37 protein-coding genes, 1 rRNA gene and 2 pseudogenes (1 of these 40 running past the window's edge) are annotated in these 57,671 nt (G+C 60.3%); 30 read left to right on the forward strand and 10 right to left on the reverse strand.

Annotated features, from left to right (window positions below; translation table 11 throughout):
- The first annotated feature begins 155 nt into the window (after positions 1-155).
- Both rrf and mrdA read left to right on the forward strand, forming a co-directional pair.
- Positions 156-271 (forward strand): 5S ribosomal RNA (gene rrf / locus AC1DWM_RS22830).
- A 278-nt stretch (positions 272-549) separates the two neighbouring features.
- Entirely contained in the window at positions 550-2,442 is a 1,893-nt protein-coding gene (gene mrdA / locus AC1DWM_RS22835; protein WP_223520461.1) for a penicillin-binding protein 2, read from the forward strand.
- Positions 2,443-2,454: 12 nt separating this feature from the next.
- Here the strand turns inward: mrdA and AC1DWM_RS22840 are convergent, their stop codons facing one another.
- Positions 2,455-3,414 carry a LysR family transcriptional regulator gene (locus AC1DWM_RS22840; RefSeq protein ID WP_095131011.1) on the reverse strand — a complete coding sequence of 320 codons (960 nt, stop codon included), beginning with the start codon at positions 3,412-3,414 and terminating at the stop codon, positions 2,455-2,457.
- A 156-nt stretch (positions 3,415-3,570) separates the two neighbouring features.
- On the opposite strand from AC1DWM_RS22840, the gene AC1DWM_RS22845 reads away from it, so the two are divergent.
- The 7 genes from AC1DWM_RS22845 to AC1DWM_RS22875 all read left to right on the forward strand — a co-directional run bounded on the left by AC1DWM_RS22845 (position 3,571) and on the right by AC1DWM_RS22875 (position 10,452).
- Entirely contained in the window at positions 3,571-4,872 is a 1,302-nt protein-coding gene (locus AC1DWM_RS22845) for an MFS transporter (RefSeq protein ID WP_477796177.1), read from the forward strand.
- A complete protein-coding gene (locus AC1DWM_RS22850; protein ID WP_223520457.1) occupies positions 4,869-5,624 on the forward strand; it encodes a class II aldolase/adducin family protein in 756 nt (251 codons plus the stop codon). Before AC1DWM_RS22845 ends, AC1DWM_RS22850 begins: the two co-directional genes overlap by 4 nt.
- A complete protein-coding gene (locus AC1DWM_RS22855) occupies positions 5,621-6,562 on the forward strand; it encodes a 2-hydroxyacid dehydrogenase (protein ID WP_477796178.1) in 942 nt (313 codons plus the stop codon). Before AC1DWM_RS22850 ends, AC1DWM_RS22855 begins: the two co-directional genes overlap by 4 nt.
- Positions 6,563-6,689: 127 nt before the next feature.
- Entirely contained in the window at positions 6,690-8,069 is a 1,380-nt protein-coding gene (locus tag AC1DWM_RS22860; RefSeq protein WP_223520453.1) for an MFS transporter, read from the forward strand.
- A gap of 18 nt (positions 8,070-8,087) precedes the next feature.
- Entirely contained in the window at positions 8,088-8,480 is a 393-nt protein-coding gene (locus AC1DWM_RS22865; protein WP_477796179.1) for a RidA family protein, read from the forward strand.
- A complete protein-coding gene (locus AC1DWM_RS22870) occupies positions 8,473-9,093 on the forward strand; it encodes an RraA family protein (protein WP_223520451.1) in 621 nt (206 codons plus the stop codon). The genes AC1DWM_RS22865 and AC1DWM_RS22870 overlap by 8 nt, the downstream gene beginning before the upstream one ends.
- A gap of 48 nt (positions 9,094-9,141) precedes the next feature.
- On the forward strand, positions 9,142-10,452 hold the full coding sequence (locus AC1DWM_RS22875; protein ID WP_477796180.1) for an OprD family porin: 1,311 nt from the start codon (positions 9,142-9,144) through the stop codon (positions 10,450-10,452).
- Positions 10,453-10,461: 9 nt separating this feature from the next.
- Here AC1DWM_RS22875 and AC1DWM_RS22880 read toward each other — a convergent pair whose 3' ends face one another.
- Positions 10,462-11,394, reverse strand: coding sequence for a LysR family transcriptional regulator (locus tag AC1DWM_RS22880; protein ID WP_223520447.1), 933 nt, complete (start codon positions 11,392-11,394; stop codon positions 10,462-10,464).
- Positions 11,395-11,556: 162 nt separating this feature from the next.
- Here AC1DWM_RS22880 and AC1DWM_RS22885 point away from each other — a divergent pair, with 162 nt between their 5' ends.
- The 7 genes from AC1DWM_RS22885 to qhpG all read left to right on the forward strand — a co-directional run bounded on the left by AC1DWM_RS22885 (position 11,557) and on the right by qhpG (position 21,121).
- The gene (locus AC1DWM_RS22885; RefSeq protein WP_477796181.1) at positions 11,557-12,867 is read left to right on the forward strand and encodes an MFS transporter; all 1,311 of its coding nucleotides are present in this window, start codon (positions 11,557-11,559) and stop codon (positions 12,865-12,867) included.
- A 23-nt stretch (positions 12,868-12,890) separates the two neighbouring features.
- Positions 12,891-14,120 carry a Zn-dependent hydrolase gene (locus AC1DWM_RS22890; RefSeq protein ID WP_477796182.1) on the forward strand — a complete coding sequence of 410 codons (1,230 nt, stop codon included), beginning with the start codon at positions 12,891-12,893 and terminating at the stop codon, positions 14,118-14,120.
- 151 nt (positions 14,121-14,271) lie between these two features.
- Positions 14,272-15,297 carry a histone deacetylase family protein gene (locus tag AC1DWM_RS22895; protein ID WP_477796183.1) on the forward strand — a complete coding sequence of 342 codons (1,026 nt, stop codon included), beginning with the start codon at positions 14,272-14,274 and terminating at the stop codon, positions 15,295-15,297.
- 248 nt (positions 15,298-15,545) lie between these two features.
- Entirely contained in the window at positions 15,546-17,450 is a 1,905-nt protein-coding gene (locus AC1DWM_RS22900) for a sigma-54-dependent Fis family transcriptional regulator (RefSeq protein ID WP_477796184.1), read from the forward strand.
- A complete protein-coding gene (locus AC1DWM_RS22905) occupies positions 17,450-19,168 on the forward strand; it encodes an ABC transporter ATP-binding protein (protein WP_477796185.1) in 1,719 nt (572 codons plus the stop codon). Before AC1DWM_RS22900 ends, AC1DWM_RS22905 begins: the two co-directional genes overlap by 1 nt.
- Positions 19,158-19,835: a subtilisin-like serine protease QhpE gene (gene qhpE / locus AC1DWM_RS22910; protein ID WP_477796186.1), complete on the forward strand. Its 678-nt coding sequence runs from the start codon at positions 19,158-19,160 to the stop codon at positions 19,833-19,835. Before AC1DWM_RS22905 ends, qhpE begins: the two co-directional genes overlap by 11 nt.
- Entirely contained in the window at positions 19,832-21,121 is a 1,290-nt protein-coding gene (gene qhpG / locus AC1DWM_RS22915) for a flavin-dependent monooxygenase QhpG (RefSeq protein ID WP_477796187.1), read from the forward strand. Before qhpE ends, qhpG begins: the two co-directional genes overlap by 4 nt.
- 123 nt (positions 21,122-21,244) lie before the next feature.
- On the opposite strand, the gene AC1DWM_RS22920 is transcribed toward qhpG, so the two are convergent.
- On the reverse strand, positions 21,245-22,735 hold the full coding sequence (locus tag AC1DWM_RS22920; RefSeq protein WP_477796188.1) for an aldehyde dehydrogenase family protein: 1,491 nt from the start codon (positions 22,733-22,735) through the stop codon (positions 21,245-21,247).
- 274 nt (positions 22,736-23,009) lie between these two features.
- Between AC1DWM_RS22920 and AC1DWM_RS22925 the strand changes: the two genes are divergently transcribed.
- Entirely contained in the window at positions 23,010-23,264 is a 255-nt protein-coding gene (locus AC1DWM_RS22925; RefSeq protein ID WP_223514221.1) for a DUF1652 domain-containing protein, read from the forward strand.
- A 49-nt stretch (positions 23,265-23,313) separates the two neighbouring features.
- Here AC1DWM_RS22925 and AC1DWM_RS22930 read toward each other — a convergent pair whose 3' ends face one another.
- Positions 23,314-23,670, reverse strand: a complete 357-nt coding sequence (locus AC1DWM_RS22930) for a hypothetical protein (protein WP_223514223.1) — start codon at positions 23,668-23,670, stop codon at positions 23,314-23,316.
- Positions 23,671-24,013: 343 nt separating this feature from the next.
- Here AC1DWM_RS22930 and peaA point away from each other — a divergent pair, with 343 nt between their 5' ends.
- From peaA to peaD, 4 genes are all read left to right on the forward strand, one after another.
- Positions 24,014-25,594 (forward strand): quinohemoprotein amine dehydrogenase subunit alpha, encoded by a 1,581-nt coding sequence (peaA, locus tag AC1DWM_RS22935; protein WP_477796189.1) that lies wholly within the window; start codon positions 24,014-24,016, stop codon positions 25,592-25,594.
- An 80-nt stretch (positions 25,595-25,674) separates the two neighbouring features.
- The gene (peaB, locus tag AC1DWM_RS22940) at positions 25,675-27,105 is read left to right on the forward strand and encodes a quinohemoprotein amine dehydrogenase maturation protein (RefSeq protein WP_477796190.1); all 1,431 of its coding nucleotides are present in this window, start codon (positions 25,675-25,677) and stop codon (positions 27,103-27,105) included.
- A gap of 1 nt (position 27,106) precedes the next feature.
- The gene (qhpC, locus tag AC1DWM_RS22945; RefSeq protein ID WP_008145336.1) at positions 27,107-27,430 is read left to right on the forward strand and encodes a quinohemoprotein amine dehydrogenase subunit gamma; all 324 of its coding nucleotides are present in this window, start codon (positions 27,107-27,109) and stop codon (positions 27,428-27,430) included.
- Between the two features lie 24 nt (positions 27,431-27,454).
- Positions 27,455-28,573: a quinohemoprotein amine dehydrogenase subunit beta gene (gene peaD / locus AC1DWM_RS22950; protein ID WP_477796191.1), complete on the forward strand. Its 1,119-nt coding sequence runs from the start codon at positions 27,455-27,457 to the stop codon at positions 28,571-28,573.
- Between the two features lie 133 nt (positions 28,574-28,706).
- On the opposite strand, the gene AC1DWM_RS22955 is transcribed toward peaD, so the two are convergent.
- Complete coding sequence (locus AC1DWM_RS22955; protein ID WP_223514241.1) at positions 28,707-29,108, reverse strand: lysozyme inhibitor LprI family protein; 402 nt, start codon at positions 29,106-29,108, stop codon at positions 28,707-28,709.
- Between the two features lie 231 nt (positions 29,109-29,339).
- Here AC1DWM_RS22955 and AC1DWM_RS22960 point away from each other — a divergent pair, with 231 nt between their 5' ends.
- Positions 29,340-29,843, forward strand: coding sequence for an SRPBCC family protein (locus AC1DWM_RS22960; protein WP_223514243.1), 504 nt, complete (start codon positions 29,340-29,342; stop codon positions 29,841-29,843).
- A 275-nt stretch (positions 29,844-30,118) separates the two neighbouring features.
- Here AC1DWM_RS22960 and inhA read toward each other — a convergent pair whose 3' ends face one another.
- On the reverse strand, positions 30,119-30,796 hold the full coding sequence (inhA, locus tag AC1DWM_RS22965) for an isonitrile hydratase (RefSeq protein ID WP_223514244.1): 678 nt from the start codon (positions 30,794-30,796) through the stop codon (positions 30,119-30,121).
- Between the two features lie 90 nt (positions 30,797-30,886).
- On the opposite strand from inhA, the gene AC1DWM_RS22970 reads away from it, so the two are divergent.
- Together AC1DWM_RS22970 and AC1DWM_RS22975 are read left to right on the forward strand one after the other, a co-directional pair.
- On the forward strand, positions 30,887-31,900 hold the full coding sequence (locus tag AC1DWM_RS22970; RefSeq protein WP_477796192.1) for a GlxA family transcriptional regulator: 1,014 nt from the start codon (positions 30,887-30,889) through the stop codon (positions 31,898-31,900).
- A gap of 425 nt (positions 31,901-32,325) precedes the next feature.
- On the forward strand, positions 32,326-32,787 hold the full coding sequence (locus AC1DWM_RS22975; RefSeq protein ID WP_477796193.1) for a cupin domain-containing protein: 462 nt from the start codon (positions 32,326-32,328) through the stop codon (positions 32,785-32,787).
- Positions 32,788-32,932: 145 nt separating this feature from the next.
- Here AC1DWM_RS22975 and AC1DWM_RS22980 read toward each other — a convergent pair whose 3' ends face one another.
- Positions 32,933-33,904, reverse strand: a complete 972-nt coding sequence (locus AC1DWM_RS22980) for a helix-turn-helix domain-containing protein (protein WP_477796194.1) — start codon at positions 33,902-33,904, stop codon at positions 32,933-32,935.
- Between the two features lie 111 nt (positions 33,905-34,015).
- On the opposite strand from AC1DWM_RS22980, the gene AC1DWM_RS22985 reads away from it, so the two are divergent.
- Positions 34,016-35,056, forward strand: coding sequence for an alpha/beta fold hydrolase (locus tag AC1DWM_RS22985; protein ID WP_477796195.1), 1,041 nt, complete (start codon positions 34,016-34,018; stop codon positions 35,054-35,056).
- 10 nt (positions 35,057-35,066) lie between these two features.
- Here the strand turns inward: AC1DWM_RS22985 and AC1DWM_RS22990 are convergent, their stop codons facing one another.
- From AC1DWM_RS22990 to idi, 3 genes are all read right to left on the reverse strand, one after another.
- Entirely contained in the window at positions 35,067-35,456 is a 390-nt protein-coding gene (locus AC1DWM_RS22990; protein ID WP_477796196.1) for a hypothetical protein, read from the reverse strand.
- 432 nt (positions 35,457-35,888) lie between these two features.
- Positions 35,889-37,715, reverse strand: a complete 1,827-nt coding sequence (locus AC1DWM_RS22995) for a glycoside hydrolase family 15 protein (protein ID WP_477796197.1) — start codon at positions 37,713-37,715, stop codon at positions 35,889-35,891.
- A 215-nt stretch (positions 37,716-37,930) separates the two neighbouring features.
- Positions 37,931-38,515 (reverse strand): isopentenyl-diphosphate Delta-isomerase, encoded by a 585-nt coding sequence (gene idi / locus AC1DWM_RS23000; protein ID WP_223514277.1) that lies wholly within the window; start codon positions 38,513-38,515, stop codon positions 37,931-37,933.
- Positions 38,516-38,828: 313 nt separating this feature from the next.
- On the opposite strand from idi, the gene AC1DWM_RS23005 reads away from it, so the two are divergent.
- From AC1DWM_RS23005 to AC1DWM_RS23025, 5 genes and pseudogenes are all read left to right on the forward strand, one after another.
- The gene (locus tag AC1DWM_RS23005; RefSeq protein WP_223514281.1) at positions 38,829-40,001 is read left to right on the forward strand and encodes an MFS transporter; all 1,173 of its coding nucleotides are present in this window, start codon (positions 38,829-38,831) and stop codon (positions 39,999-40,001) included.
- 171 nt (positions 40,002-40,172) lie between these two features.
- Positions 40,173-40,907 carry a thioesterase II family protein gene (locus AC1DWM_RS23010; protein ID WP_477796198.1) on the forward strand — a complete coding sequence of 245 codons (735 nt, stop codon included), beginning with the start codon at positions 40,173-40,175 and terminating at the stop codon, positions 40,905-40,907.
- 425 nt (positions 40,908-41,332) lie between these two features.
- Positions 41,333-50,251: pseudogene (locus tag AC1DWM_RS23015) on the forward strand (amino acid adenylation domain-containing protein); the annotation flags it as partial.
- Positions 50,252-50,311: 60 nt separating this feature from the next.
- Positions 50,312-52,117 (forward strand): annotated as a pseudogene (locus AC1DWM_RS23020) (amino acid adenylation domain-containing protein); the annotation flags it as partial.
- Between the two features lie 20 nt (positions 52,118-52,137).
- A protein-coding gene (locus AC1DWM_RS23025; protein WP_477796199.1) for a non-ribosomal peptide synthase/polyketide synthase crosses the window boundary here: on the forward strand, positions 52,138-57,671 show its 5' portion. It continues 6,229 nt past the right edge of the window; 5,534 of the gene's 11,763 nt are visible here — the first part of the coding sequence; the start codon lies at positions 52,138-52,140; its stop codon lies off the right edge, out of view.

Below are 57,671 nucleotides of genomic sequence, written 5' to 3' on the forward strand. Positions count from 1 at the left end.
ATATAACACCCAAGCAATTTGCTGACCTGAGAGGGCACCAGATTGCGGTGTGTGAAGACGATACAAGTCGAAAATTCGCAAGCAACACACAAATCTATTRCATACCCATTCGCTGGAGCGTGAACCGAAAGGTAAACGACCTGGCTACCGAATTTCTTGACGACCATAGAGCATTGGAACCACCTGATCCCATCCCGAACTCAGCAGTGAAACGATGCATCGCCGATGGTAGTGTGGGGTTTCCCCATGTGAGAGTAGGTCATCGTCAAGATTAAATTCCGAAACCCCTGTCTGCTAACGCAGACAGGGGTTTTGTTTTGTCCGCAGGAAAGTGCTGTGCGTCCCGTATTCACACGCTCATCAGCAAGAAAAACCTATGAATGGGAACACAGAGCAGGTGACTGTCGTTTTGATCGTTAAGGACAACCGTTAGAGGAAATCGAACTAAAGTGACCGGGCGGTTTTTGGTATGGTGCAGCTCGTTTTTAAACGGACTGATTTCAAGCCTACGGATCGGCATCCTTATTTAGTTAAAGAGCTGCTGCGGAAATGCCCGAACCGATACCGATCAAGGACCACGAAAAAGAGACGCGCCTGGTCAACAAAAGACTGATGGCTTGCGGCTTGTTCGTCGTGGCTATTTCCTGCGCGCTGATGGTGCGCATGTATGTCCTGCAGGTGGTCGAATTCGACTATCACTCGACCATCTCCGAAAACAACCGTGTCCACGTCCTGCCGATCACGCCCACTCGAGGGTTGATCTACGACCGCAATGGCGTGGTTCTGGCGGACAACCGGCCGAGCTTCAATCTGACGATCACCCGCGAACGCGCCTCCGATGTCAAAGAGGAGCTGGATGAGGTGGTCAACCTCCTGCACCTGTCGACAGAAGATCGAACGTTGTTCGACAAGGCAATGAAGCAGGCCCGTCATCCGTTCGTGCCGGTCACCCTGTTCTATGAACTGAGCGAAGAGCAGATCGCGGTACTGGCGGTCAACGAGTTCCGGTTGCCGGGGATCGATGTCGAGCCTCAGTTCGTGCGCCACTACCCGATGGGCGCGCACTTCGCGCATTCGATTGGCTACGTCGGTCGCATCAACGAGAAAGAATCCAAAGCCCTGGACACGGTGGAATACCGTGGCACCCAATCCATCGGCAAAACCGGTATTGAAAAATTCTACGAGTCCGAGCTGCATGGCCAGGTCGGCTATGAAGAAGTCGAAACCAACGCCCAGGGCCGTGTGTTGCGTGTGCTCAAGCACACTGATCCGGTCCCCGGCAAAAACATCGTTCTGAGCCTGGACGTCAAACTTCAGGAAGCCGCCGAAGCAGCCTTGGGTGATCGTCGAGGTTCAGTTGTCGCGCTCGACCCGTCGACCGGTGAAGTGCTGGCAATGGTCAGCAAGCCAAGCTTCGACCCGAACCTGTTCGTCACCGGGATCAGCTTCAAGGAATACGCGGCGCTGCACGATTCCATCGACCGCCCGCTGTTCAACCGCGTGCTGCGAGGCCTCTACGCGCCGGGTTCGACCATCAAGCCGGAGGTGGCCATTGCCGGTCTCGATACGGGTGTCGTCACCCCGCAGACCCGTGTCTTCGATCCGGGTTACTACCAGCTCCCGGACTACGATCACAAATACCGCAACTGGAACCACAGCGGCGACGGTTGGGTGGACATGGACGCGGCGATCATGCGCTCCAACGATACCTACTTCTACGACCTGGCCCACAAGCTGGGCATCGATCGCCTGCACGACTACATGGCGATGTTCGGCCTCGGCGAGAAGGTCTCGCTGGACATGTTCGAAGAGTCTGCCGGTCTGATGCCATCCCAGGCCTGGAAGCGCGCCACGCGCCGTCAGGCCTGGTTTCCTGGCGAAACGGTGATCCTCGGCATCGGTCAGGGTTATATGCAGGTCACACCGCTGCAATTGGCCCAGGCCACAGCGCTAATTGCCAACAAAGGCGTGTGGAATCGACCGCATCTGGCCAAGACTGTGGACGGTGTTGCGCCGGTCGATGAGCATCCGATGCCCAACATCCTGCTCAAGGACCCGCGTGACTGGGAGCAGGTCAACCACGGCATGCAGATGGTGATGCACGACGCTCGCGGGATAGCCCGGGCGGCAGCGCTGGGTGCTCAATACCGCATTGCCGGCAAGAGTGGTACCGCGCAAGTTGTCGCAATCAAACAGGGCGAGCGCTACAACCGCGCGAAAACCCTGGAGCGTAACCGCGATAATGCCTTGTTCGTCGGCTTCGCTCCGGCCGAGCACCCGAAGATTGTCATCTCGGTGATGATCGAAAATGGCGAGGCTGGTGGTCGCGTTGCCGGTCCTGTGGTCCGACAGATTATGGACGCCTGGCTACTTGATCAGGACGGTCACCTGAAACCGCAATACGCCGCCCCGAGCAAAGCCCCGGGCGACCCTCACGTCTAAGAGGGCAAGGCTTCACAGCACAGGCTCACGAATGCTGAGCATGTGCTGGAAGCTTTCGAGGAACACGGTTTCGGCCTGACTCATCTTCTGCTCGCGATTCCACAACAGTTGGATATCGAAATCCACCACGCCATCTTCCGGCGGCAAACGCCAGAGCAACCCTTGCTCGACATCCCTTCGTACCAGATGCGTCGGCAGGCAGCCAATGCCGAACCCTGAGCAGATCAAGCGATAAATTTCTTCGAAACTCGTCGATGAAGCGACGATCTTGCCGGTAAAGCCTTGCTGGTCGCGGAACAATGTCAGGGGCGAAAGATTGCCCCCGAGTTGGTCACTGGTGAAGCTGACAAAGTTCTCCGCCGCGAGCTGTTCCAGGGTTAGATTCTCTTGCCCAAACAACCGATGACGCTGCCCACAAAAGTACGCATAAGTCTCACGAAACAGCACCCGTTGCTCCAATCGCGGCTGCGGTAAACGACACAGGCCGACGCCAATGGTCGCTGTCTTTTGCAGCAGTGAACTGATGATGTTCGAGCTACCCATCACTTCGACTTCAAACTCGATTTTCGGATGGGTTTCGTGGAAATCGGCGAGGAACTCGTCGTAATGTCGTGCTTGCACGCCGCTGACGGTAAGGATGCGAATCTTACCGACCACGTCGTCGTTACGACTCTCCACTACCGTGCCCAGTCGTGAAATATCTCCGTAAATGTCCGCCGCAATGCGCAGGACTTCCTCCCCGGTTTCCGTCAGATCAAACCGCCGCCCGCTGCGGGCAATCAACACACATTCCAATTGTTCTTCCAGTCGTTTCAGCGCCTGACTGACGGCTGACTGCGTGATGTGCAATCGCGCGGCGGCCCGGCTCATGCTGCCTTCCTGGCCGATCACCAAATAGGTGCGTAACAGGTTCCAGTCGAGGCGGTCATTGAGAAAGCGGCGACCGACCCATGGGTTGGAAGTGGAGGGCATAAATAGTCCAGGTAGTAGCAGAGCTAATAGTAAAGATAAGAATATGAAAATTGACTAATCCTGCCACGKAAGCGATAAAGCCCACAAGCGCCACAGAGTGCAACCGTATACAGCCTTCAGTACCTGCCCAAAACTATAAATACACAGGGTCCTTGCATGCACACTACCCCTCAACCGCGACGAGCCGCGGCGGCAGCCTTCATTGGCACGACCATCGAGTTCTACGACTTCTACATCTACGCCACGGCGGCGGCGCTGGTGCTTGGGCAAGTGTTCTTTCCCAGCAGCGATCCGGTGATGAGCACCCTGGCAGCCTTCGGCAGTTTCGCCGTCGGCTTCATCGCTCGCCCAATGGCCGGCATGGTTTTCGGTCATCTGGGTGATCGCCTCGGTCGCAAGAAAATGCTGCTGGTGACCATGGCCCTGATGGGTTTGGCGACCGCCGGCATCGGTCTGTTGCCCAGCTACGCCAGCGTCGGCATCTGGGCGCCGGTCGGTCTGATTGTGCTTCGTTTGATCCAGGGCATTTCAGTTGGTGGCGAGTGGGGCGGGGCGGTGTTGATGGCCAGCGAGCACGCACCGGCCAAGCGCAAGACTTTCTATGCATCGTTCGCTCAACTCGGCAGCCCAGCCGGTTTACTGCTGGCGTTGATTGCCTTTCGTCTGGTGACTTCCCTTGAGCCAGAGGACTTCCTCGCCTGGGGCTGGCGTCTGCCGTTTCTCGCCAGCGGTGTGCTGATGATGGTCGGCCTGATGATCCGTTCCGGTGTCCACGAGTCGCCGGAGTTCGCCAAGGCGCGTGACAACAACGAGACTTCCAAGTATCCGGTGAAGGATGTCATCCGCACCTGCTGGCGGCAGATCCTGTTCGCCGCCGCCGCGGTGACCATCGGCTCGGCCGGGTTCTTTTTCACCAACACCTTCATGATCACCTACGTCACCCAGTATCAGGGCATCGCACGTTCGACGATTCTCGATTGCCTGTTCGTGGTGACCGTTATTCAACTGCTCTCGCAACCGCTCTCTGCGTTGCTGGCCGAGCGCATCGGCGAAGGCCGCTTCCTCAAACTCGTCGCGCTGATGTGCATGGTCACGCCATATCCGATGTTCATGCTGGTGGGCACACAGAACATTGTGCTGATGACCGTCGGCATTGCTCTGGCGGTGGTGATTCTCTCGGCGCTGTACGCGGTGATCGCCGGCTACATGACTCAGGCGTTCCCGGTGCACCTGCGCTACTCGGGCATTTCTATCGCCTACCAACTCAGCTGTGCGCTGGCCGGCGGTACTACGCCGCTGATCGGCACGCTGCTGGCGAGCAAGTTTTCCGGACAATGGTTGCCGTTGGCGGTGTTCTTCACCTTGCTTTCGGCCCTGTCTTTGATCGGTGTTTGCGGCCTGGCCCGCCTGCGCGCCAACCCGGTCGTCACCCACGCTGCTAAAGAGGTGTATTCGTGAGTAAACCTGAACACATCGGCCCGGTTGAATGGCAAGCCCGTTGCGAGCTGGCTGCGCTGTATCGCCTGGTCGCGCACTTTCGCATGACCGACTTGATTGACACTCACATCACCCTGCGGATTCCGGGGCCTGAGCATCACTTTCTGATCAATCGCTACGGGGTGATTTTCGACCGCATGCGCGCCTCGGACCTGGTGCGGATCGATCAGGACGGGCGAGTGGTCGATCCGGAGTATGAAGGTCATCGGGTCAACGCCGCCGGCTTCGTCATTCACTCGGCGATCCACATGGCCCGCCCCGATTTGAATTGCGTGATTCACACCCATACCGCCGCTGGCATGGCGGTCGCCGCACAGAAGCAAGGCTTGCTGCCGATCACTCAGCACGCGCTCAAGTTCTACGGCAAGCTGGCTTATCACACCTACGAGGGTATCGCACTGTCGCTGGATGAACGCGAGCGCTTGATCGCCGACCTCGGGCCTCACCGGGCGATGATCCTGCGCAATCACGGATTGTTAGTCGGCGGCTCCGGCGTGGCGCAGGCGTTCCAGGAAATTCACTTTCTGGAGCGTGCCTGTCAGGCGCAAGTTGCGGCGTTATCCGGTGGTTCGGCGTTGCATTACCCGTCCCCGGAAGTCTGTGCGCATACCGCTGAACAGTTTGACCGCGATGAACAGGACAACATCATCGACCTGGCCTGGGAGGCCGCTTTGACCCTGATCGAATCCCAGCGCGAGTCCTACTTATCGTGAAAACCGTCACCAACACCGTGGTTTTACTGTCCCGCGACAACCTGTTACTCAAGCAATTGCAGGCAGCCTTTGCCCGCAGTGCGCCGCAGCTCACAACCGTGCTGGCGGATGATCCGCTGGCCAGGAATGCGCAGATTGCCGCGTGCTGGTTTCCCTTGCCAGGCAGCCTCGCCGCGTTGCCAAACCTACAAGTCATCCACTCGGTGGCCGCCGGCATCGATCACCTCGATCACGACCCGTCGTGCCCGGATCTGCCGATCTGCCGAGTGGTCGATCCCGGCCACCGCCAAGGCATGACTGAATACGTGCGCTGGGCGGCGATTCACTATCACCGCGGCTTCGATCAGGTGCTGTTGCAGCAACAGGACCAGCGCTGGGAGCGGCCGCTGCAACGGGCGGCGGGGCAGTTCAAGGTCGGTGTGATGGGGCTTGGGTCGTTGGGCCGCGCCATTGCCCAGGACTTGGCCGCCGCCGGTTACGACGTTCGTGGTTGGGCGCGCCGCAGCAAGGACTTGCCGGGCGTACAGACGTTCGCCGGTGCGGAAAAGCTGAACCCGTTTCTCGATGGATTGGAGTTGCTGATCAACCTGTTGCCGCTGACCAGCGAAACCCGCGGCATCCTTGGCAGTGCAACGTTCGAGCGGCTCGCCAATGGCGCCGCGCTGGTCAATTGTGGTCGGGGTGGTCATCTGAATATCGACGACCTCGAACAGGCCCTGGTCCGAGGAAAACTGCGCGGTGCGTTGCTGGATGTTTTCGAACAAGAACCGCTGCCGGTCGATCACCGCCTCTGGACAATGCCCGGCGTCACCATCACCCCGCACATGGCATCGGCGGCCTCTCACGACTGTATCGCCGAACAAGTAGCAGAGAACTTTCGCCGTTTAAATGCCGGTGAACCGTTATTGAATTGTGCGGACCGAACACTCGGTTATTAATAAGAAAGCGCCTTGCGAACTCGCCCATTGAGTTGGGCGATCTATAACAACACTCCCTCACCTCGAAAGTTTTACTGCCAGTTAAAACAATTAAATACGAGTTCTTGATGAACTCCTGGAGACAGTAATGAGCGATCTATCGCCTGTAGAAAAGTCCGGCGCACCTCCGGAAGTTGCAATCAGCATGAAGAAAGTAGCGGTGGCCAGTGTGATTGGCACCACGGTGGAATGGTACGACCTGTTTGTGTTCGCCACGGCTTCGGCGCTGGTGTTCAACAAAGTGTTCTTTCCGGATTTCGATCCGTTGATCGGGACATTACTGGCTTTCGGGACGTTTGCTTCGGCCTACCTGGCCCGGATTGTCGGCGCGGCACTGTTCGGTCATTTCGGTGACCGCTTGGGACGCAAGTCGATGTTGTTGGTTTCACTGTTGACCATGGGGGCCGCTACTTTCGCCATCGGGTTATTACCTAACTACGCGGCCATTGGTATCTGGGCGCCGATTCTGTTGTTGCTGCTGAGGGTCATTCAAGGCCTGGCGTTAGGTGGCGAGTGGGGCGGTGCGGTGCTGATGGCGGTGGAACATGCGCCGGCCAACAAACGCGGTTTATACGGTTCCTGGGTTCAGATCGGCGTCCCGGCCGGGACCATGATTGCCAACCTGGCCTTCCTGCTCATTGCCGCGTGGCTATCCCCTGAAGACCTGTTGGCCTGGGGCTGGCGTATTCCGTTCCTGGCCAGCGTGCTGCTGATCGCCGTGGGCTTGTACATTCGCTTGAACATCGCTGAAACCCCGGCCTTCAACAAGGTCAAGGAAGCCGAGGTGCAGGTGAAAATGCCGCTGGCGGAAGTGTTTCGCAAGTACTGGAAACAAGTCGTGCTGGGCGGGATCGCGACCATGTCGACCGGGGCGTCGTTCAACATCATCGTTGCCTTCGGCCTGACGTATGGCACGCAGAATCTCGGGTTCAGCCGCAGCGTGATGCTCGGTGTGGTGTTGCTGTCCTGCGCCTGGTGCATCGTCATGTTGCCGGTGTTCGGCGCGCTGTCGGACCGCTACGGACGCAAGCCGATCATCGTCGCTGGCATCGTGGCCGAAGCGTTGGTCGCGTTCCCGATGTTCTGGTTGATGGACACCAAAGAGTTGCCCTGTGTGATCTTCGGCTACCTGCTGTTGATGACTGCCTTTGCGGCCAATTACGGGCCGATCGCGACGTTCCTCGCTGAACTGTTCGGCACACGTGTGCGTTATTCGGGACTGTCCATCAGCTACATGTTGTCCGGCCTGCTCGGCAGTGCGGCGACGCCCATTGTCACCACCGCATTGCTGGCAGCGACCGGCAAAGGTTCTTCGGTGGCCTGGTACATGATCGGTGCGGCGTTGATTTCGTTGGTGGCGCTGTTGTTGCTGACCGAGACCTTCAAGCGAGACATCAGCGACGTACCGACGGCAGTGCCGGGCGACGATCAACCTGCTCGCAAACCTTTCAAATCGGCTGCGGCCTGATCCATGGAGTTCAACAACATGCGCAGAATTCAATCGGCGCCGGGCTTTATCGGCCCAGTCGGCCCGTACTCGCAAGCGGTGGTCAGCGGCCACCTGGTGTTTACCGCCGGGCAGATCCCGGCCCAGAGTGGGCTCGATGACCAACCGGCCCACTTCACCGAACAAGTGCGACAAACCTTGCACAACCTGGAGGCGATCCTTATTGAAGCCGGGTCCGATTTCAGCCACGTGATCAAGGTCAACGCGTACCTCACCGATCCCGCACAACTGGAGCCGTTCAACGCGGTGTATCGCGAGTTCCTCGGCCACGCGCCGCCGGCACGCACCACGGTGTGTGTGGCGTTGTGGGGCGTGTCGCTGGAAATCGACTGTGTCGCCGAGTTGATTGCCAAGGAGGCGCAACATGGATGAATCGCAGCTGATCGAGCAGCTCAACGCGGTGAGCTTTCCGACCCTCGGGCATTTTCTCGAGGAGGGCTTTGCCGACTCGCAACTGCGGGCCATGGTGCCCAATGTGAAACTGGTCGGCCGCGCGCTGACCCTGAAACTGGTGGGCGCCGATGCCATCGCGGTCAACCAGGCCCTGGCGCTTATCCAGCCCGGCGATGTGCTGGTGATCGACACCGACGGTGACTGGCAACACGCCCCGGTGGGCGCCGTCACCAGTTGCGCGGCGCGTTGCGCTGGTGCGGTGGGCATTGTGGTGGACGGCGCGGTGACCGACTTGCTCGAACTGCGCGAGGCCGGGTTGCCGGTCTTCGCTCGCGGTACCAGCCTGCTGACCACCAAGTTGCATGGCCGTGGCGACAGTCAGATCAATCAGCCGATCCACTGTGCCGGCGTCACGGTGCATCCCGGGGATTTCGTGCTGGCGGACGACAACGGCGTGCTGTTTCTCGATCCGGTCACCGCGCAAAAGGTCATCGAGCGCGCGCTGGCATCGGACCGGGCAGAACCGCAACTGCTGACCCGGTTAATGGCGGGCGAGCCGGTGTCCAGTGTCTTGAGTATTAAACTCTCTTAATGACCGGCAGCCAGCCCAAAAGCTGGCTGCTCAGGAACTTCAAAATCAATGAACAAACAACCGTTGGCACTGATTGCGATCGGCAGTGCTTTATTCAGTCCGTTAAGCATGGCGGACTTTATTAAAGACAGTAAAGCGACCCTCGGGATGCGTAACTATTACTTCAATAACGATAATCGCGATGGCGCCGCGAACCCTTCCAGAACCGAAGAGTGGGCGCAGGGTTTCATGCTCAACTATCAGTCCGGATTCACCGAAGGCACCGTCGGCTTTGGTGTCGATGCGTTAGGCCTGCAGGGTATTCGCCTGGACAGCGGTGACGGTCGCCATGTTGGCAGTTCGATGATCCCCAACGATGGCAACGGTGCAGCCGAGCAATGGTCGCGTTTCGGTGCGACGGCGAAGATGCGCTTTGCGCAGACTGAAATGCGTTACGGCACCCTGATGCCGAAGTTGCCGATTCTGCAGGCCAACGACGGCCGGCTGCTGCCGCAGACATTCGAGGGTGGGCAGATCGTCTCCAATGACTTTGAGCACCTGACCCTGACCGGTGGTCATCTCGAACAGGCCACGGGCCGCGGTTCCAGTGACCGCACCGGTCTGGCCGTGGCCGGCGGCACCCGGCAAAGTAACGTGTTCAATTTTGCCGGTGCCGATTACAAGGTCACCGATGCGCTTCTGGCGCAGTACTACTACGCCAATCTCGAAAACTATTACCAACAGCATTTCGCCGGTCTGGTTCACAACCTGAAACTGGGGGATTTCGGCGCGCTGAAAACCGATTTGCGCTACTTCAAAACCTCCGCCGACGGTGCCAATAACTCAGTCACCGGGAGGGCCAGCGGCTACCGCACCAGTGGCTTTACGGAGAACGGCGACGGCAAGATCGACAACAACACCTGGAGCCTGGCGTTCACTTGGAGCATCGGCGCTCACGCGCTGATGGCCGGTTATCAGCAGGTGTCCAGTGACAGCGGATTTGTGCAGCTCAACCAAGGTAGTTTGCCGGACAAAGGCGCTGGAGGCGCAAGCGTCTACCTGCTGACCGACCGTTACATCCAGAACTTCACCCGCGCCGGTGAACGTACCGGTTTCGCCCAGTACAGCTACGATTTCGCCGCCCTTGGCGTGCCGGGGCTCAAGGCTTCGGCGATGTACCTCTCAGGCAGCGGAATTAAAACGGTGGCCGGACCTGAGCAAGAGGAATGGGAGCGGGACCTGAGCCTCGACTACGTGATCCAGAGCGGGCCGTTGAAAAACGTCGCACTGGGTTGGCGCAACGGCATGTCGCGCAGCGAAGCATCGCGCGATGCGGACCAGAACCGTCTGGTGGTCAGCTACAGTCTGCCGTTGTTCTGATCGGGCCACTCAGTCCAGCAAGCACTGTTGCAGGCTCTCGAGAAAGATCGTCTCGGCCCGACTCATGCGCTGCTCGCGGTTCCACAGCAAATGAATGTCCACATCGGCAATCCCTTCGTGGGGCGGCAGGCGCCAGAGCAATCCGGCTTCGACGTCCGCCGCCACCACGTGCTCGGGCAAACAACCGATTCCGAACCCGGCGATCACCAGTCGCCGGACTTCCTCCAGACTCGGTGACGAGGCGACGATCCGCCCACTGAAGCCTTGTTGGTCACGGAAAATCGTCAGCGGCGAGAGCATCCCGCCAATCTGGTCGCTGGTGAAACTGACGAAATTCTCCCGCTGCAAATCCCCCTCGGCGACGTTCTGTTGACCGAACATTGCATGATGCTTGCCGCAGAAAAACGCATAACGCTGACGCAGGAACAGCCGCTGTTCCAGGCGTGGTTGCGGGCGGCGATTGAGGCTCAAGCCGAGGGTGGCGGTTTTTTCCTGAAGGGCGCTGACGATGTCGGAACTGCGCATCACGTCGACTTCCAGATCCACGCGTGGATGCTGGCGGTGGAAGTCTGCGAGGAAGTTATCGAAGCGCTCCGAAAAGATCCGGCTGATGATCAACAGCCGAACCTTACCGATCACTTCGTCGGCGGGTTGTTCCAGCACGCTGCTGACCTGGGACATCTGCCCGTAGATTTCCCCGGCCAGTGCGAAAATCTGTTCACCGACTTCGGTCAGGGCAAACCGTGGCCCGCGACGGGCGATCAGTTGTCGGCCCAGTTGCTCCTCCAGACGCTTCAGCGCCTGGCTCACCGCCGGTTGCGTCAGGTGCAGGCGGGCGGCGGCTCGGCTGATGCTCAGCTCCTGGCCGATCACCCGAAAGGTACGCAGCAGGTTCCAGTCCAGGCGGTCATTGAGCAAGCGTTGCAGATCGCGTTCGGCCATGGCGGCTCTCGATTATAAGCTGAAGTAATAGTCCGCATAATAAATAGAAAATTGACTAATCATAGCCCCGGGACGATAAATCATCTCCAGACAGGCGCCGTCAGAGCGCCTTGATTTTGCTGTTTCACTCCTGCCAAAAAAATAACCAAAGGAGACCGACCCATGAAGCCCCAAGCTTCTCCCCAGCCGCGCCGTGCGGCAGCCGCAGCCTTCATCGGCACCATGATCGAGTGGTACGACTTTTACATTTACGCGACCGCTGCCGCGTTGGTATTCGGCGCGCTGTTTTTCCCCTCCGACGACAAACTGTTCAGCACCATGGCTGCGTTCGGCACTTTCGCTGTGGGCTTTTTTGCGCGGCCGTTGGGCGGGATTATTTTCGGCCACATCGGCGATCGCATTGGCCGCAAAAAGTCGCTGATCATCACGTTGCTGATGATGGGCGTGGTCACGATTTGCATCGGCTTGCTGCCGACCTACGCACAAATCGGTGCAACGGCGCCGGTGCTGCTGATTTTGCTGCGCATCGTCCAGGGCATCGCCGTCGGTGGCGAGTGGGGCGGTGCCGTGTTGATGGCCGGCGAGCATGCGCCGAAAGGTCGACGCAATTTCTTCGCATCCTTTGCGCAACTCGGCAGCCCGGCCGGTTTGATTCTGTCTCTGCTGGCGTTCAGCGCAGTCACCCGTTTGCCGGAAGAAGACCTGATGAGCTGGGGCTGGCGTCTGCCGTTCCTCGCCAGTTCGTTGCTGCTGCTGGTGGGCCTGGCGATTCGCCTGGGCGTGAATGAGTCGCCGGAGTTCCTCGCCAGCCGCGAACTGGCCCGCAAAAGCACACGTAAAGAGCAGGCTCCGGTCATGGAAGTCCTGCGCACCGCGTGGCGTCCGCTGCTGCTGTGCATCGGCGCCAACACCCTCGGGATCGCCGGGGTGTATTTCACCAATACCTTCATGATCGCCTACACCACCCAGCAACTCGAACTGCCGCGCTCACTGATTCTTGAGTGCCTGTTCGTGGTGGCGATCATTCAGTTCTGCATCCAACCCTTGGCAGCGTGGGTGGCCGAGAAAATGGGCGCAACGCGATTCCTGTGCCTGGTGTCGTTGTTGGCCATGGCGTCTCCGTACCCGATGTTCGTACTGGTCAGCTCGGCCCAGGCGCCGCTGATCATCCTCGGCATCGCCCTGGCGGTGGTGTGCATGGCGTCGTTCTACGCGGTGATCGCCGGTTACATCAGTGGCATGTTCGAGACCCGCGTGCGCTACACCGCGATTTCGCTGGCCTATCAGATTTGCGGTGCGCTGGCCGGTGGCCTGACGCCATTGATCGGCACGTTGCTGGCGCACAAGTTCGCCGGCCAATGGTGGCCGATGGCGGTGTTCTACAGCCTGATTGCCGCGACTTCGTTGATCTGTGTCCTGTCCCTTGCCCGTCGTCATGCCAGCGCTGAACGCGTCGAAATGGCCAACGCTTAATCGAAGTTTCCAGGAGTGATTTTATGTTGAAGATTAATGGTGAACGCCTCTGGGCGAGTCTGATGGCCATGGCCGAAATCGGCGCCACCGCCCGTGGCGGCAGTTGCCGCCTGGCCCTGAGCGAGGAAGACAAGGCCGGTCGCGAACTGTTTTCCCACTGGTGCCGCGAAGCCGGCATGACCCTGAGCGTGGACGCCATCGGCAACCTGTTCGCCCGCCGCGCCGGCACCGACCCCGATGCCGCGCCAGTGATGATGGGCAGCCACCTCGACACTCAGCCTGAAGGCGGGCGTTTCGACGGTGTTTACGGCGTACTTGCCGGTCTGGAAGTGGTGCGCTGCCTGAATGACCTCGGCATCCAGACCCGCAAGCCGCTGGAAGTGGCGGTGTGGACCAACGAAGAGGGCGCCCGCTTCACTCCGGCGATGTTCGGCTCGGCGGTGTTCACCGGGATTATGGAATTGGACGCCGCGCTGGCCGTGCGTGACATTGACGGTATCAGCGTTGCCGAGGCGCTGCAGCGCTCCGGTTACGCTGGCGAGCGTCCGTTGGGCGGTGCGGTGGATGCTTACTTTGAAGCGCACATCGAACAAGGTCCGATCCTCGAGGACAACGCCAAAAGCATTGGCGTGGTCAGCGGTGGCCAGGCGATTCGCTGGCTCGACGTGCGAGTCGAAGGCATGGCGGCCCACGCCGGCACCACGCCGATGCCGCTGCGCAAGGACGCCCTGTACGGTGTGGCGCGAATGATTCAGGCGATCGAAGACCTGGCCGGCGATTTCGCCCCCGAAGGTCTGACCACCGTCGGCGAGTTGAGCATCAATAAATCCTCGCGCAACACGATTCCAGGGCTGGTGAATTTCACCGTCGACCTGCGTCATCACCGCGACGAAGCCATCGACGCGATGGAGCAGCAGGTGCGTGCGCGACTTCAGGCCATTGCCGATGATCGCGGTTTGAATCTGACGATCACCCCGCACTGGATCAGTCCGGCGACGCCGTTCGACGCCGACTGCGTGGCGGCGGTGCAGCAGGCGGTGGACGCACTCGGCTACGCTCAGCAATCGATTGTCAGCGGTGCCGGCCACGACGCCATTCACCTGGCGCGGTTCTGTCCGACGGCGATGGTGTTTATCCCGTGCGTCGGCGGCTTGAGCCATAACGAAGCGGAAGATGTGCTGCCCGAAGACGTGCGTCAGGGCACCGATGTGCTGCTCTACGCCGTGCTGTCCCGCGCAATAAGCGCGGAATAAACACGATCCATGTAGGAGCGAGCTTGCTCGCGAATGCGGAGTGTCATTCAACAATGATGTCGACTGACACGCCCTCTTCGCGAGCAAGCTCGCTCCTACAGTTGATCGCATCCGGTTTCGAGATCTACGTTAACTGACAGGTATCAACCCCATGCGCAGTTTTTTCCACCCCGAACAATTGCTTCACCATCCACGCAGCTACTATTCCCGTGGGCAAATGCGTACGCCGCAGGAAGTGCCGGAGCGGGCTCAGCGGTTGGTCCAGGCGTCGCATTCATTGGGTTTCAAGGTTGAGAAACCGGCTGATGCCGGGCTCGATCCGCTACTGGCTGTCCACGGTGCACCGTACCTGGCGTTCTTGCAGGAAGCCCATCAGCGCTGGAAGGAAATCCCCGAGGATTGGGGCGATGAGGTGATGTCGAACATCTTCGTGCGCGAGCCCAATGCGTTGCGCGGGGTTCTCGCCCAGGCCGCCCGCTATCTGGCCGATGGCAGCTGTCCGGTGGGGGAACAGACTTGGCGCTCGGCTTATTGGTCGGCGCAAAGCGCGATCGCGGGGGCTCGGGCGTTGCTCGATGGCGAGCCAGCCGCTTACGCCGTGTGTCGTCCACCGGGTCACCACGCCCGGGCCGAAGCGGCGGGAGGTTTCTGTTATGTGAACAATGCGGCGGTTGCGGCGCAGGTGTTACGCGGCGGGTTTGAGCGAGTCGCGGTGCTCGATACTGACATGCACCATGGGCAGGGGATTCAGGAGATTTTTTACGACCGTGACGACGTGCTCTACGTCTCGGTGCATGGCGACCCGACCAATTTCTATCCGGGGGTTGCAGGCTTTGGTGATGAGCGAGGTGTCGGGGCAGGAGAAGGTTTTAACCTGAACTTGCCGATGGCCCATGGTGCGAGCGAGGCAGACTTCCTCGATCAACTGGATATCGCGTTGACGGCGGTGAAGGATTTCGGAGCCCAAGTGCTGGTGCTGTCCCTCGGGTTCGATATTTTCGAACTGGACCCGCAGAGCAAAGTGGCGGTCACGCGAGAAGGGTTTGCGGTGCTTGGAGAGCGGATTCGCAGCCTTGGGCTGCCATGTCTGATTGTGCAGGAGGGTGGGTATCACCTGGAGAGTCTGGAGGATAATGCGCGGGCGTTTTTTGTGAGCCCCGAGGTGTGGCAACTCTGAGGTCTCTGGTGTCTGGTCGATCGCTATCGCGGGCAAGCCATGCTCCTACAAGGGCCGAGGCTGAATGCGAATCCAGGCTCGGCTCGATCCCTGTAGGAGCAAGGCTTGCCCGCGAAGAACGATGACGCGGTCCTTCAGATGAAACACAAGCGCCGTAAGGCACTTGCCATCCCCCTGACGTTAACGTAAACATTGCGGCAGGGCGCTGAACTAAAAAAAGCGCAGGGCGGACCGATTCGGAGCGCTTGATGACGCCAATAAAAACAACACCACCGAAACGTCACCACGAAGCCCGGCTGGCCCGGGAAAAACTCCATCTGGAGGGCGAAGTTCCCGATGGCGTATTGCGCGCGGAAATCGATGCGTCGTGGCGGCGCAGCCTCAGTCATGGCGTGCATTTCAATGGAAAGCACGAGCTGGCGCTGGAATCGAGCGCCAGCCTCGACGTGCTGCTGGCCAGCAACCGACTGCTGATCGACGCGGCATTGCCGGCGATTGATTACCTGGCCGAACGTCAGGGCAAGGAAGGGCTGATCATCCTCGCCAACTCCGACGCCACCATTCTCGCCGTCGAAGGACGCGCCGATCGCCTCAAAGGCAGCGGCCTGCAAGACATCACCTTGGGCGCCTGCTGGAGCGAAGCCGCTCGCGGCACCAACGCGCTGGGCACCGCACTGGTTGAAGCCCGACCTACGATGATCGATTGCGGCGAGCATTACCTCGATCGCCTGACCGATTTCTCCTGCACCTCGGTACCGATCCATTGTCCGCAGGGCGGCATGCTCGGCGTGCTCGACCTGACCCGCGAAGGCCCGCTCGGTCGCGCTCACGACAGCACCGCGTTGCTGGCCATGGCCGTCAGCCAGATTGAAAGCCGCGTCTTCAACGCCAGTTATCCCGACGAAATCGTGCTGGCCTTCCACAGCCGTCGCCAATACCTCGAATCCCCGTGGCAAGGCCTGCTGGCGGTGAGCCTTGGCGGTCAGATCCTCGCGGTCAGTGCCCAGGCCTGTCAGTTGCTCCACGCCGAACGCTCGGCGCTGGTCGGTCGGCGGTGCGAAGAATTTCTCGGGGTCGACGGGCTCCAGCTTTTGTCGCGGTTGCATCAGGGCGGCGTCGGCAGCCTGCAAACCGCCAAAGGCGAATTCTTCTACAAAACCTTGCGCGCGCCGCAACGCTCGATCGGCATCAGCAGCCCACCGCGCAGCACCGCCAAAACCGTCAAGCCCCAGCCGGACCTTGAGTCCCTGGCCGGGAGTAACGTGCGTTATGCCCGAGCCTTGCGCATGGCCCGGCAAGGCCTGGCCAATGAATTACCGGTGTTGCTGCTCGGTGAAACCGGCACCGGTAAAGAGGTCATCGCCCGCGCTCTGCACATGGCTGGAACCCGTTGCGACAAACCCTTCATCGCGGTGAACTGCGCGGCGATTCCCGAAGGCCTGATCGAGTCGGAACTGTTCGGCTACCGAGAAGGTGCCTTCACCGGCTCCCGCCGTGGCGGCATGATCGGTCGCCTGCAACAGGCCCACGGTGGCACCTTGTTTCTCGATGAAATCGGCGACATGCCGCTGGCCCTGCAAGCGCGTTTACTGCGGGTACTGCAAGACCGCAAAGTCGCACCATTGGGGGCAGGCGAAGAGCAGGACATCGACGTCGCGTTGATCTGCGCCACACACCGCGACCTCAAGCGCCTGGTGGAAGAAAAACACTTCCGCGAAGACTTGTTCTACCGGGTCAACGGCATCAGCGTGATGCTTCCGGCCCTGCGCGAGCGCGAAGATTTCAGTGCCCTGGTCGGGCGATTGCTGGCCAGGCTTGATGCCCCGACCGTTGTCCTGCATGACGATTTGAGCCGCTTGCTCGGCGGTTATCACTGGCCCGGCAACATCCGCCAACTGGAAATGGTGTTGCGCACCGCATTGGCCATGCGCGAACCGGGGGAGACCGTCCTCACCCTCGACCACTTGCCCGACAGCATGCTCGACGACTTGACCGCGACCGAACGGCCCCAGGCCGGCAGCATCCGTGAAAATGAATTGGAGCTGATTCGCCAGTCCCTGGACACCCACCAGGGCAACGTCTCGGCCGCCGCCGACGCGTTGGGCATCAGTCGCGCGACTCTGTATCGCAAGCTCAAACAGTTGCGCTCGTGATGCAGCGCCTGATTGTTCGGCTGATCGACAGCCAAAGTCCCGAAGCCCTGCAAGCGGCATTGCGCTGGCTCTACAGCTTTGTGCGACCGCACCGTCTGGCCATCGCCGGGCTGCTCGGTTTATCGGTGTGCGCCTCGCTGCTGGTGCTGGTGCAACCGTGGCTCACCAAGCTCCTGATCGACGATGGCTTGCTGGCGCGCAATTTTCCGATGCTGGTGTTGATTGCCGGGCTGATGATCGTTGCCGGGCTGCTCGGCACGGCGCTGTCGGGCATCAATCGCTACCTGCACACGCGATTGTCCGGGCGGATTCTGTTTGCCCTGCGCGATGATCTCTATCGGCATTTGCAGACGCTCTCGCCGAGCTTTTACGGGCAGCGGCGTATCGGTGACCTGATGTCGCGTCTGGATGGCGACGTCGCCGAGATCCAGCGTTTCGCCGTGGACTCGCTGTTCTCGGCGGTGTCGAGCGTGATCGGCCTGGTCTGCGCGGTGGCGATGTTGCTGACCCTGTCGTGGAAACTCTCGTTGCTCGCGCTGGTGCTGATCCCCCTCGACGTGCTCTGGCTGCGCTGGATGCGACGTAAGGTCGAGCGCGATGTGCGGCAATTGCGCGAGCGCTCGGCGGACATGTCCTCGTTCATGGTCGAGACGCTGCCGGTGATGAAGTTCATTCAGTCCGCCGGCCAGCAACAGCGGGAAGCACGACGGCTGGAGACGCTGGGCCACGGCTACATGAGCCAATTGCTGCGCCTGCAAGTCACCGAGTTTTTTACCCAGGCCGTACCGGGCACATTGACGTCGTTGTCCCGTGCCTGTGCGTTTTTGATTGGCGGTTACTGGGTGGTGCAGGGGACTTGGCAGTTGGGCGCCTTGATCGCGTTTTCTACCTACCTGGGCATGGCCGTCGGACCGGTTCAGAGCCTGCTCGGCCTCTACGTCGCCATTCAACGGATGACTGTCAGCCTCGGGCGCGTGATGGAATTGCGCGGTGAAGAGCCGACCGTTCTGACGCCGGTCCAACCGCAACCGATGCCTGCCTGCGGTGACCTGCGATTCGACGATGTGCACTTCAGCCATCCCGGTCGCCCGACGACCTTGCGCGGTATCGAAGCGCGCATTCCCTACGGCTTGAAAGTCGCCCTCAGCGGCGGCTCCGGAGTCGGTAAATCGACCCTCATTGATCTGCTGCAACGCCACCATGATCCACAGTCGGGCCGAGTGTTGCTGGGGGAGGTCGACCTTCGGGAGCTGGACCTGTTCCAGTTGCGTCGGCGAATTGCCGTGGTCAGCCAGGACATCGTTTTGTTTCGCGGCAGCCTCGCCGACAACCTCGCTTACGCCGTGCCGGATGCCAGTCGCGAGGCAATCACCGAAGTCGCGCGGCTGGCGCAACTCGATAGTCTGATTGAATCATTGCCCGAAGGCCTCGACAGTCCGTTGGGCGAGCGTGGTCAGCAGTTGTCCGGCGGGCAGAAACAACGCATCGCCATTGCCCGGGCGCTTTTGCAGGACCCGCTGATTCTGGTGCTCGACGAAGCCACCTCGGCGGTGGATGAAGCCACCGAACGCGAAGTGATCGAGGCCATCGACCGATTGTTTGCCGGACGTACACGAATCCTGATCAGCCACCGCCCCTCAACCCTGGCCGATGCCGATTTGCGGTTTGAATTGCTCGACGGCGTGCTTACTTCAAAAACGGTGCTGCATGAAGCCTGAACTACGAATCGGCGTCGTCGACAGCGGCCATTCGGCGGCGCAGCAGGTGCAGGTCATCGCTGGCCGGCGCTTCTCGTTGCTGGAGGACGGACTGGCCGAAAGCGACTTACGCGATGATCCCCTGGGTCACGGCAGCGCGGTGATCGAAGCCATCGGACGGCGGGCACCTTCAGCGGTGTTTTGCGTGGGCCAGGTGTTTGACCAGCGCGGCGTCACCAGCGCCTTGCAGATCGCCAGCGCCATTGACTGGCTGGTGGCACAGGACGTCCGGTTGATCAATTTGAGCCTCGGTTTGCGCCAGGATCGCAGCCTGTTGCGCGAAGCCTGTGCAGCGGCAGTAGCGCGAGGGGTTCTACTCTGCGCATCGAGCCCGGCGCAGGGGGAAGGCGTGTTTCCGGCGAATTATCCGCAGGTGCTGCGCGTCACCGGCGATGCGCGCTGTGCCGAACAAGAATGGTCGTGGCTCAACAGTGCCCAAGCGGATTTCGCTGCGTGTGTGCATGGGACCTATCCGGGGCAGTCAGGCGCCAGCCTGGGGTGTGCGGCGTTGAGCGGGCACATCGCCGCTTTTCTGGTCGAACACCCTGAGGCGAGCAACGAGCAGGTGGTCGAGTGGCTGCGCGAGCACGCGCGTTATCGCGGCCCTGAACGGCGCATCGGGCCATGATTGTGATTCTCGGCGCCGGGCCAGCGGGGGCTGCGGTGGCCCTGGGTTTGCGGCGGCTTGGTTATCCCGTGACGCTGGTCAGCGAGTGGCGCCGGTTTGCCGCGTTGGAAGGTGTCTCGTTGCGGGTGCTGGAGGCCTTGCGCGGCGCGGGTCTGCATCAGGCGTTGGTGGAGGCGGCGTTGCCTTCCCAGCGACAAGTGTCTTGGAACGGTCAGCAGCATGCGCAGAACATTGAGTTTTTGTTGGACCGTCCAGGCTTCGACCGAGGCCTGCGCGAAGACCTGCGCCTGGCGGGCGTTGAGGTGTTCGAAGGTCGGGTGCTGACGGTTCAGACTGACGCGACGGGGCATCGAATCGAGATCGAAGGGCGCGAAACGCTGGTCGCGGACTTTCTGGTGGAGGCCCGAGGGCGTCAGGCGCCGGCGCTCGGCAAAGGCCTGAGAGGGCCGGAGACGGTCAGCCTGCTCAATCGCTGGCAGGCCATGCCGGGCAGCACCGCCAGCGCGGTTGAAAGCCTTGAGGATGGCTGGGCGTGGATGGCGCGACGGGCTGACGGCCAGTGTTATTGGCAGTGGACGGTGGACGTGGCCAGCGCCGGGCTGCCCGGTAAGGCGCAATTGCTCGACTATTGTCGTCAACGGCGCCAGGGCTCGGCGATGGCTCAGGCGTTTTTCGGGGCTACGCCTGAAATCGACGTGCAACTGCATGCCCGCAGCAGCACCGCAATCCTGTGTCCGCAGGTGTGCGGCCAACACTGGATTCGGGTCGGGGATGCGGCGATGGCGGTGGATCCGCTGTCGGGCAACGGGATTTTTCAGTCACTGTCTTCGGCGCTACAGGCGCCTGCATTGATCAACACGCTGTTGCGAAAACCCGAGCGAACGGCCCTGGCACAGCGCTTTCATCAGCAGCGAGTGGAGCAGCTGTTTTTGCGCTTTGCGCGGATCGGTCGCGATTTTTACGCCGATGAACAGCGTTGGCTGGATCAGCCCTTCTGGCAGGCGCGGCGGTGCTGGCCGGATGCTGAGGTTGCCCATGCCGAGGCGGATTTTGCGGCGCTGAAGATTGAGCGAGCGCCGGTGCTGCGGGATGGTTTTGTGGATGAGGCCGAGGTGGTGATCACGGCGGATCAGCCATTGGGGATCTGGCATGTGCAAGGGGTCGAGGTGGCGCCGTTGGTGCGGCGGTTGCGCACTGAACCGGCGGAACGGGTATTGGCGGGGTTGACGGTGGAGCAGGGGCGGGTGGTTCGGGGGTGGTTGTTGGCTCAAGGGTTCAAGCCCTGAGATTTGTAGGGGCCGGTCTGGCCCCTTCGCGAGCAGGCTCGCTCCCACATTGGTTTTGTGTTGAACACAGATCCCTTGTGGGAGTGAGCCTGCTCGCGATGGCGCCCGAAAGGGCGCCGCAAATCAGAGCTTGATCAACACCGACTTCAACTCGGTGTAATGCTCAATCGCCGCATACCCCATTTCACGCCCGACCCCCGACATCTTGTACCCGCCAAACGGCAGCGCCGGGTCCAGGGCGCTGTGGCAGTTGACCCACACCGAACCCGATTTGATCCGCGGAATCATCCGGTGCACCGCCGCCAAATCATTCGACCAAATGCTCGCCCCGAGACCGTAGGGGCTGTCATTGGCCATGCGCAACGCATCGGCTTCGTCATCGAACGGAATCGCCACCAGCACCGGGCCAAAAATCTCTTCCTGCACCAGAGAATGCTTCTGATCGACGTCGACGATCACCGTCGGCTTGACGAAAAAGCCCGGTCCGAACTGCTCGCCACCGCAGGCGATGGTCGCGCCGCTTTCCCGGCCCTTTTCGATGTACCCGAACACTCGTTCCTGCTGCCGCGCCGAAATCAACGGCCCCATCTCAACGCTTGGGTCCAGGCCGTTGCCGAGTTTCATGGCGTTAGCGATGCCAGCGATGTCTGCCACCACATTGTCGAAATGCTTGCGCTGCACGTACAGTCGCGAGCCTGCGCAGCACACTTGGCCCTGATTGAAGAAAATCGCGCTGGCGGCACCGGCTGCTGCGTTTTTCAGCTCGGCGTCGGCCATGACGATGGTCGGTGATTTTCCGCCCAACTCCAGGGTCACGCGGGTCATGGAGTCCATGGCGATCTTGCCGATCTGCTTGCCCACGGCGGTGGAGCCGGTGAAGGTCAGCTTATCCACCAGCGGGTTGTGCGTCAGGGCAGAGCCTGCGGTGATGCCAGTGCCGGTGACCACGTTGAACACGCCCTCGGGGTAGCCGGCCTCCAGTACCAGTTCGGCGAGTTTCAGCGCGGTCAGCGGGGTTTCATCCGCAGGTTTGAGTACCACGGTGCAACCGGTGGCGAGGGCCGGGCCGAGTTTCCAGCAGGCCAGCAACAGCGGGAAATTCCAGGCGACGATGGCGCCCACCACGCCCACCGCTTCGCGACGGATGAAGCTGTGGAATTGATCGTTGGGCATCAACGGCAACGACACCTCGACGCTGGAGCCTTCGATCTTGGTCGCCCAACCGGCCATATAACGCAGGAAATCGATGGCCAGTTGCACGTCCATGACTTGGGCGACGGCGGCGCTTTTGCCGTTGTTCAGGCATTCCAGTTGCGCCAGCAGTTCGGCGTCGCGTTGCATCAGGTCGGCAAGTTTCCACAGCAGGTTCTGCCGCTCGCGTGGGCGGGTGCGGGTCCAGGCCGAATCATCAAAAGCCAGACGCGCGGCGAGTACGGCACGGTCGACATCGTCCGGTGTAGCCCGTGGCACCACACACAGCACTTCGCCGGTGGCCGGGTTGTGCAGGGGCATGGTCTGGCCGTCGGCGGCCTCGACCCAGTCACCGCCGATCAGCATGCGCGGTGCGCGCTGGATGAACGCGGAGGTGGCGGGAAGCAAATTAGGGAGCGACATGGCGAAGCCTCTTATTGTTCGTGAGAACAGGGCTTTCGCAATGCCTGTGCCAAGTCGCCGCAAGGTCAGGCGAGCCTTTGATTGGCTGGGACTCGCCAGACGCAAAAGGAAGGATGCAGGGGCTTTTTTTCGCAAATTGCGACAGCCGCTGAGACGACGAGCAACCCGGTTGCGACCTTGAGACCCTCGGTGATGGGGTCTAGAATTTTCTGGCTCGGTGGGTGAAATGACGGAACATCTCCCCGGCCACACATCTCGCGCAAGGGAGGTTGTGATGAACCTTTCAACCCTGGAGATTCAAAGCATCATTGAGCAGAGTTTTCTGCCCTCGATATGCACCTGCAGCATGGCCCCGGATCAGTCAATGACGATTCGGGTCTGCGATTGCATGACCGGCAAAGTGGACCTGGTGGCGACCAACGTTCCCGTCTGGGAACTGGACACTGCCCATGCAATTACGACGCTGGTGGCGCAGATGCAGCAAGAGATCAACGCACACAAAGGCGTTCCTCCAACGTTTTTAAGTTGAACCTGCGTCAGCCGCACCACCGTGTGTGGTGCGGCCCTTGCTGATGTGATCATGAAGGGATTCTTCGGGAAATATCCTCGAACGTGTTGCTATCGACGGCCGCCAGTAACGTCCTGTCATCCTTGAGCGTGGCCAGAAAGGTCACTTCCGTCTCTTTGCCGGCCAACATGAACCCGGCAATCGCGCCGATGGGGCCCAGCAGCATGGCGCCCGCCACGCCGAACCCGATGGCATCCTTGATGTTGTTGATCGACTGCTCGTTAGCGACTTCCACACGCTTGAACGATGAGAGTGGGAGGGTGAGGCCGGGCCATGGGTGAAGCGACGTCCTGAGGGTGAAAACGCCGTCCCTGTACTCTCCATCACCCTGCAGAAAGTCCCCCGCCAAGACAGTGATGCTTGCCATTTTTTATCCCCTTGCTGGCAATCGATGAACAATCATTTCGCACTCGCATCCCCGGGCCGTCAATCGTCGGGCGATGAGCTGTTTCAACTGGGCATCTATGCTTGTCTCAGACTGCAACAACTGTCGCGATATTAGACGCAGGCGATCTCGTCGAAAGCGGTTCGAGCGCCGATGTTTTCGCGCAACTGATTGATAAAGAAGGATATCGGCAAGCTGGCACGCTCCGTGTATTGCTCATCGCAGACGTTTCTCTTGCCTCCGTCAGCGGTTCGCCGCCGGCGGTAGAAACCATAAAAACGATAAGCCACAACAATAAGAACGCACCGTGCGAGGTTCGACGTTGATGAAGAGAAAACTCCGATCAGGCCTGAGCGCCAGCCTGCTGGCCGTGGCCGCCTGTGCGGCGCTGCATTCGCCTTATAGCTTGGCAGCCCGCGACGCCCAGACCATCCTCAAGGAAACCTGTCAGGGCTGTCACACCCCCGAAGCCGATAACGCCCTCAGTCGCATCAGCCACCAGCGCAAGACCCCGGAAGGCTGGCTGATGACCATCGCCCGGATGCAAACCATGCATGGTTTGCAGATCAGCGATGACGACCGTCGCACCCTGGTCAAGTACCTGGCGGACACCCAAGGCCTGGCGCCGAGCGAGACCGATGGCGTGCGGTATGCGCTGGAACGCCGGCTCAATACTGTCGAGAAATTCGACGATCAGACCAGTCAGATGTGTGGCCGCTGCCACTCCGGTGCGCGGGTCGCCCTGCAACGGCGTCCGGCCCAGGAGTGGGAGCGTCTGGTGAACTTCCACCTCGGCCAATGGCCGTCCCTCGAATATCAGGCCCTGGCCCGGGACCGCGACTGGTTCGACATCGCTCGCAAAGAGATGGTGCCGCTGCTGGCCAAGCGTTATCCGCTGGACAACCCGGCCTGGAAAAAATGGCAAAGCGTCGCGCCGAAATCCGCTGCGCTGGTGGGTGACTGGAGCTTCAGTGGCCACTTGCCGGGCAAGGGCGAATTGGCCGGTGTGATGACCGTCAGCGCTGACGGTAGCGACACTTTCAAGGTCGCCGTGAAAGGCCAGTACGCTGACGGCACTCCGTTCAACGGCGACGGCAGCGCAATTCTGTACACCGGTTATGAATGGCGCGGCAACGTGACCATCGACGGCGTGACCATGCGCCAGGTGTTCGCCGTTCAAGGCAATGCGATGCAGGGCAGGATGTTTGAGGCCGAGCATGATGAACGCGGACTGGACTTCGTTGCCGCCAAGCAGGGTTCCAACCGTCTGCTGGCGGTGCAGCCGGGTTATTTGAAGGTCGGTAGCGAAACCGAAGTCACCCTCATCGGCAGCGGCCTCACCGGCAAACCGGATTTTGGCAAAGGTGTGGAAGTGGTCGAAATCGTCTCGCAAAGCCCTGAGCAGATCAAGGTCAAACTCAAGGCCGCCGCCAATGCCCAACCGGGTCTGCGCAACGTCTCCGTTGGCTCACTGAAAGGTCCGACCCTGTCGGTCTACAGCACAATCGCCGAAGTCAAAGTCGTGCCGGAGTTCTCGGTCTCGCGGATCGGCGAGGGCGGTGGTTCAACGCCGAAAGTCCAGGGCCGTTTCGACGCTGAAGCCTGGGGCAAAGGCGCCGACGGCAAGCCGTATCGCATCGGTGTGTTCCCGGCGCAATGGAAGGTCGAAGCCTTCGATGACCGCGCCAAGGAAGACGAAGACGTCAAGTTCGCCGGCACCATGCAGGCTGACACCGGCGTGTTCACCCCTGGCGATGCCGGGCCGAACCCGCAGCGCAAAATGTCCACCAATAACGCCGGCAATCTCAAGGTGATCGCCGCCGTCGACGACGCAGGGAAATCCCTGACCGGCGAAGGCCACATGATCGTCACCGTGCAACGCTGGAACAATCCACCCATTCCATGAGTTGGCTGATCCATACGGCTTCAGACACTTTTCGGAATGACCGCAGGCCCCGTCAGACGGGGTTTGCACAGGAGGTTGCAATGGGCGCTATTTTGAATCTGGTTGAACGGAACCTGCACGAAGTGCACGTCGACGCCGACCGCATGCTGTTTCATATCCCCAGCAGTTCGCTGTTCGCCAGCGATGAGCTGACCGGCACCATCATCGATGCCTTGCGCGGTCCCGGTTGCACATCGGACGACCTGATCCAGCGCCTCGCGGCGCGGTTCAACGGCGAAGAAGTCACCGAGACCTTGCGTGAGCTGATGGCCCTGGAACTGGTCAGCGACGGTTCGCCACTGACCCCGGACATCGGCACCAAACGGGTCGAACGCACCGCGATAAATACCGTGGTGCTCAACGTCAACACCGGCTGCAATTTGAGCTGCACCTACTGCTACAAGGAAGACCTCGACAAGCCGTCGGCCGGCAAGAAAATGGACGTCGAAACGGCGGTCGCCTCGGTGGAAATGCTGCTGCGCGAATCCCCGGACGAAGAGCGTTTCACCGTGGTGTTCTTCGGTGGTGAACCGCTGAGCAACCGCAAGCTGATCGAATACATGGTCGATTATTGCGAGAAACGTTTCCGCGAGGCCGGCAAGTTCGTCGAATTCGTCATGACCACCAACGCCACGCTGCTCACTGAAGAAACCGTGGACTACCTCAACGCCCACCGTTTCGGGCTCTCGGTCAGTATCGACGGGCCGAAAACCGTGCACGACCGCAACCGCATCACCGTGGGCGGGCAGGGCACGTATGACGTGGTGCGGCGCAAGGCCGAGATGCTGCTGTCGCGCTACAACAGCCGTCCAGTTGGCGCGCGGGTGACTTTGACCACTGGCGTCACCGATGTCGAAACCATCTGGGATCACCTGTTCAACGAACTCGGTTTTGCCGAAGTCGGGTTTGCCCCGGTGACGTCGGGCGACATCAGCACTTTCAACCTGTCCAGCGACGAGCTGATCGAAGTCTTCGCCAACATGAAGAAGCTCGGTCGGCGTTACCTGGAAGCCGCGCTGGAACATCGCAACATCGGTTTTTCCAACCTGCACCAGCTGATCACCGACATCCACGAAGGCCACAAAAAAGCGCTGCCGTGCGGCGCGGGCCTGAAGATGCTGGCGGTGGATCACAAGGGCGAGCTGAACCTGTGCCATCGCTTCACCGGTTCATCACTGCCGACCTTCGGCAACGTGCACAGTGGCGTCAAACAGGTGGAGTTGAACGACTTCCTGTCCCAGCGCCTCGACCGCACCAACACCGGTTGCGAGGACTGCCAGATCCGCAACCTGTGCTCCGGTGGTTGCTACCACGAGAGCTACGCCCGATACGGCGACCCGACCCACCCGACCTATCACTACTGCGAACTGATGCGTGACTGGGTCGATTTCGGCATCGAGGTCTACACCCGGATCATGGCCCATAACCCTGCGTTTATCAGCAGCTACATCACTCCGCGCAAGGCTCACTGATATGAAACATCTCAAGGCAATCAATAATAAAGCGCTGAAACTGGATGAGGCCGCGGCCGAAAACCGTATCGAAGAAGTGGTGGCGATGAGCTCCGTTGCGGGCTGCGCCTCGACCACCGACCCAGGTTGGGAAATCGATGCATTTGGCGGGGTGTCGTCGTTGTGCCAGCCGATGGAAGCCGACCTGTATGGCTGCTCCGACCCGTGCTGGTGGCCGGCCCAGGTGCCCGACATGATGAGCACCTACCCGGACTGGAACAAGGATGCCCAGGCGTCCAACGAAAACTGGCGCAACCTCGGCACTGTCTTCCCCAAAGACAAGTGATCAGATAAGAAGAAGGATTCCAGCATGCACAGCATCAAAGCCTGCGGCCTGGCCGCATTCGCCGTCCTGAGCACTTGTTCGTTCACTGTTCTGGCCGATGAAAACACAGCACTGCAAGACGGTCACGAGTACATGGTGACCACCAATTACCCGAACAACCTGCACGTGATCGACCTGGGCACTGACACCCTGTTCAAGACCTGCAAGATGCCCGACGCCTTCGGCCCCGGCACCGTGCAGCTGTCGCCGGATCGCAAGACCGCCTACGTATTGAACAACCACTACGCCGATATCTATGGCGTCGAGCTGGACAGCTGCAAGCAGGTGTTTCACGCCAGCATCACCCAGAAACCGGGGGAGAAAGCGAAGTCGATGTTCGCCTTCACCCTCAGCCACGACGGCAAGGAACTGTTCGCTATTGCCAACCCGACGCTGATGCTCAATGACCGCTACGAGGTGCAGCAACCGCGGCTTGATGTCTATGCCACCGACGCTGGCATGGACGCCGAACCCGTGCGCAGCTTCCCGGCACCTCGGCAGTTGACCATCATGCAAAGTGGCGATGACGGCACGCTGTACGTGGCCGGGGCAGATGTCTACAAGGTCAATGTGAAAACCGGCAAGTTCGACGTGCTGATCCCCAGCCGTCACTGGAAACGCCCGAACTACAGCGCACCGGACGTGCTCTACGTGTGGAACCAGCAGACCTATCGCCATGACTTCTCGCTGCTCTACACCGCGGCGAAATTCAAGGACAAGAAGCAGGACCCATTGACCGCCGAATACCTCTACGGGCTGTTCAGCATCGACCTGAAAACCGGCAAGACCGAAACCACCGACTTCGGTCCCCTGACGGAAATCTACTTCAGTGGCATGCGCTCGCCGAAGGACCCGAACCTGATGTTCGGGGTGCTGAACCGGTTGGCCAAGTACGACATCAAGGAGAAGAAAATGCTCCAGTCGGCGACGCTGGATCATTCCTACTACTGTATTTCCTTCAACAAGGACGGCAGCAAGATCTACCTGGCCGGGACGTTTAACGATGTGGCGATTTTTGATGCCGATAGCCTCAAGCAGGTTGGCAGCATCAAATTGCCGGGTGGTGATATGGCGATTACCACGGCGCAGGTGTTTGTGCGGTAATCGGTTCTGCCTGATCTGACGCCTTCGCGAGCAGGCTCGCTCCCACATTGGTCCTGCGTTCACAGTTCCAGTGTGGGAGTGAGCCGGCTCCGGGCGGCGTTCCGACGATGAGGCCCTCAAGATCAAAAAATCATCAAACCCCGGGCACCGGACACCCCACATCCCCCTCCTGGCACTTCAGATAATTCTTGAACGTCTGAACCCGCGCCTTGGTCAAGTCCGTGGTGCAGTTGCTGTAGACCAACGGATACAAACTGCCCCCATCCACCCCCGACGCTGAAAACGTGCACTCGGCATCCCGGAATGCGACCCACGCCCGCTGTGCCCCCACCAATAACTTCTTGCGGTCGGGCTCGCCTTTCAGGCGCGTGGTGATTTGCTGATACAACGCATTCAATTCCTTATCGGCCGCTGCATGCTGCTGCGCCGCGCATTGGTTCATCGTGGCCTGGTCGGTGGCGTTGTCGCAATCCACGGCGACAGCCATTGAGGTAAACATCACAGGCGCCAGCGCCAGGAAAAAGCGTGAGTACATGGAGGAAACTCGCTGTGACAAGGGGAATTGGGGAGCAGTGTAGCCAATTGCCGACTGAGGATGACCTGCCGAAGGTGCACTGCCAGCCAACTGTCTCGTCTGCATACCCGAACTTATGCACGCAAATGTGGCCGAATATTGCGGACATGGTTGATCGCGGCAAGCGATTGGGACATTTTAGGGTTGGTCTTGTGGTCTTACTGACCTACTGTTCATTACAGGAGGTGACATATGAATCCAGCATCAGATCGCATCGAAAGGAAGATCCTGCTCAAAGCGAAGCGTTCGCATGTCTGGCGCGCGGTGGCCAATGCCGAAGCATTCGGGCAATGGTTTGGCGTGGCACTGGAAGGCAAGCGTTTCGTCGCCGGTGAGTGGACTCAGGGGCAGGTCACGTACCCCGGTTACGAGCATTTGCTGTGGAATGTCCTGGTCGAGCGGGTCGAGCCGGAGCGATTGTTTTCATTTCGCTGGCACCCTTATGCCGTCAACCCGGAACTCGACTACTCCCAGGAGCCGACCACGCTGGTGAAATTCGAGCTCGAAGACATGGATAACGGCACGCTGCTCAAGGTGTCTGAATCCGGTTTCGACCACGTTCCCCAGGCGCGTCGCGAAAAAGCGTTTCGCATGGACAGCCGTGGTTGGGAAGAGCAGATGAACAACATAGAACAGTATCTGATTGAAAGCGCCAAAGCCCACGAGCGTGAGGGTGGTGGAGGCGCAGGTCGCTAAACGCGCGGCTTGTAGGCGGGATGCCTTAGGCATCTAAGGGTTTACGGAAGGGCGCTTATAGCGAATGTCTTACACGCGGTGGTAGCTATGTCGTCTGTTGCAGATTGGATCCGACACGTAATCTAGCCCCATCAACTGAAGCACAGGAAGCGCTTCAGGATCACGGATGATCGACCATCAGCAAGGATTGGCTACCGACAGGGAGTCGACAATGGTCTTGGGAAAAACCCGCTTCGGCGGGTTTTTTTTTCGCCTGTCGAAAAGTCTGGCGGTGCTTAGAGTCTGGCCGCCGCCCGTTCGGTGATTTGCGTCCGTTGCTCAAGCGAGGCGGCTGCACGGCGATGCGCTTCGGCCAGAACACTTTGCGGCGCTGTTTCAGGGCTGCCCGACTGGAATGGCGGTGCCGGGGCATATTCCAGTTGCAACTGCACCAGTTGCGCCGTGTCTTTGTCGAACAGTTCAGCCGCCAGGGTCAGGGCAAAATCGATCCCTGCGGTAATCCCGCCACCGGTCAGCAGATTGCCATCGCGCACTACTCGGTCTTTCACCGGGATCGCGCCCAGTGGTTTGAGCAACTCGTGATAGGCCCAGTGGGTCGTCGCCCGTTTGCCCTTGAGCAATCCCGCGGCACCGAGCACCAGCGCACCGGTGCACACCGAGGTGACATACCGCGCGTTGGTGGCTTGAGCCTTGATGAATGCCAGTGTTTGTTCATCCTCCATCAATGGCCCGACGCCACCGCCGCCGGGAACGCAGATCACATCCAGCGCCGGGCAATCGTCGAACGTCATGGTCGGTTTCAGCATTAGCCCCGTGCTCGCGGTGACGGGCACCAGGTCTTTCCAGATCAAGTGCACCTTTACGTCCGGCAATGAGGCCAATACGTCGTAAGGGCCTGTCAGGTCGAGTTGCTGAACCTGAGGAAACAACAGAAAACCGATCTGCAACGTCATGGCTTATTTCTCCTGAAGTGGGTGGACGTCTTCACTCTAGGCTCGTAGGATTTGGCGTATCCGCCAATAACCCCACGAATTACGCCAATCATGCCGAAAACCATTCACGTGCTCGCGTTTGCCAATGTGCAACTGCTCGACGTCACCGGGCCCTTGCAGGTGTTCGCTTCGGCCAACGATATTGCCCGCCAGAAAGGGCTGCCGCCGCCTTATGCGCCTTCGGTGATTGCCAGCGGTGGCGGGGCGGTGATGTCGTCGGCGGGCCTGGCGCTGTTGGCTGAAGCGTTGCCCGAGGACGGTAGTGACACGCTGGTCATTGCCGGTGGCTGGGGCGTTTATGCGGCCGCAGAAGATCAGGCTCTGGTGGCATGGGTGCGTGAACATGCAGCGGCTTGCCGGCGTGTCTCGTCGGTATGTACCGGGGCGTTTTTGCTGGCGGCCAGTGGCTGGCTCGATGGCCGTCGAGTGGTGACACACTGGACGCGTTGCGAGCAGTTGGCGCAGAAGCATCCGCGCCTTCACGTCGAACCTAATCCGATTTTCATCAACGACGGGCCGGTTTGGACGTCGGCCGGTGTCACGGCAGGTATCGACCTCGCCTTGGCCATGGTCGAAGAGGATCTTGGCCGCAATTTGGCCCTGGAGGTCGCCCAACAACTAGTGGTATTCCTCAAGCGTCCAGGCGGCCAGTCTCAGTTCAGCGTGACCTTGTCCTTGCAGAAGGAAGGCGAGCGTTTCGACGAGCTTCATGCCTGGATCAGTGAAAATCTGACCAAGGACCTCGGCATCCCCACCCTGGCCTTGCAGGCGGGCATGAGCGAACGCAGCTTCGTGCGCCACTACCGCGCCGATACCGGGCAAACCCCGGCGCGAGCCATCGAATTGATCCGGGTCGAAACGGCGCGACGGTTGCTCAGCGATACCGGCGTGCCGATTAAAAGGGTGGCGGTGCAATGCGGGTTTGGCAGTGAAGAGACGCTGCGGCGCAGTTTTCTGCGGGCTATGGGGGTAACACCGCAGGCTTATCGCGAGCGGTTTTCCGTCAGTGTTGTAGTCGATTCAGTAGCGCTGGCACCGCATAGGGAAACTGTCGGAGGCGCTTGACGCGATAGCCCTTCGCGGCGAGGGGGAATTGCGGATCGGGATATTGCAATTCGCACTATTGCACTACGCCTAGGGCGTTTTTTGAAAGCTACGGTCTTTCAGTGTGTGTAAATATATGTTTCGTGAGAAAACTCTTTACAGCATTAATGCATGTTGTATCTGGTGCTCACAAAGAAAGAAAAACAGTAATGCTGATCGTTCGTCGAAACATCTAAACACTTATTCAGCTTGCCGGCTTCCGTTTGTCCGATAAGAGTCTGGTATTGTCAGGCATTGAAAGAGGGGCGCGCAGAGACTGGCCTCACTATTGATGTGAAATGGAAAGCCGTAGAGCTTAATCATAAGACTTGTCAAAAAAGTCACTGACATTGTTCACCACTAAACTGCCCCGCAGCTGCCTTATTGTCCAACTAAGGAAACATTTGATGTCCAGCCATCCGCCTGTCAAAACACGCTTTGCAACTGTTCTCATGGCTTCGTTATCCTTGCTTGCTGGCGCCATGCATGCCTCGATGGCTGTGGCGGCCGAGCCTCAAGTCGAGGTAACGCAGCTACTGAAAACAACGCAGTCGTGGGACGGCGTTCAATATCGCAAGTACCCAGAAGGCCAGCCGGAAGTATCGGTCCTGCGCTATAAAATCCCGGCACATAGCTCGCTACCGTGGCATACCCATCCGGTAGTCAATGTCGCCTATGTTCTTTCCGGTCACCTGACTGTCATCCGCAAGGACAACGCAAAGACAATGGTCATCGGTCCTGGAGACGTATTGCCTGAGATAGTCGGCGCTTTTCATCGCGGTGAGAGTGGGGATGAACCGGTTGAGCTGATTGTGTTCTATGCGGGAACCCCGACCGTTCCACTAACGGTAAAGTCCGAGCCTGACTAATCGAAACTTGTACAGGCTGTAACATAACGTTTTTTTGATGCATCAGTAGAACTGGATTCAGCTCCATCGGTTTAACGGTGGGCTGGCGCCAACTTAGGCCGAGGAAAAACTTAAAGTCGCGTCCGGGATTAGTTGACCACTGCATTCAGACCCGATAGCCCTCACTCATGCGGAATACCTTCCGATACATCGAAGGAGTGGTATGCAGTTTTGCCGCAAATTGTTGGCGCATTGAAAGGCTATCGGTAAAGCCCACGGCGTGTGCGATATCGTTGATAGGCTTGTTACTCGACTCGAGCAGGCATTGCGCGAGCAGCAACCGTTCTTCGGTAAGCCATCGTTTTACCGATGTGCCGGTAAGTTGTTGGAATCGACGCGAAAACGTTCGTTCGCCAAGTCGAGCATGGTCAGCGAGCGAGCGAATGGTGTGCGGTGTATTTAGATTGGCGCGCACCCAAGCCAGGGTGCTTGATAAACGATCACCAGCTCCGTCGTGTTGCATCGGGCGCTCGATAAATTGCGCTTGTCCGCCCGGGCGATGCGGTTGTACGACCAGGCGCCGCGCGAGACGGTTGGCAACATCTGCTCCATGATGCTTGCGGAACAGGTGCAAGCAACAATCCATTCCGGCGGCATTACCCGCCGACGTCAGAACATCGCCTTCGTCTATATATAACTTATCAACTTCAAGCCGCACGTTGGAGAACCGCTCGGTGAACAGCCTTGCCCACAACCAATGAGTTGTCGCTCGACGCCCCTCCAGCAAGCCTGTCTGCGCAACCACGAAAACACCGAGGCACAGGCCGACCACCTGCGCGCCACGCGCGTGCGCGGCTCGCAGTGCTTCTATCAAGGATATTGGTGCAGGCTCGTGCGGATTGCGCCACGACGGCACGATCACAATGTCCGCCGATGACAGCACACTAAGGTTGTGCTCCGTTTCAATGGTAAAGCCGCCACTGGTGCGTAGTTTGCCGTCCTCGGCTGAACAGACCATGAACTCGTAGGGTGCCACACCCAGGTCCGGGCGATGATTGCCGAACACCAGACAAGGTAAGGACAGGTGATACGGACTGACTCCATCGAAGGCGACAACGGCGATCTTCTGTGCGTGCATATCAACCTCTAAGTGTTTGGCAAGAACCTATCTAAACCTGGCAAGTTTGTAGCTCTCCCGAGCTGCTTCAGAAGCAGACAATGGAAGCGTTCCCTCAATAAGAGCGTTTTCATGAGCAGAAATTACAGCCTGGGTAGACGCAGCGTGTTGTCTGGATTGGCCATGGCGGGCGTGGTCGCCGTGTCGGCTCCAGCCATCGCACTGGCAATCAATCGGTCAACCGGCGTCAATGGAGAGGGACAACCCCCGCGTGCGGACCCGTTCGGCGAGAGCGATCAGAGTGTTCGCTATCGAACAGTCCAGGTGAGTGGGGTGGAAATTTTCTATCGTGAAGCAGGCCCCAAGGATGCACCGATCCTGCTCTTGCTGCATGGATACCCATCATCTTCACGTATGTTCGATCCGTTGCTGCCACTGTTGGCCAAGTCTTACCGGTGTATCGCGCCGGACTATCCAGGGTTCGGTCATTCGCAGATGCCTGATCGCCACCTTTACAAGTACACGTTTGAGCATCTGGCCAAGACAATAGCTGCATTTACCGAGGCGTTGGCGCTCAATCGGTATAGCCTTTACATGCAAGACTATGGTGGTCCGGTTGGATTCCACCTTGCACTTGCTCACCCCCAACGAGTACAGGCACTGATCGTACAGAACGCAGTGATCCATGAGGCGGGGCTGAGTGATTTATGGAAGCTGCGTCGTGCGTTCTGGCAGGACCGTGCTGCTTATGAGCAGAAGATCCTCGATGCTATGCCGGCGCCTTCATCCGGTGTGGCGCGGTATGTGGGGGCACGCAAAAACCGGGAGTCTTTCAATCCTGACCTATGGTCCGACGAGATCGCTTTTCTGCAAAAGCCGGGGGTTGCGGCAGTACAGCTGGAACTCGCGTATGACTACCAGAATAACGTCCGCGAGTACCCGCGATGGCAAGCGTATTTGAAGGATTCCAAGTTGCCTTTACTGGTGCTTTGGGGCGTCCACGATCTTATATTTTCCGAGGACGGCGCCAAATCCATAAAGAACGACCGTCCCGATGCCGAGTTGCACATGCTCGATGCCGGGCACTTTGCACTCAATGAACAGCCGATCAAAATGAGTGGGCTGATCAAAAGGTTTCTTGATCAGGCCCTTGCCGGAGTAAATCGACCATGAGTGCTATTGCTTACGCTTCCACTTCCGCCACCTGATTAAAGTACTTCGACCGATCCGGCGTAAAGGTCACCACCATGCCGGTTCGGGAACAGGCCAACGCCCGCTCTGCACTCAAATCAATATCCAGATCCTCCCCGCGCAAACCTTGCCACTGCGCCAGGTATTTGAGCGATCCGTACTTTTCGAGTTTTTTCAGGCTGCGACTGACACCACCCTTCCAACCGAGCACCGGCAGTTCCCCGGCAAGGCTTCGATTGGCGAGTTCGGGGAAGCGGGCGGCGCGTTGGCGGCCGATTTCCCAGCATTTGATCAAGCCTTTGTCGGGGCCTTCCCATAATTCATCGCGGTTCAGGCCTGACCGGAAGGGGGAGTCGATGCTGCGATGGATGCGCTGGTTCATTCTGGTTCCTTGAATTCGGGTTTTATTGGACAGCTCCGCTGTACCCGTTGACGTTGGATGTTAGGGGGGGATGTAACGACTGGCAACAAGGTATTTCAGGGCGTAGGAATGTGCCGTGTTGGGGTGAAGGGGGAATGGTTGTTTGGCTTTTGTAGGTTTCAGGGCAGTAGCGCCCGCCAAGTCTCGCCAGAGCGGGGCTGTTATGTTTCGGTGGGTGTGTTTAAGTGCTTCACGGGCAAGTCTCGGTCCTACAAGCGGCAGCGCAAAACGGGAAATTTCCGACAGGCTCTGTCGGCGCATGGTGTTGTGGCTGATGGCCTCTTCGCGAGCAGGCTCGCTCCCACAATGGACCACCGTTTGCCGAGCTATTGCAGACTCCTGTGGGAGCGGGCTTGCTCCGGGCGGCGTTCCGACGAAGGGGGCGCCACGGTCTCACGGCTGCCAGAAACTCTTCTCCCCACTCAATTTCCGATCCAGAAAACACGCCGCGCTGATCAACGCCAGATGCGTCAGCGCTTGCGGGGTGTTCCCAAGATGCCGCGCATGACTGTCCAGCTCTTCGGCATACAAGCCCAGCGGGTTGGCATACCTCAGCAACTGTTCAAACTCCAGATGGGCCTTTTCCACCTGGCCGGCCCGGGCCAGGCATTCGACGTACCAGAACGAACACGCGGCGAAGGCGCCTTCGGTGCCGTCGAGGCCATCAATCCGGGCGTCGTCGTTGCGATAGCGGTAAACCATGCCGTCGCGCACCAGGGTTTTTTCGATGGCTTGGAGGGTGGCGAGCCAGCGTGGGTCCTTGGCGCTGACGAAGCGCACCAGCGGCATCAACAACATAGAGCCGTCGAGGGCGGTGCCGCCGATGTGCTGGACGAAATGGCCGTGTTCTTCGTTCCAGAAGTTTTCCCAGATGTCGGCGTAGATGGCCTGGCGCATCTGGTCCCAGCGGGCGAACGGGGCGGGGAGTGAACGTTTGGAGGCGAGGCGAATGGCGCGGTCCAGGGCGACCCAGCACATCAGCCGTGAATGCAGGAAGTGGTGCTGCTCGCCGCGCATTTCCCAGATGCCCACGTCTTTCTGCTGCCAGGTTTCGCACACTTGATCGACCACTTCCACGGTGTGTTTCCAACCTTCATGGGAGATGGCGTCGCCATACTTGTTGACCAGGTAGATCGCATCCATCAGCTCACCGACGATGTCGAGCTGGACCTGATCATAGGCGCCGTTGCCGATGCGCACCGGTGTGGCGTCGCCATGGCCGGACAGGTGCGACAGTTCGGTTTCCGGCAGTTCCTGGCGACCGTCGATGGCGTAGAGAATGTTGAGTTTCATCGACTTGCCATGGCAGTCGCTGACTCGTCCACGCAGCCAACGCATGTAATCGTTGGCTTCCTGGACAAACCCCAGGCGCATGAACGCGTAGACAGTGAACGAGGCATCACGGATCCACGTGTAGCGATAGTCCCAATTGCGTTCACCGCCGGGTGTTTCCGGCAGGCCGAACGTGGCGGCGGCGAGAATGGCGCCGTGTTTACGCGAGGTCAGGAGCTTCAGGGCGAGGGCCGAGCGGTTGACCATTTCCCGCCAGCGACCGCGATAGTTGGACTGACCGATCCAGTCGCGCCAGAATTTTAAGGTGCGCTCCAGGCAAATGGCGGCGGCTCCCTCCTTGAAGCGCGGGTCGTCGAGGCCACCGAGCAGGAATTGTGCGCTCTGATCCTGTTTGAGGGTGAATTCGGCGACTGCAGCATTGCCATCAACCCGCAAAACCTGATCCGACGACAGGCGCATGGACGGCTGATCGGCGGCCACGAACGTCACGTCTTTTTTATCCATCTGCGCGCGAGTCTTGGCGCGAGCGTAGTCATGACGCACGGCGCAGTGCATGTGAAACGTCGCTTCACCGCTGACCACGCGAACCCTTCGCATCAATAGCGGTAGATCGTCCTCACTGTCACCGATGGGCAAAAGATCGGTGACCTCGACCACCGCGCGCTCACTGAGCCAGCGGGTTTGCAGCACGTTGGTGTCGGGCAGGTAAATCTGCTCACGGCGGGCGTCGGGCAAGTCCGGGGAAAGTTGGAAGATGCCCGCCTCGGGCGTATCCAGCAGCGGGCAGAAAATCGACGGGCTGTCGAATTCCGGCCAGCAGAAAAAATCCACGCTGCCCTTGTCATTGACCAGTGCCGCGCTACGCATGTCGCCGATGATGCCGTGGGCATCGATGTCGCTTTGTCGTTCGGGATTGAGATCAGCCATTGCCGCGAGACTCCGGATAAGTCGAAGGGAGATTGGCATGCGCTTTGAAGTGAGGGCCTCAACAGATGACTATCGGGTGCTGATGGGAGTTCAGAGCAGACCATGAAAGTCTAGCCCTTCGGTTGTTTTCCAGTCGCGTTTACCGCCATAACTCGTGCTCTGCGGCTTCGACGGTGTAATCCGAGTATCGAGACGGAGGTCGGCGGCGCAGGCTGTCATCCATGACCAGGTCTCGTTTTCGATATGCCCACCGCTTGCCGGCCAGTTAGCGCTTGGTCTTTCCAGGTGTTTAGCCCAGCGGGTCCACAGGTATCGAGCAACCGGCGGAACCAGATAGTGAAGGTCTCGGGTGCGGCGGCAATGCGTGCGGTAAGCTCGGGCAATGGTTGCCATTGCCAGTCATTGGCTTCTTCGGGGTTGGCGACGGGGTCGCAATCGCTGACGCCGACGTAAATGTGCCCGTATTCGTACTCAATGAGCTGGTTTGAAACGGGTTCACGGTAGAGAAGGGTGAAGACTTTACGCAACTGACAGGTGATGCCCATTTCTTCGAGCAAGCGGCGTTTCGCTGCGGCAGCGGTCCGTTCTCCCGGGCGGGGATGACCGCAGCAGGTATTGCTCCACAAACCTTGGGAATGATATTTGCCGAGAGCACGCTGTTGCAGCAGAAGGCGCCCGTCGCGATCAAAAATGAAGATTGAGAAGGCGCGGTGCAAGAGGCCCTGTTGATGGGCCTGTAATTTCTCAGCGGTGCCTTTTTTGCGACCGTGTCGGTCGACCAGAATCAGTAACTCGTCCATAGCCAGACTCCATTGTGTCTTCGCTACCGGACCTTTATTTATGACCAGACTACGTAGGGAAATTCAGACGTATGCATGTATGAATTGAAATCTAGTCAAGGCATTTGCACCCTGCAAAATTTCTATTAGACCGATTTCATTGTCTCGTTAAAGTGTCAGAGGGTGTGCCGAACTAAGTGTTTTGTACAAGGTGATCGTAGGTTCTCACCGATTGCCGTTGGGTGTAGTGACGTTCACATTCCACCAACAAATCCGGACTTTTCCCTGGGGCAGTCTTATGGCAACTTGCACGCCCTGGCTGAGACTCGACCCCATGGCAAACCCATACCGCGACCTGTTCAAAGCCCCCGGCAGCCGAGCCTTCGTGCTGGCCGGCATGATCGCGCGCATGCCGATTTCCATGACCGGCATTGGTCTGATCACCATGCTCTCGCAACTGCAGGGCGGCTATGGACTGGCCGGTGCCGTGGCAGCGACGTTTGCCCTGGCAACGGCATTTTGCGCGCCACAGGTATCGCGGCTGGTGGACCGTTTTGGACAGCGCCGGATCTTGCCCGTGTCAGCACTGATCGGTGGCGGGGCGTTGTTGATGGTGTTGCTCTGCACCCGCTTGCAAGCGCCAAACTGGACGCTGTTTGTGTTCGCCGCGCTGGCCGGTTGCATGCCGAGTATGTCAGCGATGGTCCGGGCGCGCTGGACCGAGGTCTATCGCGGCAAACCCGAACTGCAAACAGCCTACGCGCTGGAATCGGTATTGGACGAGGTGTGCTTTATCGTCGGGCCGCCGTTGTCGGTGGGGTTGTGCGTGGTGGCGTTCCCCGAGGCCGGGCCGCTGGCGGCGCTGTTGATGCTGGCAATCGGAGTGACAGCGTTCGTCCTGCAACGCGACACCGAGCCAGTGATTCATCCGCATGAAGAACATCGTCAAGGCTCGATCATTCGTTCCAGCGAGATTCAGCTGCTGATGCTGTTGATGGTCGCCATGGGTACCATCGTTGGTGTAGTCGATGTGGTCAGTGTGGCGTTTGCCCAGCAGCAGGGCCAACCGGCGGCGGCGAGTATTGTGTTGTCGGTGTATGCGATTGGTTCATGCATGGCCGGGCTGGCGTTCGGGGCATTGCGTTCGAAATTGCCGTTACCGCGATTGTTCTTATACGGCGGGGTGGCGACGGCGGTGACGACGCTGCCGTTGCTGCTGGCGACCAATATTCTTGGATTGTCGTTGGCGGTGTTCGTTGCCGGGCTGTTTTTTGCGCCGACCTTGATTGTCGCCATGGCCTTGGTGGAGCGCATCGTGCCACCGGCCAAGCTGACCGAAGGCCTGACCTGGCTGGTCACCGGGTTGAGCATCGGCGTGGCGATTGGCGCGGCCGGTTCGGGGTGGTTGGTGGATGGGTTCGGGGCTCGTAGCGGGTTTTGGCTGGCGATTGCGGCGGGGGCTGTCGTCCTCGGTTCCGCCGTCCAAAGCTTCCGTCATTTGAAATAAAGACCCCCTGTAGGAGTGAGCCTGCTCGCGATAGCGGTGTATCAGTCTCCATCAAGTTAACTGACATACCGCTATCGCGAGCAGGCGCACTCCTACAGGGGGGATGTGTTCGCCTAATTCTCCGCGGCGCTCATCCGTTCTCTTGGTAGACAACTTTTTGAGGTAAGCCCGGTGACCCAGCTGACATTGCTGTGCCTGCCCTATTCAGGCGCAAGTGCCATGGTTTACAGCCGCTGGCGGCGCAAACTGCCGGAGTGGCTCACGCTGCAACCGGTGGAACTGCCCGGCCGTGGCGCGCGCTTTGGCGAGCCGTTGCACACCGACATGCGGCGTCTGGCGTTGCAACTCGCGCAGGAACAAATCACCACGCTCAAGACGCCGTACGCGTTGTTCGGCCATAGCCTGGGCGCATTGCTCGCCTGTGAAATGGCCCATGCGTTGCGTTCGATGGGTTGCCCGGAGCCGGTGGCGCTATTCGCTTCAGGCACCGCCGCGCCGACGATGCGTGCTGATTATGATCGCGGTTTCGCCGAACCGAAAACCGATGCCGAACTGATCGAGCAATTGCGCACCCTAAACGGCACCAGCGAAGAGGTGTTGGCCAACGAAGAGCTGATGAGCCTGACGCTGCCGGTTTTGCGCGCGGACTTTCTGCTGTGCGGGCGCTTCGAGCCGCAGCCGCGTCCGTTGCTCAAATGCCCGGTGCACGTACTCGGTGGCAAGGCTGATCGCGCCACCACGGAACAGCTGATGGGCTGGAGCAAAGAAACCCACGGCAGTTTTTCCGTGGACATGCTCAGTGGTGGTCACTTCTTCATCCATGAGCACGAGGCCAAGGTGTTGCGGGTGATCAAGGATCAACTCGAGATTCACCATCGCCGCCACACCATGGCCGCCAGCGCCTGACTCCGTCCCCCCTGTAGGAGCCAAGCTTGCTCGCGATGACGGACTGACATTCAACATAGATTTTGGCAGTTGCACCGCTATCGCGAGCAAGCTTTGCTCCTACAGGTTTCGGGTTCGCCAAGTTTCTGTATTTCCTCTCGCTCCACCTCCTTTCTGATACTTATTCTCATTCGTTAATTTTTCCGGTGTGCATTCGTTTTATAGGGACGACGTGCCTTTGTGCTTCCCGCCACTGATCCGGATGCTTAGAAATGAATGCTGAAGACTCCTTGAAACTTGCTCGCCGGTTTATCGGGTTGCCCCTGGAAAAGCGTCAGATGTTCCTTGCGGCCTTGCACAAGGAAGGCGTTGATTTCGCCCGGTTTCCCATTCCGGTTGGTGTCGAGGCCGAGGATCGCCAGGCGTTGTCCTTTGCCCAGCAACGCATGTGGTTTCTCTGGCAACTGGACCCGCACAGCGGCGCGTACAACCTGCCGGGCGCGGTGCGCCTGACCGGGCATTTGAACCCGTCCGCGTTGGAGCAGGCATTCGCCAGCCTCATTGAGCGTCACGAAACCCTGCGCACGGTGTTCCAGCGCCAGGCCGACGACAGCTTGCTGCAAGTGCCGGCCCGCACACCGCTGGTGATCGATCATGTGGACTTCAGCGCATTACCGGCGCCTGAGCGCGAACTCGCGGTCGCACAAGCAGCCGAGCAGCAATCCGTGCAGCCGTTCGATCTTGCAGTCGGCCCTTTGCTGCGCGTCAGCTTGCTCAAACTCGCCGATCAGGAACACGTGCTGCTACTGACCCTGCACCACATCGTGTCCGACGGTTGGTCGATGAACGTGCTGATCGACGAATTCATCCGCTGCTACGACGCGTTCGACGCGGGCGCACAACCACCTCTCGCACCGTTACCGATTCAATACAGCGACTACGCCCTGTGGCAGCGGCGCTGGCTGGAAGCCGGCGAGCAGGCGCGCCAACTCGATTACTGGCAAGCACAACTGGGCAACGAGCACCCGGTGCTGGAGCTGCCCACCGACCACCCGCGCCCGGCAATGCCAAGCTATCGCGGCACTCGCTACGAATTCGCCGTCGATGCGCAACTGGCCGAGCAACTGCGAGCCACGGCGCAAAAGCACACCATCACCCTGTTCATGCTGTTGCTCGGCGCCTTCAATGCGCTGCTGCATCGCTACACCGGGCAGACCGACCTCCGCGTCGGCGTGCCGATTGCCAACCGCAATCGCGCAGAGATCGAAGGCCTGATTGGTTTCTTCGTCAACACCCAAGTGCTGCGCACGCAACTCGACGGCCAGACCCGCGTCGACGACTTGTTGCGCGCCATCAAGGAAACCGCCCTCGGCGCCCAGGCTCACCAGGATTTACCGTTCGAGCGTCTGGTCGAAGCGCTGAAACTGGAGCGCAGCCTCAGCCACACGCCACTGTTCCAGGTGATGTACAACCACCAGCCGCAGGTCGCGGACATTGCCACGGTCAGCACGGCGTCCGGTCTGGCGCTGGGCGTGATCGAGTGGGAAGGGCGCACCACCCAGTTCGACCTGACCCTCGACACTTACGACCTCAACACCAATGAAAAGCGCGGCAAGCTGTACGCTGCGCTGACGTACGCCAACGACCTGTTCGACGCAGATACCATCGCGCGCATGGCGCAACACTGGACCCATCTGCTGCAAGGCATGGTCAGCGATCCGACGCAGCGCGTCAGTGACTTGCCGCTGCTGGAAGGCGCGGAATACCAGCGCATCGTGCACGATTGGAATCACGCCGGCGAAGGCTTTCCGCAAGACCTGTGCATTCACGAGCTGATCAGCCAGCAAGCCGCAGCTAATCCGAATGCATTGGCAGTGACCTTCGGCACCAAGCAGCTGACTTACGCCGAACTCGACATCCAGGCCAATCACCTGGCGCACAAACTGATCGAGCTGGGCGTCGCCCCGGAAGTCCGTGTCGGCGTCGCCATGCCGCGCTCGGAAAACTTGCTGGTGGCGCTGCTTGCGGTACTCAAGGCCGGCGGCGCCTACGTGCCGCTGGACCCGGATTACCCGGCCGAACGCGTTGCCTACATGCTCGAAGACAGCCGCGCGTTGGTATTGCTGACGGAACAATCGGTCGCCGCGACATTGACCGTGACAGCCGATACCCAAGTGTTGCTGCTGGACGCCATGGCATGGGCCGAATACCCGGAAAACGCCCCGCAAACTCGCGTCACGCCGGACAACCTCGCCTACGTCATCTACACCTCCGGCTCCACCGGCAACCCCAAAGGCGTGGCCATCGCCCATCGCAACGTGCTGGCGCTGATCGACTGGTCGACATCGGTCTACAGCCGCGAAGACATTCAAGGGGTGCTGGCCTCGACCTCGGTCTGTTTTGACCTGTCGGTGTGGGAGCTGTTTGTGACCCTGGCCAATGGCGGCTCGGTGATCATCGCCCGCAATGCCCTGGAATTGCCGCAGCTGCCGGCGCGGGATCAGGTGCGCTTGATCAACACCGTGCCGTCGGCGATCAATGCGTTGCAGCGCGACGGGCAGATCCCGCCGAGTGTGCGCATCATCAACCTCGCCGGTGAACCACTGAAACAGAGCCTGGTGGACGCGCTGTATCAGCAGCCGACCGTCGAACACGTCTACGACCTGTACGGCCCGTCGGAAGACACCACTTATTCGACCTGGACCCGACGCGAGGCTGGTGGACGCGCGAACATTGGTCGCCCGCTCAAACACACTGCCAGCTATTTGCTGGATGCCGAACTGCAACCGGTGCCGCAAGGCGTCTCTGCCGAGCTCTATCTGAGCGGCGCTGGCATCACCCGCGGTTACCTGGCGCGGCCGGGCATGACCGCCGAAAAGTATGTGCCGAATCCGTTCGCCAGCAACGGCGAGCGCCTGTACCGCACCGGTGACCTGACCCGCTATCAGGCCGACGGCACGCTGCAATACGTCGGGCGCATCGATCATCAGGTCAAGGTCCGTGGCTTTCGCATCGAACTGGGTGAAATCGAAGCGCGACTGTTGCAGCACAATGCCGTGCGCGAACTGGCGGTGTTGGCGCATGACGGGGTCAGCGGCCAGCAATTGGTGGCCTACATCGTGCCGAACGATCCCGCGTTGCTGGGCGATACCGACGCTCAAGCGACCCAGCGTGAAACGTTGAAAGCCGCGCTGCGCCAGCATCTGCCGGATTACATGGTCCCGGCGTTCCTGCTGTTCCTCGATCACCTGCCACTGACCCCCAACGGCAAGCTCGACCGTAAAGCCTTGCCGACGGTCGATGGTTCACAGAAACAACGCGAGCACGTTGCGCCGCGCAGTGTGCTGGAGAAATCCCTCGCCGCGATCTGGCAGGACGTACTGGCCATCGACAACGTCGGTCTGGAAGACAACTTCTTCGAACTGGGCGGCGATTCCATCGTGTCCATGCAAGTGGTCAGTCGTGCGCGTCAGGCCGGGATCGTGTTGAGTCCCAAGGACCTGTTCCAGCACCAGACCATCCGCAGCCTCGCTCAAGCGGCCCGCAGCGGCGAGGAGCCATTGATCGACCAAGGTCCGGCAATGGGCGCGGTGGCGTTGGCGCCGGTGCAACAGTGGTTCTTCGAACAGGTAATCCCCGAGCGCCAGCACTGGAACCAGTCGCTGCTGCTGGTGCCGCGTGAGGTGTTGAACGCCGAGGCGCTGGATCGCACCATTGAGCAATTGCTGTCTCACCACGACAGCTTGCGCCTGCGTTATGAACAGACCGTCGAAGGCTGGCAGCAAATCTACGCCGCACCCACCACGGAGTTGGTGTTGTGGCAGCGTCAGGCGCAGTCGCTCGAAGAACTCAACGTCCTGTGCGATGAAGCCCAACGTAGTCTTGATCTGCACAATGGCCCGCTGATGCGCGCGCTGCTCGTGGCGATGGCTGACGGTACACAACGCCTGTTGCTGGTGATTCATCACCTGGCGGTAGACGGCGTCTCCTGGCGCGTGCTGCTGGAAGATCTTCAGCAGTTCTACAGCGGCAATATTTCCATGGCGAAAACCAGTAGCTATCAGCGCTGGGTTGCCCGTCTGCAAGCGCACATTCCAGCCTTTGAAAACAGCCACGGTTATTGGCTGACCCAACTCAACAACGCACCGAATAATCTGCCCTGCGACCGCCCCAATGGCGCATTGGAAAACCGCTTCGAACACAAAATCGAGTTCAAACTCGACGCCGACCACACCCGCAAACTGCTGCAAAACGCCTCGGCGGCGTATCGGACCCAGGTCAACGACCTGCTGCTGACCGCACTGACACGAGCAGTGTGCCGCTGGAGCGGGCAGGGCAGTGCGCTGATTCAGCTCGAAGGCCATGGCCGCGAAGACCTGTTCGACGACATCGACCTGACCCGTACCGTGGGTTGGTTCACCAGCCTGTTCCCGGTCAATCTGGTGCCGTCGAGCGATCTCGGCGCATCGGTCAAAAGCATCAAGGAACAACTGCGCGGCGTGCCGGACAAGGGCCTCGGTTACGGCGCGCTGCGTTATCTCGGCAGCCCGACGATTCGTACCGAACTGGAAGCTTTGCCGCAACCGCGCATTACCTTCAACTATCTGGGGCAGTTTGACCGTCAGTTCGACGATGCGGCGATGTTCGTACCCTCTACCGAAGGTAACGGTGTGGCGCAGGATCCTTCGGCTCCGTTGGGCAATTGGCTGACGGTCGAAGGTCAGGTCTACGGCGGCGAGTTGTCGCTGAGCTGGGGGTTCAGCCGCGAGATGTTCGACATCGCGACCATCCAGCGTCTGGCAGACGATTACGCGCTGGAACTCAAGGCGTTGATCGATCACTGCTGTGCCGTTGAAATGCCCCAAGCCACGCCGTCGGACTTCCCGCTGGCGCGCATCAGTCAGGTACAACTCGACGCATTGCCGATCGCGAACTTTGAAGACCTGTATCCGCTGTCGCCCATGCAACAGGGCATGCTGTTCCACACCCTGTACGAACCAGAAGTCGGCGCCTACATCAGCCAGTTGCGCCTGGACATTCAAGGCCTCGATTCGCAGCGCTTTGCGCAAGCCTGGCAGACCGCACTGGAACGCCACGACATCCTGCGCAGTAGCTTCCACTGGCAAGGTCTCGACACCGCGCATCAGGCGATTGTCCGTCAGGTCGAGTTGCCACTCGAAGTGCTGGACGCGACCGACACCGATGCGCTGGCCGATGCCGAGCGCGCCCAAGGATTCGAATTGGGCAGCGCGCCGCTGTTCCGCTTGAAGCTGGTCCGCACCGACTCCAACGATTGGCACCTGATCTACACCAGCCACCACATCTTGATGGACGGCTGGAGCAATGCGCAGTTGCTGGCCGAAGTGATTCAGCATTACGCCACCGGGCAATCGCTGCCGACACCGACCGGGCAATACCGCGATTATCTGGGCTGGTTACAGCAGCGATCCGCCGTCGCTGGCGAGCAGTTCTGGAAAGCCGCGTTGGCGCCGCTGGAAGCGCCAACCTTGCTCGCCGAAGCCTTGCGCCCGCCAGTGGGCGCGCAGGGCCGCGAAGAGTATCGAGTCGCCCTCGACAGTCGCGCAACTCAGCGTCTGGCCGATTTTGCCCGCCAACAGAAAGTCACCCTCAACACCGTTCTGCAAGCGGCGTGGAGTCTGTTGTTGCATCGCTACACCGGCCAGGATTGCGTGGTGTTCGGTGCCACCGTCGCGGGTCGTTCGGCGCCGCTTCCGGGGATCGAAGAGCAACTCGGACTGTTCATCAACACGCTGCCGCTGGTGTGCGCGATGAACCCTGAGCAAACCGTCAGCCAATGGCTGAGCGAGCTGCAAGGGCTGAACCTGACCGTGCGCGAGTTCGAGCATGTGCCGCTTTATGACATTCAGGGTTGGGCGGGGCAGCAGGGTTCGGCGCTGTTCGACAGCCTGCTGGTGTTCGAAAACTTCCCGGTGGCCGAAGCGCTGAAACAGGGCGCCCCGGCCGGGCTGTCGTTTGGCAACCTGCATAACCACGAGCGCACGCATTATCCGCTGACGTTGGGTATTGAACTGGGGGAGGGCTTGAGTCTGGAGTTCAGCTACGACGCAGCGCGGTTCAGTGGGGCACAGGTCGCTGAGTTGTCGGCCAACCTGCAGCATCTGCTGATGCAGTTGGTGGCGCTGCCGGATGCGGCATTGGGTGCGCTGGAACTGCTCGATATCGATGGCAAAAAAGCGCTGCTTGCGATCAGCCAACCGGCCCCGGTTCAGTTATCCACAACCTTATTGGTCCATGAACAAATCGCCGCTCAGGCTGCCGTCACCCCGCATGCACTGGCGTTGCAGGTCGACAGCCAATCCCTCAGCTACACGCAGTTGAACACCCAGGCCAACCGACTGGCCCATCGCCTGATTGAAAACGGCGCCGGTCCCGGCAAACGTGTCGGGCTGGCGCTGCACCGTAGTCCGCAATTGATCGTCAGCCTGCTGGCGGTGCTGAAAACTGGCGCGGCGTACGTGCCGCTGGACCCGAGCTATCCGGCCGAACGCCTGGCGTACATGATCGACGACAGCCGCCTCGATGTGCTGCTGTGCGAATCCGGTCTGCTGGAGGATGTGTCGGGCGTGCTTCGTCTCAGCCTCGACGACAACACCGGCTACCCCGACAGCAATCCGCCAAATCAAGCGGTCGCCGAAGACCTGGCCTACGTCATCTACACCTCAGGCTCCACAGGTCAGCCCAAAGGCGTGGCCATCACCCATGCCGCGTTGCACGAATTCTGCCAATCCGCCGTCGACTATTCGATGCTGTCGGCGGCGGACCGCGTGTTGCAGTTCGCGACCTTCAGTTTCGATGGCTTCGTCGAACAGTGCTTCCCGGCGTTGTGTGTCGGTGCGGCGTTGATCATGCGCGGTGATGAGTTGTGGGATGCCGGGCGACTGGCCGCTCAAATCGTCCAGCAAGGCGTCACCGTGGCGGACTTACCGGCAGCTTACTGGTACTTGCTGGCCCGCGAATGCGCGAGCGGCGGGGTGCGCAGTCTCGGTGATTTGCGCCAGGTCCACGTCGGTGGTGAAGCGATGTCGGTGGAAGGTTTGCGTTTGTGGCATCAGGCCGGTTTGAGCCACGTGCGACTGCTCAACACCTACGGCCCGACCGAAGCGACCGTGGTCTCCAGCGTGCATGAATGCCGACTCGACGATGCCAGCGACGCGTTTGGCATTCCAATTGGTCGCGCCATCGCCGGTCGTGCGTTGTACGTGCTGGACGCGGCCGGTCAATTGCTGCCCAACGCTGGCGTCGGCGAGTTGTGTATAGGCGCACCGGCCTGCCTCGCGCAAAGCTACTTTGATCGCCCGGCGCTGACCGCCGAACGTTTCCTGCCGGACCCGTTTGCCCGTGAGCCGGGCGCGCGGCTGTACCGCAGCGGCGATCTGGCGCGCTACAACGCTGACGGGCATCTGGAATACGTCGGCCGTATCGATCACCAAGTGAAGATCCGCGGTTTTCGCATTGAAATGGGCGAGATTGAAGCCTGCCTGCAAGCCTGTGAGGACGTGCGTGATGCAGCCGTCATCGCTCAGGATGGCACGCAACTGGTGGCGTATGTCGTGGCCAGCGATGCGGTGGTTTCTGAAACTGAATATCTGGAAGGCCTCAAAGCCGTTCTGCGTCGGTCGCTGCCGGAATACATGGTGCCAAGCCACCTGATCCTGCTGGCCAGATTGCCGCTTAACAACAACGGCAAACTGGATCGCAGAGCTTTGCCGCGTGCTGAAGCCAGCGATGTTCAACGTGACTTCGTGGCTCCGGCCCAAGGGCTGGAAACACAAGTGGCGCTGATCTGGGCAGAGGTGCTGCAAGTCGAGCGCGTGGGGCGCGACGACAACTTCTTCGAACTGGGCGGTCACTCGTTGCTGGTGCTTCAGGTGATTTCGCGGGTGCGTCAACAGTTGCAACTCGAACTGTCGGTGAGCAGTCTGTTCTCGGCCGCGAATCTGGCGGAGTTTGCCGAGCGAGCGGCACTGGCGAACATCAGCGGCCAACCGATCCTGCAACCTGCGCCTGCCGATCAGCCGCCGATCCTGTCTTACGCCCAGCAGCGCCAATGGATTCTCTGGCAACTGGACCCACAAAGCCCGGCCTACAACATTCCCGCTGCGCTGCGCCTCAAGGGTTCGCTCAACCTCAATGCCCTGCGCGAAACCTTCGCTCAATTGCAGGCTCGTCACCAAACCCTGCGCACCACTTTCGAACAGGACGGTCAGCAGGTCCATCCGGTGCTGCACGACACACTGGCGCTGCAACTGGAACAGCGCACGCTCGATCAATCGTCAGTCGAAAGCGCGGTGGCCGAAGAAATCGCCCGGCCATTCGATCTGCGCAACGGCCCGCTGTGGCGCGTGTTGCTGCTGCAAGTGAACACTGACGAACACTTGCTGGTGCTGACCGTTCACCACATCGCTGCTGATGGCTGGTCGATGCAGGTCATGGTCGATGAGTTCAGCGCGCTGTATCAGGCGGCAGTCGAAGGTCGCGATGCAAACCTGAACAGTTTGCCGGTCAGCTACAGCGACTACGCCCATTGGCAACGCGACTGGCTGGAGGCCGGCGAAGGCGCACGTCAACTGGCGTGGTGGAGCGAGCAACTGAAAGGCAACCAAACGCCGCTGGAGTTGCCATGTGAACTGACCCGCCCGGCCCGTCACACCAAGCGCGGCGCCAGCCTGATGCTGAATGTTGATCGCGAACTGCTCGCCGGTTTGCGTCAACGTGCCCACGAGCAACAGGTGACCTTGTTCATGCTGTTGCTGGCGAGTTTCCAGACCTTGCTGCATCGCCAGAGCGGACAATCAAACATTAGCGTCGGCGTGCCCGGCGCGGGGCGTTCGCGCCTGGAAACCGAAGGCCTGATCGGCTTCTTCATCAACACCCAGGTGCTGCGGGCCGAGATCGACGGACAGCAGCCATTCAGCACCTTGCTGCAACAGGTCAAACAGGTCGCATTGGATGCACAGGCCAATCAGGACGTGCCGTTCGAGCAGTTAGTCGACGCCTTGCAACCGGACCGCAACCTCAATCACAGCCCGTTGTTCCAGGTGCTCTATAACCATCAGCAGCAAATGGGTCCGAGCGTCGAGCGCAACGTGGCCGACCTGCAGGTCGAGCGTCTGCACTGGCAGCAGCACACCGCGCAATTCGATCTGGTGCTCGACACTCAAGAGCAAGGCGAAGAACTCGATGCCAGCCTGACTTACGCCACGGATGTGTACGACGAGGCGTCGATGCAGCGCCTCACCGAGCAGTGGCTGAACCTGCTGCGTGCGGTGGTCAACGATCCACAGCAACGCGTCGCCGAACTACCGCTGCTGCAAGCACCGCAATATGAGGCGTTGATTCAGCACTGGAACCCGGCATTCGAGGCGCAACCACCGTCGCCAACCTTGCACCGGTTATTCGAGGTTCAGGCTGCGCAACGGCCGAACGCAATCGCGCTGGTCCACGAAGGCGAGCAACTGAGCTACGCCGCGCTCAACGCCCAGGCCAATCGACTGGCGCGCAAACTGCGAGAGCAGGGTGTCGGCCCGGAAGTGCGCGTCGGCATCGCCACTGAGCGGGCGATGCCGCTGGTGGTCGGGTTACTGGCGATTCTCAAGGTTGGCGGCGCTTATGTGCCGCTCGATCCGCAATACCCGGCCGAGCGCCTGAGCTACATGATCGAAGACAGCGGCATCACGCTGCTATTGACCCAACAACATTTGATCGACGGTTTGCCGTCCCGCGACGGCGTGCAGGTGCTGAGCCTGGAGTCGTTGCATCTGGACGCCTTCAGCGACGACAACCTGACGACGCTGGCGACCCCGGACAACCTCGCTTACGTGATCTACACCTCCGGCTCCACTGGCCGGCCAAAAGGAGCGTTGCTCAGTCATGCCAACGTCGGGCGTCTGCTGACGGCCACCGCCAGCGAGTTCAACTTCGGCCCGGCCGATGTCTGGACGCTGTTCCATTCCTACGCCTTCGACTTCTCGGTATGGGAGCTGTTTGGTTCGCTGTGCACGGGTGGGCGTCTGGTGATCGTGCCGTATGACATCAGCCGCGAACCGCAAGCGTTTCACCGCTTGCTCTGTGATGAAGGCGTGACGGTGTTGAACCAGACCCCGAGCGCTTTCCGCCAACTGTTGCCGATTGCCTGCGCCAGCCCGCGAAGCATGGCCCTGCGTCAGGTGATTTTCGGCGGCGAAGCCCTCGAAGTCGCCAGCCTGCGTCCTTGGTTCGAACGCTTCGGCGACCAGCAGCCCACCTTGGTCAACATGTACGGCATCACCGAAACCACGGTGCACGTGACCTATCGCGCGATTCGTCTGGCCGACCTTGACGGCAAGGCGCAAAGCCCGGTTGGCCTGCCGATCCGCGACCTGCGCTGGTACTTGCTCGACAGCCAGTTGCAGCCGGTGCCGGTGGGTGTGGCGGGTGAGTTGTACATCGCTGGCGCTGGCCTGGCGCGGGGTTATCACGGGCGTTGTGGCCTGACCGCCGAGCGTTTTGTGCCGAGCCCATTCGACGTTTCGCAACGACTCTATCGCAGCGGCGACCTGGCGCGTCAGCGTGGCGACGGCAGCATCGACTATCTCGGGCGGATAGATCAGCAAGTGAAAATTCGCGGTTTCCGCATCGAACTCGGCGAAATCGAAGCCGCACTGTTGACCCAACCGGGCGTGCGCCAAGCGGTGTTGAACGTGCACAACGGCGACGGTGGACCGCAGTTGTGCGCCTACGTCGTGGCCGAGCAAACCCCACACGACCCGATGGCCTGGCGCGACAACCTGCGTGCCGCGCTGAAGGTTGATCTACCGGATTACATGGTGCCGAGCCATTGGTTGCTGCTCGACGCCTTGCCGCTGACCGCCAACGGCAAGCTCGACCGCAACGCCTTGCCGGCGCCGGATGCAGAGGAATGGCAACGCCCGTTCGAAGCCCCCGAAGGCGACCTCGAACCGCAACTGGCGGCGATCTGGGCCGACGTGCTGGGCGTGGCGCAGATCGGCCGGCGCGACAACTTCTTTGAATTGGGCGGGCATTCGTTGCTCGCCGCCCAGGCCAGTGCCCGTGTGGAACTGGAACTGGGTATCGAGTTGCCGCTGCGCGCGCTGTTCGAGTCCACCGACCTACAGGTTTATGCCGCCATGGCCGGGCAACACGCCCCGGCTGACAACGATGCACGTCTTGATGCGCTTGAGTCGCTTCTCGACGAGATGGAGATCAACTGATGGAACACACCACTGCCCAGCGTATCGCCAGCCGTTTCGCCGGCCTGCCCGCCGACAAGCGCCGCGAGTTTCTGAGCCGCATGCAAGAGCAGGGCGTGAGTTTCGGCCAACTGCCGATTCCGCCGGCTGCCGAGCCGAAAATGAGCTTCGAACTGTCGTATGCGCAGCAGCGCCAATGGTTCCTCTGGCAGCTGGATCCGCACAGTTCTGCGTACAACATCCCGGCCGCGTTGCGCTTGCACGGGCCGCTGAATGTCGCGGCGTTGCAGCAGAGTTTTGACGTGTTGCTGGAGCGGCATCAAAGCCTGCGCAGCCGATTTGTCGAGGATGACGGTCAAGTCGTTCAGACACTGGCCGAGTTCACCTCGCTGGTGATCGAACACATCGATCTGCGCGGCGAACCTGAGGAAAACCGCCTCGATCTCGCGATGAAAAGCGTCGAGCAGGAAATTGCACAGCCATTTGATCTGCAGCACGGCCCACTGTTGCGAGTCAGCCTGTTGCAGCTCGATTCTGAAGACCATGTGCTGTTGCTGACCCTGCACCACATTGTCACCGATGGCTGGTCGATGGGCGTGCTGGTGGAGGAATTCTCCCGGCTCTACGCCGCGCATAGCCAAGGGCAGAACGAAGCGCTGGAAACGCTGCCGATTCAATATTCCGATTACGCCCTGTGGCAACGCCGCTGGATGGAAGCCGGCGAGCTGGAGCGCCAGCTCAACTGGTGGCGCGAGCGTCTGGGCAACGAGCAACCGTTGCTGGAGTTGCCCACCGACCGTCCACGCCCGGCGCAACCGAGCCAGCATGGTGCTCGTCTGGAATTCACCCTCGATGCAAACTTGGCCAGCGGGTTGATGAACCTGGCCAAACAGCGCGGCGTCACGCCGTTCATGCTGTTGCTGGCGAGCTTTCAGGCGTTGCTCTATCGCTATAGCGGCCAGTCCGACGTGCGCGTTGGCGTGCCAATTGCCAACCGTAACCGCACGGAGACCCGTGGCCTGATCGGCTTCTTCGTCAACACCCAGGTGATGCGCGCGGAACTGGACGGTCGTCTGCCGTTCAGCCAATTGCTCGACCAGACCCGCACTGCGTCGCTGGATGCTCAGGATTATCAGGACTTGCCGTTCGAGCGGCTGGTGCAGGCTCTGCAAGGTGAACGCAGCCTCAGCCACAGTCCGTTGTTCCAGGTGATGTTCAACCATCAGCAAGCCAAACCGGCATTGGTCAGCGGTTTGCTCGCCGGGCTGCGTGTCGAAGCGCTGAACGCCACGGTGCACACCACGCAATTCGACCTGCAACTGGACACGCAGGAGGAGGGCGACAAACTGTTCGCCAGCCTGACCTACGCTACTGATTTGTTCGACGCCGAGCGTATCGAGCATTTGGCCCGTCACTGGCGCAACCTGTTGGCCGGTGTGCTGGCGAACCCGCAATGCCCGCTCGCCGAGTTGCCGCTACTGGACGCCGACGAGCGTCTGCGCATTCTCGATGACCTCAATGACACCGCTCAGGCTTATCCCGGTGAAGTCTGCGTGCAGCGGCATTTCGAAGAGCGTGTGGCTGAAAACGGTGCGGCGACGGCGTTGGTGTTCCAGAACCAGAGCCTGAGTTACGCCGAATTGAACCTGCGCGCCAACCGTCTGGCCCATCACTTGCGCGCCCAGGGTGTCGGCCCGGAAGTGCTCGTCGGAATTGCCTGCGACCGCTCGTTCGAAATGGTCGTCGGCCTGCTGGCGATTCTCAAGGCCGGTGGCGCCTATGTGCCGCTGGACCCGGAATACCCGCTGGATCGCCTGAGTTACATGATCGAAGACAGCGGCATTTCGTTGTTGCTGACGCAGGAGCATCTGCAGGCGCAACTGCCGACACCCGATACCGTGCGCACCTTGTGCCTGCGCGCCGAAGCCGATTGGCTGAGTGAACTGCCGAGCGACGACCTGCCAAACCTTGCCGTCGCTGAAAACCTCGCCTATGTGATTTACACCTCCGGCTCCACCGGCAAGCCCAAGGGCGCGGGCAACCGCCATGTAGCGCTGCACAACCGTCTGGAATGGATGCAGCAAGCCTACAACTTGCAGCCCACAGACCGCGTGCTGCAAAAGACCCCGTTCAGTTTCGACGTGTCGGTGTGGGAATTTTTCTGGCCGCTGATGAAGGGCGCAACCCTGGTGATCGCTGCACCGGGCGAACATCGCGATCCACAACGTCTCGCGGCATTGATCGTCGAACAGGCAATCACTACGCTGCACTTTGTGCCGTCGATGCTCTCGGCGTTCATCGCTGCCGATGAGTCGTTGGCCTGTACCTCGCTGACACGCATCATTTGCAGCGGTGAAGCGCTGCCGATGGAGCTGCAACGCCAGAGCTTGCGCAGCCTGCCGCAAGCCAATCTCTACAACCTCTATGGCCCGACCGAAGCGGCCATAGACGTGACCCATTGGACGTGCGTGGAAGAAGGCCGCGACAGCGTGCCGATTGGCCGTCCCATTGCCAACCTGCGCACCTGCATCCTCGACAGCGAACTGCAATCGTTGCCACTGGGCGCGGTGGGCGAGTTGTACCTCGGTGGTGTCGGTCTGGCGCGCGGGTATCACCGTCGTGGCGCGCTGACCGCCGAGCGTTTTGTGGTCGATCCGTTCGGCAGCGGCGAGCGTTTGTACCGCAGCGGTGACCTGGCGCGTTATCGCGCAGACGGCGCCATCGACTACTGCGGGCGTATTGACCACCAAGTGAAGATTCGCGGTTTGCGCATCGAACTGGGCGAAATCGAAGCGCGCGTGCAAGAGCATGCCGACGTGCAGGAAGCCGTGGTGTTGGTCCTCGATGGCCCGAGCGGCAAACAACTGGTCGCGTACGTCGTGCCGCAGGATCGCGCATTAGTGGCCGCCGCCGCCGAGCAACAAGGCGCGTGGCGCGAAACCCTGAAAAGCCATCTGCTCGCCAGCCTGCCGGATTACATGGTGCCGGCGCAGACCGTGCTGATCGAGCAAATGCCGCTCAGCCCCAACGGCAAACTCGAGCGCAAACGTCTGCCGGCGCCAACCGCGCAAGTCGGCCAACGCGCCTTCGAAGCGCCGCGTAGCGAACACGAACAGGTGCTGGCGCAGATCTGGCAAGACGTATTGGGCGTGGAGCAGGTCGGGCGTCAGGACAACTTCTTTGAACTCGGTGGCGACTCGATCATTTCGATTCAAGTGGTCAGCCGTGCGCGCCGTGCGGGGCTGAGCCTGCAACCCCGTGACCTGTTCCAGCAGCAGACGTTGCAAGCGCTGGCCGCCGTAGTGAAGGAGCAAGCCGCACCGCTGGCGCAACAAGGGCCGGTGGACGGGCCGCAAACACTCACGCCGATCCAGCGCTGGTTCTTCGACGAACCGATCCCGCAACGCGCGCACTGGAACCAGTCAGTGCTGCTGACGCCGCGCGAAACCCTCGAATTGCCGCGCCTGCAAGCAGCGCTGCAACGCCTGCTCAAGCAGCACGATGCCCTGCGGTTGCGCTTCAGTCAGGTCGACGGTCAATGGTCGGCGCGGTATGTCGGGGCCGACAGCGCTGATGTCATCGACATGCTCTGGACCGCTCGCGTGGCCAACGAGGCATCGCTGGAATCGGTGTGCGACGAAGCGCAACGCAGCCTCAGCCTGCAAGACGGGCCGTTGCTGCGGGTGGCGTTGATCGCGCAGGCCGATGGTTCGCAGCGTTTGCTGTTGGTGATCCATCATTTGGCGGTGGACGGTGTGTCGTGGCGGGTGTTGCTGGAAGATTTGCAGGCGGCCTACCTTGGGCAAGAACTGCCACCGAAGACCAGCGCTTTCCAGGCGTGGGCCGACAAACTCGACGCCTATGCACGCTCCGAAGTCGCCGTCAGCGAACTGAACTGGTGGCAGGCGCAGCTCAGCGGTACGAATGATTCGTTGCCAGCGGCCAATGTTGGGGCCAGCCAGACCGGGCATTTGCGCCAAGGCGTCAGCATCGGCCTCGACCGTGAACAAACCCGGAAATTGCTGCAACAAGCCCCGGCGATCTACCGCACACAGGTCAACGATCTGCTGCTGACCGCACTGGCCCGCACCCTAAGCCGCTGGACCGGTGACGCCTCGGCGCTGATTCAGCTTGAAGGCCATGGTCGCGAAGAACTGTTTGGCGACATCGACCTGACCCGCACCGTTGGCTGGTTCTCCAGTCTGTTCCCGGTGCGCCTGACGCCGACCGCCGACCTGGCGGGCTCGATCAAAGCAATCAAGCAACAGCTGCGCGAGATCCCCGGTAAAGGGATGGGTTATGGCCTGTTGCGCTACATGGGCGATGCGTCGACCCAAGCGGCATTGGCCGCGTTGCCGCAGGCGCGGGTGACGTTCAACTACCTTGGCCAGTTCGACCAGAGCTTCGCCGAAGACGCGTTGTTTACCCCGGCGCGCGAATCCAGCGGTGCGGCGCAATCGGCCGATGCACCGTTGCCGAACTGGTTGTCGGTGGACGGTCAGGTCTATGGCGGTGAGCTGAAACTCGACTGGACCTTCAGTCGCGAATGCTTCGAACAGCGTGAAATCGAAGCGCTGGCTGCAGATTTCCGTAATGAATTGCTGGCGCTGATCGCCCATTGCCTGAGCGATGGCGCAGGCGGCGTGACCCCGGCGGACTTCCCGTTGGCGCGCCTGACTCAGGCTCAACTCGATGGCCTGCCGGTGCCGCCGGCACACATCGAAGACCTGTACCCGCTGTCGCCGATGCAGGCCGGTTTGTTGTTTCACAGCTTGTATGAGTCCGAGTCTGGCGCGTACGTGAACCAGCTCAGCGTCGAAGCCCGTGGCCTCGATGCCGAACGTTTGGGCCGCGCGTGGCAAGCGGTGCTCGACACCCATCCGATCCTGCGCAGCAGTTTTCACTTCCCGGATGGTTTTGAAGCGCCGGTGCAATTGGTCCATCGTCATCTGCAACTGCCGATGACCTGCCTCGACTGGCGTGGCCACAGCGATCAGGTCGAAGCACTGGCGAAGCTGATCGACAGCGAACGCCTGCAACTCGACTCGACCCGGGCGCCGTTGATGCGCTTGACCCTGGTGCGACTCGACGACGAGCGCCAGCAACTGATCTACACCCACCATCACCTGTTGCTGGATGGCTGGAGCAACTCGCTGCTGTTGAGTGAAGTCTTGCAGCGTTATGCCGGGCAGGAAGTGCAGGCGCCAACAGGGCGTTTCGCTGATTACATCGGCTGGCTGCGACGTCAGGATGCACAGGCTGACGAGCTGTTCTGGCGCGAGCAACTGGCAAGCCTCGACAATCCGACGCTGTTGGCCCAGAGCCTGGCCCATGGCGACGGTAAAAACCTGTCGACGGCGGAGTTTGCCGACCATCGCCAGACTTTCGATGTTGCCACCAGCCAACGCTTCAGCGATTTCGCCCGTCAGCAAAAAGTCACCCTCAACACCTTGTTGCAAGGCGCCTGGGTGCTGTTATTGCAACGCTATACCGGTCAACGCAGCGTCGCGTTCGGCGCAACCGTGGCCGGGCGGCCGGTAGATTTGCCGGGGGC

It is taken from the genome of Pseudomonas sp. P4_C8 (genome assembly GCF_056401975.1).

Coding starts and splice junctions, on each gene's coding strand:
- AC1DWM_RS22900 (WP_477796184.1), top strand. CDS start 15,546: ATGACGCCAATAAAAACAACACCACCGAAACGTCACCACGAAGCCCGG.
- AC1DWM_RS22955 (WP_223514241.1), bottom strand. CDS start 29,108: ATGTACTCACGCTTTTTCCTGGCGCTGGCGCCTGTGATGTTTACCTCA.
- peaB (WP_477796190.1), top strand. CDS start 25,675: ATGGGCGCTATTTTGAATCTGGTTGAACGGAACCTGCACGAAGTGCAC.
- AC1DWM_RS22890 (WP_477796182.1), top strand. CDS start 12,891: ATGTTGAAGATTAATGGTGAACGCCTCTGGGCGAGTCTGATGGCCATG.
- peaA (WP_477796189.1), top strand. CDS start 24,014: ATGAAGAGAAAACTCCGATCAGGCCTGAGCGCCAGCCTGCTGGCCGTG.
- AC1DWM_RS22870 (WP_223520451.1), top strand. CDS start 8,473: ATGGATGAATCGCAGCTGATCGAGCAGCTCAACGCGGTGAGCTTTCCG.
- inhA (WP_223514244.1), bottom strand. CDS start 30,796: ATGACGTTGCAGATCGGTTTTCTGTTGTTTCCTCAGGTTCAGCAACTC.
- peaD (WP_477796191.1), top strand. CDS start 27,455: ATGCACAGCATCAAAGCCTGCGGCCTGGCCGCATTCGCCGTCCTGAGC.
- AC1DWM_RS22860 (WP_223520453.1), top strand. CDS start 6,690: ATGAGCGATCTATCGCCTGTAGAAAAGTCCGGCGCACCTCCGGAAGTT.
- AC1DWM_RS23005 (WP_223514281.1), top strand. CDS start 38,829: ATGGCAAACCCATACCGCGACCTGTTCAAAGCCCCCGGCAGCCGAGCC.
- AC1DWM_RS22990 (WP_477796196.1), bottom strand. CDS start 35,456: ATGAACCAGCGCATCCATCGCAGCATCGACTCCCCCTTCCGGTCAGGC.
- AC1DWM_RS22995 (WP_477796197.1), bottom strand. CDS start 37,715: ATGGCTGATCTCAATCCCGAACGACAAAGCGACATCGATGCCCACGGC.
- AC1DWM_RS22930 (WP_223514223.1), bottom strand. CDS start 23,670: ATGGCAAGCATCACTGTCTTGGCGGGGGACTTTCTGCAGGGTGATGGA.
- AC1DWM_RS22840 (WP_095131011.1), bottom strand. CDS start 3,414: ATGCCCTCCACTTCCAACCCATGGGTCGGTCGCCGCTTTCTCAATGAC.
- AC1DWM_RS22885 (WP_477796181.1), top strand. CDS start 11,557: ATGAAGCCCCAAGCTTCTCCCCAGCCGCGCCGTGCGGCAGCCGCAGCC.
- idi (WP_223514277.1), bottom strand. CDS start 38,515: ATGGACGAGTTACTGATTCTGGTCGACCGACACGGTCGCAAAAAAGGC.
- qhpE (WP_477796186.1), top strand. CDS start 19,158: ATGAAGCCTGAACTACGAATCGGCGTCGTCGACAGCGGCCATTCGGCG.
- AC1DWM_RS22905 (WP_477796185.1), top strand. CDS start 17,450: ATGCAGCGCCTGATTGTTCGGCTGATCGACAGCCAAAGTCCCGAAGCC.
- AC1DWM_RS22920 (WP_477796188.1), bottom strand. CDS start 22,735: ATGTCGCTCCCTAATTTGCTTCCCGCCACCTCCGCGTTCATCCAGCGC.
- AC1DWM_RS22865 (WP_477796179.1), top strand. CDS start 8,088: ATGCGCAGAATTCAATCGGCGCCGGGCTTTATCGGCCCAGTCGGCCCG.
- AC1DWM_RS22975 (WP_477796193.1), top strand. CDS start 32,326: ATGTCCAGCCATCCGCCTGTCAAAACACGCTTTGCAACTGTTCTCATG.
- AC1DWM_RS22880 (WP_223520447.1), bottom strand. CDS start 11,394: ATGGCCGAACGCGATCTGCAACGCTTGCTCAATGACCGCCTGGACTGG.
- AC1DWM_RS22960 (WP_223514243.1), top strand. CDS start 29,340: ATGAATCCAGCATCAGATCGCATCGAAAGGAAGATCCTGCTCAAAGCG.
- qhpC (WP_008145336.1), top strand. CDS start 27,107: ATGAAACATCTCAAGGCAATCAATAATAAAGCGCTGAAACTGGATGAG.
- qhpG (WP_477796187.1), top strand. CDS start 19,832: ATGATTGTGATTCTCGGCGCCGGGCCAGCGGGGGCTGCGGTGGCCCTG.
- AC1DWM_RS22925 (WP_223514221.1), top strand. CDS start 23,010: ATGAACCTTTCAACCCTGGAGATTCAAAGCATCATTGAGCAGAGTTTT.
- AC1DWM_RS22980 (WP_477796194.1), bottom strand. CDS start 33,904: ATGCACGCACAGAAGATCGCCGTTGTCGCCTTCGATGGAGTCAGTCCG.
- AC1DWM_RS22845 (WP_477796177.1), top strand. CDS start 3,571: ATGCACACTACCCCTCAACCGCGACGAGCCGCGGCGGCAGCCTTCATT.
- AC1DWM_RS22875 (WP_477796180.1), top strand. CDS start 9,142: ATGAACAAACAACCGTTGGCACTGATTGCGATCGGCAGTGCTTTATTC.
- mrdA (WP_223520461.1), top strand. CDS start 550: ATGCCCGAACCGATACCGATCAAGGACCACGAAAAAGAGACGCGCCTG.
- AC1DWM_RS22985 (WP_477796195.1), top strand. CDS start 34,016: ATGAGCAGAAATTACAGCCTGGGTAGACGCAGCGTGTTGTCTGGATTG.
- AC1DWM_RS22895 (WP_477796183.1), top strand. CDS start 14,272: ATGCGCAGTTTTTTCCACCCCGAACAATTGCTTCACCATCCACGCAGC.
- AC1DWM_RS22970 (WP_477796192.1), top strand. CDS start 30,887: ATGCCGAAAACCATTCACGTGCTCGCGTTTGCCAATGTGCAACTGCTC.